The sequence below is a fragment of the Flavobacterium koreense genome (assembly GCF_054776075.1).
In genome coordinates, this window is sequence record NZ_BAAHCF010000006.1 from 1 (window position 1) to 57,671 (window position 57,671).

Consider the following 57,671-nt stretch of genomic DNA (forward strand, 5'->3'; position numbering starts at 1 on the left):
CCCATTCCGAACAGAGAAGTTAAGCCCGATTGCGCAGATGGTACTGCATAACTGTGGGAGAGTATGTCGCCGCCTTCTTTTTTAAAAACCCTATTCATAAAGGATAGGGTTTTTTGTTTTATAAAAAATTTTAGGAAAAATACACTCTATTATTTATCAAAATTGATTGTTTCTATAATATCTGAATATTGTTTTGTTTTCTGATTGAATTTTCTAATGTGTAAAGAATCACAGATGAATTCAAAATTAATTTCTGTAGTATTAAATTGTTCTTGAGCTTTTTTCATTCTTTCAGCATCTAATCCTCTAGCTATAGTCATGTGAGCATGAGTATTTTTAATATCAAAACCTATGGATTTATGCATATCAATAATAATATTGTTAAGATATAGTTGCGATTTTTCATCTGGTGAAATAAAAAAGGTATGGTGACTAAAAGAATCTAAATAATCAAATCTAACTTTTTGAGGAGTGATAGTCTTACAAAAATCTTTTATTTGGTTTATGTAAAGCCCTAATGTCAATTCGTTTTCAAGATTTATTATTGTAATATTCGCATCAGAATTTGCACTACCAAACCAACCAATATTATCTTTTAAGGATTTTTTATATGTTTTTATTAAATTTTGCTGTTCTGTAGTTGGGAAAATTACTAAAGAATATAGTGGAATTGCTTTCATATTTATTTCTTTAAATTGTTTTTAAAGAATATTGACAATTATTTTGAATAGGACATTCTGAACATTTAGGATTAGTCGGACGACAAGTTTCTCTTCCTAAAAATGAAATCGCCATTCCTATTTCTCCCCAAATTTCCTTTGGTAGTAATTGCATTAACTGTTTTTCAACTTTGTTACCATCTTTAGCTTCCTCACAAAGACCAATTCTTGGTGAAACTCTTATAACATGTAAATCTGCAATTATGCCTTCAGCTGTAACTTTCATTTCTCGCATAATCACATTTGCGGATTTTCTTCCAATTCCTTTTAAGGCAGTTAAATCGTTAAGATTAGTTGGGATTTTTTTATCGCTCTTTAATGTTTGAGCAATTTCAATTAACCAATTGATTTGGTATTGAAGTTTCTAACTTTGCTTACATAAGGAAATAAATCTTCAATTGTTGCAGTTGATAATACTTCCAAATTTGGAAATTCCTCAAAAAAAGCAGGAGCAATTTTATTAATATTTGCATCTGAATCTTGAGCAGATAAAATAACGGCTACCATTAATTGATATAAATTTTCATAATCTAAAGGATGCTTTTTGCCTTTGTATTTAACCATTAGTGGTTGTAATTTTTCAGCCCAATTATTTGTGTTTTCAAATAATTCCATAATTATTTTTTTATAAATTCAACAATTCGTTTTATTACTTCTGTGTTTCCCAAAATTTTTCGATGACCTAAGTTTTTGGTAATCATCAATTCTGAAATATTCAAGTTTTCTTTAATGTTATAAGCTGCTTTAACATTTACGTCAACATCATTCTCATCATGAATTATTAAAACAGGAATTAAAACTTCTTTTGCAGCATTTGAAGCTGAATAATAGTTCATTTCAACTCCATACTTTTTTTCAAAATGCTCTCTTAATTTAATTCCAATTTCAGATTTCAATTTTAATTTCTTGATAAAATCATCAATTATGTCTTGAATAACATCTCCGCTTCCAATAATAACTACTTTTCTTACTTTCAGTTTTTCTCTAATGGCATTTAAAATGGACATTCCTCCAAGTGAATGGCCAATCGCAAATTCAAATGGTCCAAATTGTTTTTCCAATTCTAAAATAGCGGCAATGAATTCGACCATTATCGATGAATTTCCTTTGGATTTTCCATGTGCTGGAGCATCAAAACTTATTGTCGAATACCCCAAATTCAATAACTCATCTGCAATCTTAACTAATTGAGTTCCTCTGCCAGACCAACCGTGAACTAATAAAATTTTCTTTTCACTTTTTCCATAATGATAAACCACAATTTCTTTATTTATCGAAGGAACAAAAACTATTTCTTGAACACTTTCTTTATCCATATGAAATTCGCGTTTCGGAATTTTATGTTTTATTGGTGTGGTAAATAATTTTGCAGTAAACTTTGTAGCTAATTTTGGTGAAATTGCCACAAATAATTTAGCGGTTATCAATATTACCTTCGGAATTTTCAAAGTTTGGGCTTGTATTTCTTTATTTTTTGACATTTCAATAAATTTTAATGCAAGTTACTTTATTTTATCTTTTTTTCTTAAATTTAGACATCAATAAATTAATCTGAAAAATGTTAAATCAAAAACGCGTAATAATTGAAAATGTATTGCCTCAATTAGACAATGGGGCATTTTTTATAAAAAGAATTGTTGGACAAAAAGTTACTGTAACTGCCGATATTATTTCAGATGGACATGATGTAATGGAAGCGGTTGTTCAATATAAATATGAAAAGGACAAAAAATGGTCAGAAGTTAGAATGAATGCTTTGCCAAATGATGCTTTTGAAGCTGCTTTTTCAGTTGAAAAACAAGGTTATTATTCTTATCATGTTGAAGCTTGGATTGATTATGCACTAAATTGGCAATACGGAATTGGTAAAAAAATCAATGACAATCAACACGTAAAATCAGAATTATTAGAAGGAGTAGAGTATATCAAACCAATATTGTCAAAAGTTTCAGCTTCAGATAAAAAATATTTAAATGAAGTTGTTGATTTATTCTCAAATGAAGCTAATTATGACAAAGCTATAATTGAAGCAGTTTCTGATAAATTAAAAATAATCTTTAAAGAAAATCCAACTAAATTTTTAGCAAATCAAACTCAAGAATTAAGAGTTTATGTTGATAGACAAAAGGCATTATTCAGTACTTGGTATGAATTTTTTCCACGTTCTGCTTCAAAACAAGAAGGTAAACACGGAACTTTTAAAGATTGTGAGCAGATTTTACCAAAAGTGGCTAAAATGGGATTTGATACTTTGTACTTTCCGCCTGTGCATCCAATTGGTGAAGTGAATCGCAAAGGAAAAAATAATGCTACCGATGCTCAACCCGGTGATGTAGGTTCGCCTTGGGGAATTGGTTCGCAATATGGTGGTCATAAATCAATTCACCCTGAATTAGGAACTATAGATGATTTCAAATCATTAGTTAAAAAAGCAAAATCATTAGATATTGAAATCGCAATGGACTTTGCGCTTCAAGCTGCACCAGATCATCCTTATGTGAAAGAATTTCCGCAATGGTTTAAATGGCGTCCTGATGGAACCGTACAATATGCCGAAAATCCACCAAAAAAATACCAAGATATTCTACCAATTTATTTTGAAAGTGATGATTGGAAAAACCTTTGGAAAGAGTTATTAGATTGTGCTTTATTTTGGGTTGAAGAATGTGGAATTAGAGTTTTCAGAGTTGATAATCCACACACTAAACCATTTTATTTTTGGGGTTGCCTTATTGCAGAAGTTAAGAAGAAATATCCAGACGTATTGTTTTTAGCAGAAGCTTTCACACGTCCTAAAATTATGCACGAGTTAGCTAAACAAGGTTTCACTCAATCTTATTCTTATTACACTTGGCGAAATACTAAAGCAGAATTGCAAGAGTATTTAACCGAACTTACTCAAACCAATCAAAAGGAATTCTTCCGTCCAAATTTTTGGCCAAATACTCCAGATATAAATCCGTTTCCATTGCAAGGTGCAAATGAAAGTACACACTTGCAAAAATATTTTTTAGCGGCCACATTATCTTCATCTGTTGGAATTTACGGACCTGTATTTGAATATATGATTTCAGATGCTATTCCCGGAAAAGAGGAATATATGGATAGTGAAAAATACCAAATTCGTCTTTGGGATTGGCAAAAAGAAAATAAAATCACTATGCTAATTTCTAAAATTAATCAAATTAGAAAAGAGCAGACATCATTACAACAAACTAATAATATTGAATTCTGTGATACTGATAACGAACAAGTTATTGCCTATTACAAATTTGACGATAATAAAGAAAATGAAACCTTAATGATTGTAAGTTTAGATGCTTATTATGCTAAACAAGCTTGGATTAAATTGCCATTAAAATCATTAGGAATTCATGAAGGACAATCTATTACAGTTATAGATTTGATTACAGGAAATAGCTATAATTGGGATAAAGAATGGAATTTTGTTGAGTTGCATCCAGTTTTACCTTTTCACTTATTTAAAATTCAGAAGTAATTATTAATGATAAATTTACTGTCATGAAAAACGACAATCAAGATACTTTTACAACCACATTCAAATTTAAAAACGAATGGAAAGATGCTTTCAAAGACGATGAATTCATTAAAATATTTTCGTCTGATATTTTAGAAAACTATATCATCAACAAAAGGTGGTATGGAGGAAAAGCGAGTACTCTAAAGTACATTGAAGTCGTAGATCATTTCAAAATTACTTCTAAAAAGAATACTTATTACGGTGTTTTGCTTGAAGTGAATTTTAAAGAAGCATTTTTCCAACATTATTTTATGCCAGTAGCTTTTATGACTACTGATGAGCTAGATACTAATACCATTATTGCTCCTGCAAAGTTTGGAAATATTGATGGTTATTTGGTTGATGCCTTGCATCAAGATGATTTCAGAAAGTTGTTGTTTGATAATATTGCACAATCTACCGAAAGTAAAGGATTAAAATTGATTTTTCATAAAGGCTCTAATTTGGTTGATAAGGAATATAAGTCTTCCAAATTCATGGGTGTTGAACAAAGTAATACTTCGATTATTTATAACGATGCATTTGTATTGAAAATCTTCAGAAGAATTTATGTTAGCACCAATCCTGATTATGAAATTAGTCGTTTTTTAACTGAAAGAATGCACTATGAAAATACTCCAGCTTATACAGGAAGTATAAATTTGGCTTTGCCAGAAGGAAATATCACTTTAGGTTTGATGCAAGAATTAGTTCCAAATCAAGGCGATGCTTGGAAATTTATGTTAGAACAAATGGATGGTGTTTTTGATAATCTTTCCAGAAAGAAAATTAAAATTGACAAACTTCCAAATGTAGAATTGTTCAAGCGATTGAAAATCAACGAAATTCCACCAGAAATTATTGATTGGGTTGGTTTGAGTTTATTTTTAAGAGTTCAAACTTTAGCCTTGCGAACTGCTGAAATGCACATTGCACTTGGTAGCGACATTCACGAAACTGCTTTTACTCCAACCACTTACAACGGCGATTATACCGTTTGGTTAAAAAATCGTTTGCTATACCAATTCCAAAACCGATTAAATATCATCGAAAATAGTTTGCATAAACTCGACGGAATGGCACTCGATTTAGCACATCAATTCCTTGAAAATAAAAAGCTAATTCGTAAACATTTCGTAGATTTCGATTGGACTAAAATGAAATCGGAACGCATCAGAATTCACGGAGATTTTCATCTTGGTCAAGTTTTAGTAAATGGTGATGATTTCTATCTACTTGATTTTGAAGGCGAACCAGAAAGCACAATCCGTGATAGAAAAGTAAAACAACCTCCATTAAAAGACGTTGCCGGAATGTTCCGTTCTTTTCATTACGCTATTTACGCAACCATTTTCAACAATGCCGATAAATACCCATTTGAACAAGAAGAATTGTTCAAAGCTGGCGAATTATTATTCAAATACCTAGTCGGAGCTTTCTTAGAAACCTATATCGAAAAAGCCCAATCAGGAAACTTAAACATCGGTTACAGTCACGAAATCAACTTTTTACTAAAATATTGCATCCTAGAAAAAGCAGTTTATGAGTTGGGTTATGAGTTAAATTCTCGACCACGATGGGCAGTAATTCCATTGCGAGGCATTCAAACGATTATGGGATATTAATAGTTTATAAACTTTAAAAATTTTTAAAATTCTTTTAGGATTCAATAAAAAATACAAACAATAAAAATGAACCAAGTACAACCACATTCCTTATTTACTGATTTCGACATCGATTTATTCAAAGCAGGAAAACATTTTCAACTATACGAAAAATTAGGCGCACATCTTATTGAAGTAGATGGAGTAAAAGGTGTTTATTTTGCCGTTTGGGCACCATCAGCTCGCTCGGTTTCTGTTGTGGGTGATTTCAATTTTTGGGTTCAAGGCGAGCATCAACTAAACGTTCGTTGGGACGAATCCGGAATTTGGGAAGGTTTCATTCCAGGAATAGATAAAGGAACAACTTATAAATATAAAATTCAGTCTAACAATGGCGGCTTAATCACTGAAAAAGCCGACCCATTTGCTTTATACTGTGAACATCCACCACATACAGCTTCCGTAATTTGGGATTTAGATTATAAATGGAAAGATTCTAAATGGATGGAAATCCGAAAAGAGAAAAACGGATTGGACAAACCATTTTCGGTTTACGAAGTGCATTTAGGTTCGTGGAAAAGGAATGCTGATGGTAAGTTTTTGACTTATATTGAATTAGCAGACCAATTGGTTTCATATGTAAAAGAAACAGGTTTTACTCACGTCGAGTTTATGCCAATTATGGAATATCCTTACGATCCATCTTGGGGTTATCAATTGGTAGGTTATTTTGCACCAACCTCACGTTTTGGGAAACCACAAGATTTTATGCTTTTGGTAGATAAATTGCACCAAGCAGGAATTGGAGTAATCTTGGATTGGGTGCCATCACATTTTCCAGATGATGCTCATGGATTAGGATTTTTTGATGGTTCCAACTTATACGAACATCCAGACAGAAGAAAAGGCTATCATCCAGATTGGAAAAGTTTAGTTTTCAATTATGGACGTAACGAAGTGCGTTCCTTCTTGATAAGTAATGCTATTTTTTGGCTAAAACAATATCATGTTGATGGTCTTCGAGTAGATGCTGTTGCGTCAATGTTGTATTTAGATTATTCTAGAAAAGAAGGCGAGTGGGAACCCAACATTTTTGGAGGAAGAGAAAACTTAGATACCATCAGTTTTTTAATTGATTTTAATGAAGCTGTTTATGCTAACTTTCCAGATGTTCAAACTATTGCAGAAGAAAGTACTAGTTTTCCAATGGTTTCGCGACCAACCTTCCTTGGTGGTTTAGGTTTTGGAATGAAATGGATGATGGGTTGGATGCACGATACTTTGCAATATTTTGCCAAAGAAAGTGTGTATAGAAAATACCATCAAAACGACATAACTTTTTCTATGACTTATGCGTTCACAGAGAACTTCATGTTGCCACTTTCTCACGATGAAGTCGTTTATGGCAAACATTCCATTCAAGGTAGAATGCCAGGCGATGAATGGCAACGATTTGCAAATCTTCGATTACTTTACGGATATATGTTCACGCATCCAGGAGCAAAATTATTGTTTATGGGAAGTGAATTTGGGCAAACATCAGAATGGAATTTTGAAGGAAGTTTAGACTGGCATTTATTGCAATATGGTTTCCACGATGGCATCAAAAAATGTATTACCGACTTGAATGCATTGTATAAAAGTTATCCTGCATTGTATGAAAAACAATTTTCAGCTGAAGGTTTTGAATGGATCAATTATTCAGATAATGAAAATTCAGTTTTAGCTTATATTCGTAAAGGAAATAAAGAAAAAGAAAACTTAATTGTGGTTTGTAACATGACACCTGTTGTTCATGATAATTATCGCATTGGTCTTCCTAGAAAAGGGAAATTAACTGAGATTTTCAATTCTGACAATGAAGAATATAATGGAAGCGGTATTAGTAACTCAAAACCAATAAAAATAGAAGCAACACCTTGGAATGGTAGAGAATTTTCAGCTGAAATTATTCTCCCTCCATTAGGAATTTCTGTTTTTAAAATTTCCTAATTTAACATAAGGACGCAAAGAAAATTAAAATTCCTTGCGTCTTTTTTGCATCTATTTTAGATTTATCAGTAACCGCAAACGTTATCGTTAAAAACTACTTTAATTACTTTTGAAAATTCGATACTACATTCGTATTTTCGCAACTTGTCTTAAAATTAATCCTATGATTATTAATACCGAGCTTGAGTACAAAGGCGATTTATTTCCGTCACAAATTATATCTTACAAACATGAAGTAGATTCTATAGATTTTCATACTGATAATAATGTGATTCTTCGAGTTACTGTTTTACGCGACAGCATGATTCGTTTTCGTTTTACTGCTAAAGGGTATTTCAGCAATGATTTTTCTTATGCTATTGATAAAACTCAATCGCATGGTTATAATGTTCTTGAAGTAACTGAAGAGAGTGACCATTACAGAATTAAAACTTCTAAAGTTTATGTTGTTGTTCAAAAACACGATTGTAGAGTTGGAATTTATGAATTAGATGGAACTACAATTCTAGAAGATGAAATTGGTTTTCATTGGGAAGAATGTTATGAATATGGTGGAAACATTGTAAAAATGAGTAAAACATCACACGATGGTGAAAGTTTTTATGGATTAGGTGATAAACCAACCAATTTCAATTTAAAAGGAAAGCGTGTCGAAAATTGGGCAACCGATCAATACGCTTTTGCAAAAGATCAAGAACCTTTATACAAAGTAGTTCCTTTTTACATAGGACTTCATCATAACAAAGCTTATGGAATTTTCTTTGATAATACCTTCCGTTCGTTTTTTGATTTTAGCCATGAAAGAAAAGGAGTAACCAGTTTTTGGGCTGATGGTGGCGAAATGAATTACTATTTTATTTATGGTCCAAAAATGAGTGATGTAGTTACAACTTATACTCATTTAACTGGAAAACCAGAATTGCCACCACTTTGGACTTTAGGTTACCAACAATGTAAATGGAGTTATTTTCCAGAAGCTAAAGTAAAGGAAATTACAGGAAGATTTAGAGAACTTCAAATACCATGTGATGCTATTTATTTGGATATCGATTATATGGATGGTTTCCGTTGTTTCACTTGGAATAAAGACTATTTTCCAGATCCAAAACAAATGGTTGCTGATTTAGCAAAAGACGGATTCAAAACTGTTGTAATTATTGACCCAGGAATTAAAATCGATAAAGATTATTCGGTTTATCAAGAAGCTTTGGAAAAAGATTATTTCTGCAAAAGAGCAGATGGTCCTTATATGAAAGGAAAAGTTTGGCCTGGAGAATGTAATTTTCCAGATTATACTAATCCAGAAGTTAGAGAATGGTGGGCAGGATTATTCAAAGAATTAATTGCTGAAATAGGTGTGAAAGGAGTTTGGAATGATATGAACGAACCAGCAGTTATGGAAGTTCCAACAAAAACATTCCCATTAGATGTACGTCATAATTATGATGGAAATAATTGCAGTCACAGAAAAGCGCATAATGTTTACGGAACTCAAATGGCGCGTGCCACTTATGAAGGTGTAAAACGATTTGCATATCCAAAACGTCCTTTTGTAATTACTCGTTCAGCATATTCAGGAGCACAACGTTATACTTCATCTTGGACAGGCGATAACGTAGCAACTTGGGAACATTTATGGATTGCAAACGTTCAAATGCAACGTATGTCAATCTCAGGAATGGGTTTCACAGGTTCAGATATTGGTGGATTTGCCGAACAACCATCAGCTGAGTTATATGCACGTTGGATTCAATTGGGAGTATTTCATCCATTTTGTAGAACGCATTCTTCTGGACATCATGGAGAACAAGAACCATGGAGTTTTGGCGATGAAGTAATTGATATCACCAGAAAATTCGTTGAATTGCGTTACCAATTATTACCATATTTATATACAATGTTCTGGCAATATGTAAACGATGGAGTTCCAATGTTGAAACCATTAGTATACTTTGACCAAGACGATGCTCAAACACATTACCGAACTGACGAATTTATCTTTGGAAATCAAATATTAGTTTGCCCAATTTTAGAACCAAATGCATTAGGAAGAAGAATGTATTTACCAGATGGAAATTGGTACAACTACTGGACAAATGAGTTAGTAAAAGGTAAAAAAGAACTTTGGGTTGCTACTGATTTTGATCAGATTCCGATATTTATTAAAGAAGGTGCTATTATTCCTAAATATCCAGTTCAGCAATATGTTGGTCAAATTGAATCTCCAGAATTGTCTCTTGAAGCTTATTTCAAACTAGGAAAAGAAAAATCTTATGTATATGAAGATGCACAAGATGGATATGACTATAATAAAGGTAGATTTAGTTATAAAACGTTTACTCTTAATGGTAAAGAAAATGAGCTTTTCATTACGCAACATAAAGAAGGAACTTTTGAAACCCAATATCAAACTATTAAGATTAATTTGAAAGGATTACCATTCAAAATTAAAGGAATTGAAATTGATAATGAGAAAATCATATTCGATAAAGAGTCGTTAATTCTTGAAAATGGCTTAATTGTTGATAAAGATTTTACAGAATTACACTTCATTGGTGTTTAAATTTTGTAAATTTGAGTTTAATTAAAAATAATTATGAGTTATAAAAAATACACAATCGGTTTTTTGGCAGTAGCCTTAATAATTTCTTGTGCTAAGAATCCTTTTACAGGTAAAAGTACAATGGCTTTGGTGCCAAATAGTCAAATATTTCCAATGGCTTTTCAGCAATACAATCAGTTTTTGACTGAAAATAAAGTAGTTAAAAATACTGCAGAAGCTAAAAAAATTGAAACAGTTGGCACAAAAATAAAGGTTGCCGCAGAACGATGGTTAGCTGCCAATAATCATTCAGATTATTTAAATGGTTACAATTGGGAGTACAATTTAGTTGAAAGTAAAGATGTAAATGCTTGGTGTATGCCAGGAGGAAAAATTGTTTTTTATACAGGAATATTACCAATCTGTAAAGATGATGCAGGAATTGCAGCAGTTATGGGACATGAAGTTGCTCACGCTCTTGCAAATCATGGACAACAAAGGATGAGTGCAGGTATGCTTCAACAACTTGGACAAGTTGGTGCTGCTGTAGCAGTAGGAAACCAAGATCCTCAAACACAACAACAGGTTATGCAAGCTTATGGAGTTGGTTCACAAGTATTAGGGATGTTACCTTTTAGTAGAAAACACGAAAGCGAAGCTGATATGATCGGATTGACTTTAATGGCAATTGCTGGTTATGACCCACAAAATGCAGTTTCTGTTTGGGAACGTATGTCAGCCCAATCAAATGGTCAAGCACCACCAGAATTCTTAAGTACACATCCAAGTAATCAAACAAGAATTGATCATTTAACATCATTGTTACCACAAGCTAAAGCTGAAGCTGCTAAATTCGGAGTAACATTTAAATAATATTCGAGTAATAAAAAAAGAGTATATTTGAAGCTGTCAATTTTTTTGGCAGCTTTTTTTATTTAAAATTACATTATGGCAAATCTTCCTAAAGGACATCCTAAATTATTAAATGCTTGGGCTTTTTATGATTGGGCAAATTCCGTTTATAGTTTAGTAATTGCATCAGCAGTTTTTCCAATTTTTTACGAAATGATTTTTAGTGATGCTAAAAAAGAAAGTGTAAACTTATTCGGTCAAGATATTAAAGCTACAGCAATGATTAGTTTTGTTACAGCTTTTGCTTTTTTGATTGTAGCAATTTGTTCACCTATACTCTCAGGAATTTCTGATTATCTTGGAAATAAAAAAGCTTTTATGAGATTCTTTTGTTACCTCGGTGGTATATCTTGTATTTGCTTGTATTGGTTTGATTTAGACAACCTTTTTTTAAGTTACACAGCCTATTTCTTTGGGCTTATTGGCTTTTGGTCAAGTTTAGTTTTTTATAATTCCTATTTACCAGATATTGCTTTCCCTGAGCAACAAGATAGAGTTAGTGCCAGAGGATTTTCCATGGGATATATTGGAAGTACGATTCTTTTAATTTTAAATCTAGCAATGGTAATGTTTCCGAAAGCTTTTTGGATTGAAACTCCAAAAGAAGCAATGAAAATTTCTTTTGTAATGGTTGGTGTTTGGTGGATTGGATTTAGTCATATAACCTATTATTATTTGCCAAAAGGAAATAGAAACAATGTTCCGCTAACAAAAGATTTTATCTTTAAAGGTTTCCACGAACTAAATTTAGTTTGGAAACAGTTAAAACAAAACCTAGCACTTAAAAGATATTTATATAGTTATTTTGTTTTTATCATGGCTGTTCAAACGGTTATGTTGGTCGCAACTTATTTTGGAGCAACCGAAGTCAATTGGGGTTCAGATGACAAAACCATGGGTTTGATTATTAGTATACTTTTGATTCAATTAGTAGCAGTAGTTGGAGCTTTTATAACTTCGAGAATTTCTGAAAAATTCGGAAACATAAATACTTTAATGGTTTTAAATGGTATTTGGGCTGTTCTTTGTTCTTTTGCTTATTTTGTTGAAACACCAATTCAATTTTATGCCACAGCAGGTTTTGTTGGCTTAGTTATGGGAGGAATACAATCTATTGCACGATCAACTTACTCTAAACTTTTACCAGAAACAGAAGACACTGCATCATTCTTTAGTTTTTATGATGTAACAGAAAAAGTTGGAATTGTAATAGGAATGACAATTTATGGAACAATAGATTTAATTACTGGTTCTATGAGAAATGCAATCGTATTTTTAGGTGTATTTTTTGTAATAGGATTAATTTTATTGACCAGAGTTCCAAGAAAGTAATTTCAAAATTTAAAAAAAAAATAATTATATTTGAACAAATAATTTATAAAGATGAAAAAGAATAAAATATTTTCAATTTTTACATTTCTGTTCATAGCGTTTTCTTTTTTCTCGTGTGATAATGAACCTATAGACCCAACATTGTTACAGCAAGTTAATAACAACAACGGAAATAATGGAGGAGGAGGAAATGGAGGAAATCCAACAAATGGTGTTTTTAAAGTTGATTTTGGAGGTCAAACATGGGTAGCTAATAGTACTGAAGCATTAATGTATACAAACTCCATTCAAATTGCTGGACTTAAGACATCTAACGGACAAACATTTGGATTTGCTTTAAATGGAACTACCGTTGGGACTTATGATTCAACATCCAACTTGATTGCTTATGATGCAAATAATAACTCCAATGGCGATGTATATTGGGCTGTCAATCCAACAAATCCATCAGTTTCAGCAGGAACGGTTACCATTACGAATATAGATACTGTAAACAAAAAAATATCTGGAACATTCAGTTTTACAGGTTATTGGTCTGATTTATCAGTTTCAAATATTCCACCAATTAGTTTTACTAATGGGGTATTTACAAATATTCCTTACACTATTGGCACCAATACGCCAACAGATTTCTTTTCTGCAAAAGTAGATGGTACTGAATTTATAGAAGATCAAATTGATGTTTCAGAAGTTATAGCTTCTGGTTACCCTGATTCATACAGTATAGTTGGTTCAAAAGCAAATGGTGATAATGTTGGATTAAGATTTTCTAAAACGCTTGGTGTAGGAAATTACAATTTTAATGGTCCTTTTAATCTAGATTTAGCGTCAACATGTAAGTTTAACAATCTTTTGTATACTTCCGACACTGGAGCATTAACAATAACAGAAAAAACTGCCACAAGAATCAAAGGTACGTTTAGTTTAACAGTGAGTAATTTTACAACATCTCAAACAAAAACAATTACACAAGGCTCATTCGATGTCGAATTGCCATAAATAATTCAATTTATATATTTAAAATCCGTCGAAATGGCGGATTTTTTTTGTGGCACAATCATTGTTTTATATAGAAAGTTGCTGTTTAAATGTTCAAATTATATTTTTCAGCACCATTTCAATGCAATACATCGATTTTAATTTAGTATGTGTATTGCATAGTCTATATTTGTTACCAAATTGTAAATAATTAAATGTCATATTGACTCAATATATACTATGTCAAATCATAAAATAATCGCCTTTGACAATTTGTCACTTCAAGAATTCGATTCTGAAGCCGAATTGATTCCTCTTTTAACACCAGAAGATGAAGAAGAAATGACTAATGAAGAATTACCTTCTTCATTACCAATTCTGCCATTAAGAAACACGGTTTTATTTCCAGGAGTTGTAATTCCAATTACAGCTGGAAGAGATAAATCTATTAAACTTATTAATGAAGCCAATGCTGGTAATAAAATAATTGGTGTCGTAGCTCAAAAAAATGAAGAAGATGAAGATCCTTCTAAAGATGATATTCACCATATAGGAACAGTTGCCAGAATTCTTAGAGTTTTAAAAATGCCTGATGGTAATATAACGGTTATCCTTCAAGGAAAAAAACGTTTTGAAATTGATTCTATTGTTTCTGAACTTCCTTTTATTACGGCCAACATCAAAGAAGTACCAGAAAAACGACCAGGAAAACACGATACTGAGTTTACTACAATTATTGATTCGATTAAAGAATCAGCAATAGAAATAATTAAAGAGAGTCCAAATATTCCTACTGAAGCGACATTTGCTATCAAAAATATAGAGAGTCAATCCTTCTTAATCAATTTTGTTTCTTCCAACATGAATCTTTCGGTTGAGGAAAAACAGAATTTATTAATGATGAATGTTTTAAAGGAAAGAGCTCTTGAAACTTTGCGTTACATGAATGTAGAGTTGCAAAAACTTGAACTAAAAAATGATATTCAATCTAAAGTTCGTTTCGATTTAGACCAACAGCAACGTGAATATTTCTTGCACCAACAAATGAAAACCATTCAAGAAGAATTGGGTGGCGTTTCTAATGAGCAAGAATTTGAAGAGATGCGTCAACGTGCTAAAACCAAAAGTTGGGATGAAAAAACAAGTAAGCATTTCGAAAAAGAGTTTTCTAAGTTGCAACGCATGAATCCGCAAGCACCTGATTTTGGTATTCAAAGAAACTATCTAGATTTATTTTTAGATTTACCTTGGAATAAATTTTCAAAAGATAATTTTGATTTAAAACATGCTCAAAAAGTTTTAGATAGAGATCACTTTGGATTAGAAGATGTTAAGAAAAGAATGATTGAACATTTGGCAGTTTTGAAATTGCGAAATGATATGAAATCACCAATTATTTGTTTGACAGGACCTCCAGGTGTTGGAAAAACATCTATTGGAAAATCTGTTGCTGAAGCATTAGGAAGAGAGTATGTTAGAATTTCATTAGGTGGTTTAAGAGACGAAGCTGAAATTCGTGGACACAGAAAGACCTACATAGGCGCAATGCCAGGAAGAATTATACAAAGTATAAAAAAAGCTACTACTTCAAATCCAGTATTTATTTTGGATGAAATTGATAAGTTGTCTGTAAGCAATCAAGGTGACCCATCATCAGCGCTTTTGGAAGTTCTAGATCCTGAACAAAACAACGCTTTTTATGATAATTTCCTTGAAATGGGATACGATTTATCTAAAGTAATGTTCATTGCGACTTCTAATACAATGTCAACTATTCAACCTGCATTAAAAGACAGAATGGAAGTTATAAAAATGGCAGGATATACAACTGAAGAAAAAGTTGAAATTGCACGCCAACATTTATTTCCAAAGCAGTTGAAAGAACACGGATTGACTTCAAAAGATTTGACAATTGGTAAAAAAGAATTGGAAAAAATTGTTGAAGGATATACTCGTGAATCGGGTGTGAGAAGTTTAGAACAAAAAATTGCACAAGTGATAAGAAATGCTGCAAAATCTGTAGCAATGGAAGAAGAATACAACAAAAAAGTTACTTCAGAAGATATCGTAAAAGTTTTGGGTTCACCAAAATTAGAACGTGATAAAGCGGAAGGAAACGATGTTGCTGGAGTAGTAACAGGATTGGCTTGGACTTCTGTTGGAGGTGATATTCTTTTTATTGAATCCTTGATTTCTAAAGGAAAAGGAACTCTTACTTTAACTGGAAATTTAGGTACGGTAATGAAAGAGTCTGCTACAATTGCCTTAGAATACATCAAAGCAAATGCAGAACTTTTCGGATTAGACCAAGATATTTTGACAAAATATAACATTCACTTACACGTTCCAGAAGGTGCAACACCAAAAGACGGACCAAGTGCAGGTATTGCAATGTTAACATCTTTGGTTTCATTGTTAACCCAACGCAAAATCAAAAAAGGTTTAGCTATGACAGGTGAAATTACTTTGAGAGGAAAAGTTTTACCAGTTGGCGGAATCAAAGAAAAAATTCTTGCAGCTAAAAGAGCTAATATAAAAGAAATCATTCTTTGTCATGATAATAAAAGTGATATTGATGAAATTAAAGCAAATTATCTAGAAGGATTAACTTTTCATTATGTGAAAGAAATGAGTGAAGTTATTGATATAGCATTAACCAATCAAAAGGTGAAAAATGCCAAAGTTTTAGATTAATTTCATTTAAAAATAGTTTAAGGCATGAGATGAAAACCTCATGCCTTTTTATTTTTAGTATAACTTTAAAAATAATATCTTCGCATTTCCGTTATAGGTTAAGTAAATTGCTATTTTTTGTATGTTTAAAAAACTATTTATCTCCATTTTTTTACTTTTTTGCACTGTAAGTTACAGTCAAATAGGAGGTAGGTCAGTTTATCAATTTTTAAATTTGGTTACTTCTCCAAGGCAAGCAGCATTAGGAGGTAAAGTCATTACTATTTATGATAATGATGTAAATCAAGTGCATTTTAATCCGGCTACAATCAATGCCGAAATGGACAATCATTTGTCTTTAAATTACGGAAGCTATTTTGGTGAAGTTACCTATGGAACTGCTGCTTATGCATACACTTACGACCGACATTTGCAAACCTTTCACGCTGGAGTAAATTATGTAAACTACGGAAATTTTGATGGTTACGACGAAAATGGTCTAGCTACATCTTCATTTACTGGAAGTGAAATTGCACTTTCTTTTGGTTATGCTTACAATATTCCATTTACAAGTTTTTATTTAGGAGCCAATGCCAAATTGATTTCTTCCACTTTAGAAAGTTATAATTCATTTGGTGGCGCTGCCGATTTCGGATTTTTATTTATCGATGAACCTAATGATGTCAATTGGGGATTAGTTGTTAGAAATGTGGGAACTCAATTCACAACTTATGCAGGAACTCAAGAGAAATTGCCACTTGAAGTTTTGATAGGTGTTTCGCAAGAAGTAGAAAATGTTCCTTTAAGATGGCATCTAACTTTAGAAAATTTACAACAATGGAAAATAGGTTTTTCTAATCCTAATCGTGCTATTGGTAGTATTGATGGAGAAGCTACTCAAGAGAAAGTTGGTTTTTTAAATAATGCTTTGCGACATGTAGTTTTAGGTGCCGAATTGTTTCCAACTAAAGCAATAAACGTTAGACTTGGATATAATTTTAGAAGAGCAGAAGAATTGCGAATTGTAGATCAAAGAAATTTTTCGGGAATTTCACTTGGATTGGGATTGAAAATGGGTAAAATGAAATTTAATTATTCTTATTCAAGATATACACTTGCAGGAAACACAAGTCTTTTCGGACTAATAATTGATTTTTCAGACAACAGTTATTAAACAGATATACATTGAAAAAAATTACTATTGCTATCGACGGTTTTTCTTCAACAGGAAAAAGTACTTTAGCCAAACAACTTGCTAAACATTTAGGATACGTTTACGTTGATACAGGAGCTATGTATCGCGCAGTAGCTTTATTTGCTATGCAAAAAGGATACATTTCCTCTTCAAGTTTTGATAAGCAAGCACTTATTAATGATATTCCTAAGATTAAATTGCATTTCGAATTCAATGCAGATTTAGGCTTTGCTGAAATGTTTTTGAATGATGTAAATGTTGAAAAAGAAATTAGAACTATTGAAGTTTCAAGTTTTGTAAGTAAAGTGGCGGAAGTTTCAGAAGTTCGTGCTAAATTAGTAGAACAACAAAAAGAAATGGGTAAAAACAAAGCCATAGTTATGGACGGACGTGACATTGGAACCGTAGTTTTTCCAGATGCTGAATTAAAGATATTTATGACTGCAAGTGCTGAAACTAGAGCACAACGTCGCTTTGACGAACTTCAAGCCAAAGGTGACACTGTTTCTTATGAAGATGTTTTAAAGAATGTTCAAGAACGCGATTACATTGATACTCATAGAGATGACTCGCCTTTAGTAATAGCTGATGATGCTATAGAAATTGACAATTCTTACCTTTCTAGAGAAGAACAATTTGCTGCAGTATTAGAATTGGTTGAAGAAATTACTAAAACGTTGTAATTTTTTGCAAATCTCAATTTTAATAGTAGATTTACAATCTATTTACATTACAAAAACATATAATTATGAGTATAAAGTTTAGATTAACTCTAATGAGTTTTCTTCAATTCTTCGTTTGGGGTGCATGGTTGATAACTATTGGAACTTATTGTTTAAATTCAAAAGGTTGGGGTTTTCCTGAGTTTGGAGCGATATTTTCTACGTTAGCATTATCGTCTTTATTTATGCCTGCTCTAACAGGAATTATTGCTGATAAATGGATGAATGCCGAAAAATTATACGGAATTTTACATATTTTTTATGGATTAATTCTTTTATATGTTCCTCAAATTGATAATCCAGAAACTTTGTATTATGTGATTTTTGGAGCAATGATATGTTACATGCCTACAATTTCGCTATCAAATTCAATTGGTTATACCATTTTGAAAAATAATAATTATGATGTTGTAAAAGTCTTTCCTTCAATTCGAGTTTGGGGTACAATTGGCTTTATTGCCGCTATGTGGATAACAAATTTTTCGCATAGTAATGTAAATGCAAATCAGTTTTATATAGGAGCAATTGTAGCTATTGGATTAGGAATTTACTCATTTTCTTTGCCAAAATGTCCACCACAAAGAACAATTTCTGAAAACGCTGGTATTGTAGAGCAATTAGGATTAAACGCGTTTTCTCTTTTTAAAAACTCTAAAATGGCAATGTTCTTTATTTTTTCATTGTTTTTAGGAGCAGCTTTACAACTCACTAATATGTATGGCGACGCTTTTTTGTATGATTTTGCAAAAAATCCTGAATATTCCAAATCATTTGTGACAGAAAATTCAACTTTCATAATGTCATTATCTCAAATTTCGGAAACTGTTTTTATTTTAACAATTCCATTTTTCTTAAAAAGATTTGGAATCAAGAATGTTATGTTAATATCAATGTTGGCTTGGGTACTTAGATTTGGATTTTTAGCTTTCGGAAACCCCGAAGGATTTGGGTTAATTTTGATATTAGTTTCAAATATTGTTTATGGAATGGCATTTGATTTCTTCAATATATCAGGTTCATTATTTGTTGAAACCACTACAGATTCAAAAATTCGTTCGTCTGCTCAAGGATTATTTATGATGATGACAAATGGAATAGGAGCATATTTAGGTAGCAAAGTTTCAGGCTTTGTAATAGGAAAATATTTTGTCAATGACGGAGTTTCAGATTGGCACAACATCTGGCTTGCTTTTGCTGGATATGCATTAGTAATAGCAATTCTATTCGCGATTTTCTTCAAGCACAAACACAATCCTGATGAAGTTGCTAGCGTGAGTCATTAAAACTTAAAAATAGTATCAAAAGCCCTTTCTTAACCTAGTTTTGAAAGGGTTTTTAGTTTAATGCAAATTTGTTGTATTTTGAAGAGATAAATATTTTGTAATTAATAAATTATGCTTACTTTTGCAAACCTTTTGGCGAAGAAGAGTTTCCTTTAGGTATCAACTATTTATGTAAAACACTGCTGCTGTTTTCTATTCGATAATAAACTCAAGAAGCACGGCATACAAATTTTTTATCAGCATGTCTGAATTAAACAAAGAACAACAAGCGTTTTTAAACGAATTTAACTGGCACAATTACGCAGAAGGAATTGATGCAGTAGATCAAAAAAACTTACAAGAATTTGAAGATTTAGTTACTAAAACTTTCATCTCTACTGATCAAGAAGAAGTAGTTGAAGGTGTTGTAGTTAGAATCACAGATCGTGACGCTATTGTTGACATTAATGCAAAATCGGAAGGTGTTATTTCATTAAACGAATTCCGTTACAACCCAAACTTAAAAGTGGGTGACAAAGTAGAAGTATTAATCGACGTTCGTGAGGACAAAACAGGTCAATTAGTATTATCTCACAGAAAAGCAAGAACTATCAAATCATGGGATAGAGTTATTTCTGCTAACGAAACTGGTGAAATTGTTACAGGTTTTGTTAAATGTAGAACTAAAGGTGGTATGATTGTAGATGTTTTCGGAATTGAAGCATTCTTACCAGGTTCACAAATTGATGTGAAACCAATCCGTGATTACGATGTATACGTAAACAAAAACATGGAATTCAAAGTTGTGAAAATCAACCACGAATTCAAAAATGTTGTTGTATCACACAAAGCGCTTATCGAAGCAGATATCGAAGTTCAGAAAAAAGAAATTATTGGTCAATTAGAAAAAGGACAAGTATTAGAAGGTGTTGTTAAAAACATTACTTCTTATGGTGTGTTTATTGACTTAGGTGGTGTTGATGGATTAATCCACATTACTGACCTTTCTTGGTCAAGAATCAATCACCCAAGTGAAGTTCTTGAATTAGACCAAAAATTGAACGTAGTTATCCTTGATTTCGATGACGAAAAAACAAGAATCCAATTAGGATTAAAACAATTAAACGCTCACCCATGGGATGCACTTGGTGCTGAACTTAAAGTTGGTGACAAAGTGAAAGGTAAAGTAGTAGTTATTGCTGATTACGGTGCTTTCATTGAAGTTGCTGAAGGTGTTGAAGGTTTAATCCATGTTTCTGAAATGTCTTGGTCTACTCACTTAAGAAGTGCTCAAGATTTCGTAAAAGTTGGTGATGTTGTTGAAGCTGTTGTTTTAACTCTTGACAGAGACGAAAGAAAAATGTCATTAGGTATCAAACAAATGACTCAAGATCCATGGACTGATATCACTTCTAAATACCCAGTAGGTTCTAAACATACAGGTATCGTTAGAAACTTTACAAACTTTGGTATTTTCGTAGAACTTGAAGAAGGAATTGATGGATTAGTTTACATCTCTGACTTATCTTGGACTAAGAAAATCAAACATCCATCAGAATTTGTTAACGTAGGTGACAAACTTGATGTAGTAGTATTAGAATTAGATGTTGAAGGACGTAAATTATCTTTAGGTCACAAACAAACTACCGCTAATCCTTGGGACAAACATGAAGATGCTTTTGCTGTTGGAACTATCCACACAGGAACAATTGCTGAAATCGTTGACAAAGGTGCTACTGTAGATTTCGGAGATGATGTTGTTGCGTTTATTCCAACTCGTCACTTAGAAAAAGAAGATGGTAAAAAATTGAAAAAAGGTGACGAAGCTGAATTCAAAGTAATTGAGTTCAATAAAGAATTCAAAAGAGTTGTTGCTTCTCACACTGCTATCTTTAGAGAAGAAGAAGAGAAAAATGTTAAAGCTGCGTCTGAATCAGTTGCTGCTTCTAACAATAATAATCAAGCTTCAACTTTAGGAGATAACAATGATATCTTAGCTGAATTAAAAGCTAAAATGGAAAAAGGAGGAAAATAATTCTCTAATTTTCTAAAATACTTTAAAAGCTCTCAAGAAATTGGGAGCTTTTTTTATACTTTTGATTTTTAATTTATTACTATGAAAAAAAATTACTTTATTATTATTCTGTTTTTTGTCTTTGCCAAAGTAAATGCTCAAATAATTAATTTTCCTGATGCTAATTTTAAAGCAAAATTATTGCAATCAAGTACTACTAACGAAATAGCACAAAATGCATCCTATCAAAATATTAAAATTGATGCAAATAATGATGGAGAAATTCAAGTTTCAGAAGCACTGTTAGTTGGCACATTGAGTATTGCTAATTCTAATATTAATGATTTAACAGGGATTAGAGAATTTCAAAATTTATCTTTTCTATATTGTAATAATAATTTTTTTTCAATGTTGGATTTAGGAAATATGAGTGTTATCCAAATCGATTGCAATAATAATCCTAATTTATTGTGGATTAATGTGAAAGATAATAGAATTATTTCATTTTCGTGCTGTCCACCGCCTCCAATTGTAACCTATTTATATTTTCAAAATTGTCCAAGTTTGCAATATATTTGTGCAAATGAAGATGAAATTAGTTTTTTGCAAAATGAAATTAATCAGAATGGTTACAGTGCAACCTGTAATATTAATAGTTATTGTAACTTTAATCCTGGAGAGACTTTTTATAATATTATAGGCAATACCAAATTTGATATTAATTCTAATGGTTGTGATGCTTTAGATTTGTCAGTTCCAAGTATGAAAATTTCAATTTCAAATGGAACAAATTCAAATGTATTTATTCCTAATTCAATTGGAAATTATTCAATTCCAGTTGTATCTGGTCAGTATTCAATAACTCCAGTGTTTGAAAATCCAAATTATTTTACTTCTACACCTTCAAGTTCAAATGTTAACTTTCCAACAAATGCTAGCCCTTTTACTCAGAATTTCTGCATTGCTCCAAACGGTAATCATAATGATATAGAAATTGTAATAGCTCCATTAGTTGCAGCTCGACCAGGATTTGATGCTTTGTATAAAATTGTATTTAAAAACAAAGGAACATCCACTCAATCAGGTACAATCAATTTATCTTATAATGATGCGGTTTTAGATTTTGTTTCTGCAACGCAATCGACTTCTAGCCAAACTACAAATAATTTAAATTGGAATTTTTCTAATCTAGCTCCATTTGAAACAAGAACGATTAATGTTACTTTAAATGTTAATGCGCCAACAGAAACTCCTGCTGTTAATGGTGGTGATGTTCTAAATTATTCAGCTACAATTTCTGGATTAATAGATGAAATGCCACAAGATAATACTGCTACGCTTGCACAAATTGTGGTTAATTCATTTGATCCAAATGACAAAACTTGTTTAGAAGGAACTACAGTTTCTCCTTCTGTAATTGGACAATATGTTCACTACATGATTCGTTTTGAAAATACAGGAACTTTTAATGCCGAAAATGTTGTAATCAAAGATATTATTGATACTTCAAAATTTGATATTTCAAGCTTAGTTGCACTAGATGGAAGTCATAATTTTGAAACAAGAATCTCAAATAACAACAAAGTAGAATTTATATTTCAAAATATTAATTTACCTTTTGATGACGCTAATAATGATGGTTATGTAATTTTTAAAATTAAAACAAAATCCAATTTAGTTGTTGGAAATTCATTCTCAAATAACGCAAGCATTTATTTTGATTATAACTTTCCAATTGTTACTAATAATTATACAACTACAATTACAGCATTGAATAATCAAGACATAAGTTTTAATAATTATTTTGAAATAGCACCAAATCCTATTAAAGATAATTTAAATCTTTCGATTAAATCTAATACTCAAGTTTCCTCTTTAAGTATTTATAATTCTATTGGTCAGTTGATAATGACTATCACGGAACCTCAAAATACTATAGATGTTTCCAGTCTTAAAACAGGTAATTATATAATAAAAGTTGTTTCCGATAAAGGAATTAATACTAGTAAGTTTATTAAAGAATAATAAGAAATTTACATAATTAGAGATAAAAAAACTACAGCAAAAATTGAAAGATTCTTTGCTGTAGTTTTTTAAGTAAAGTGCTATAAAATTATTCTTTTATTATTTTGTTAGTGTAAATAACCTTATCTGAATCTAATAATTTCACAAAGTAAATACCTTTATTTAATGAACTAATATCAATAGTAAAACTGTTGTTTTCTATCGCATTAATCTCAGTTTCAAAAACCTTCAATCCTCTTATGTCATAGAGAACTGCTGTTTGCGGCAATACAGATTGTGTTGCGTCTGTTTGTATAGTGAATTGATTTTTTGTTGGATTTGGATAAAGTTTAAAAAAACTATTAGTAACTTCACTATTATTTAAAGTCAAAGTATAATTAATTTTAAATGGATAGTCTTGAGGGATATCAGGAGCACTTGAAGGAAGTCCACTGTCATTTATATTAAACCATCCAATTTCTCCAGGAGCATTTAGATAAAATCTAGAAGAACTATTTGTTGGGTAACCTCGACTTCCAGGATATCGATTTAATGGAACCATAACAGGAGATGTGTAAATATTATACCTGGGTTGAAAAAGAATCCAATAGGTACCAGAATTCAAAGACAAACTAAAATTACCTCTTATTTTCCAAATTTTATTATTTAAATTCGCTGTTCCAGCAATAAAACTACCTAAACTAGAACTTGTATTTTTTATGTGATACATTAAAGCATTACCACTATTTGATGCATCAAAAGAATTTATAGTAATATCACCATGTAATTTTATAGACGAACTTAAAGAAGGATCTGCATTCCAAATTTCAATTCCCAATTCTGTAATAGGTAATGATGATGAAAGATTCTGAAATACATAAAACTCAAAATTATTGATATTCCATATCTGTCCAAAAGGAACTATAAAATCATCTGCATACAAATTTTTATTATTTGGACCATAATCTATAGGTATTCCATCTTGTGTATTTGTAATAGTTGGTTCACCGACATTACTTTGCAACTCAGACCATGTATAACCTGCTGGTGCAGTAACGCCACTATTAGATACGGTCCCAGTTGAAAGATTTCCATTAACATATTGTTGAGAAAATGTGGTGTACGTCAACAAGAAAAAAACTAATTGTAAAATTTGCTTCATGTAATATTGCTTAAATTAAATTTTCTCAAAAATAAAGAAATAATTTACAAGTCTATATTTATTTATAATTAATAATTGGCAATTTTTCTAGTTTTCCTTAAAAGGTCGGTTCCAAATCATGTTATTAAACTAATGTTAATTTTTATAATTATAAAACCAAAAGAAAAGTATCAGCGTAAATGCTTGTATAAACTTTTAAAAAATAAATTATTATGAAAACTAGAAACATTTTTTCAGCTGTAGTATTGTCCTTATCTCTTTTTGCAACAACATTGACTTTTGCTCAAAAAGAAAAAACAGTTAATGTAGGTGGCGCACCAATGTATCCTTCAAAAAATATTGTTGAAAACGCTGTAAACTCAAAAGATCACACCACTTTGGTTGCTGCTGTGAAAGCTGCTGGTTTGATTGAAACATTACAATCAAAAGGACCATTCACCGTTTTTGCCCCAACCAATGCTGCATTTGATAAATTACCAAAAGGAACTGTTGAAACTTTATTGAAACCAGAAAATCTAAAAACACTACAAACTATTTTAACTTATCACGTAGTTGCAGGTAAATTAAATGCTTCAGATTTAATGAATTTGATTAAAAAAGGAAATGGGAAAGCAACATTAAAAACAGTTTCAGGTGGAACTTTAACAGCTTGGATGAAAGGAAAAGATATTTACCTAACTGACGAAAATGGAAACAGTTCTAAAGTTACTATTGCAGATGTAAATCAATCTAATGGAGTTATTCACGTTGTTGATAGCGTTGTAACACCAAAAGTATAAGGTTGTTATTTTGTTTGGTTAAAAGAAGAAACCCATCTCAATTGAGATGGGTTTCTTTATTTTTATCATTTTCTGTTATCTTAATTGTGCTCCTAATTCACTTTCAAAATTAGATTGAAGTTTGCTCATGATTTTATCAATTTGAACATCAGTCAATGTTTTGGTAGTATCTTGAATCGTGAAACTTACAGCATAAGATTTTTTTCCTTCTGGCAAATTCTTGCCTTCATAAACATCAAATAAATTGATGTCTTTTAGAAGTGATTTCTCTGTTTGACGAGCTACTTTGTAAATAGATTCAAAAGCTACGTTGGTATCTACTAGCAAAGCAAAATCTCTTCTAACTTCTGGATATTTAGGAATTGCTGTAAACTTAATTTTATTTGAAAGCAATTTAATTACCAAATCCCAGTTGAATTCTGCATAAAAAACTTCTTGCTTAATGTCAAAATGTTTCAAAATGGATTTTTTAACGGTTCCCATTTCAACTAAAGTATCATTTCCTAATGCAAATGCAATTCCTTCTGAAAAAATATCGTTTTCTACAGGTAAATTTTGAGTTTTATCAAATCCTAATCGCGATAAAATTGAGTTTACATATCCTTTAAATAAAAAGAAGTCTGTAGGTTTTTGAACATTTGTCCAACTTTCTGAAACTCTATTTCCTGATACAAATAAAGTTAAATGTTTCTTTTCGTTGTATCCAGATAATAATTTGCGGTAGCTTTTTCCGAATTCAAATAACTTTAAATCGCTATTTTTTCTGTTGATGTTATAAGAAATCGCCTCCAATCCAGAGTACAACATCGATTGTCTCATAACAGATAATTCGCTACTTAATGGATTTAACATGGTTACATTATATTCTTCTTTCAACAGTTCTGAAAGCTGAACATAATCTGGAGTAGTTAGTGAATTGGCCATCATTTCGTGAAATCCGAAAGAATTCAACTGTGATGCAATGATATTTTGAACCTTATAATCTTCTGTTCTAGCAGATTTTGCTACAGTTGCATTTAATTTTTTAGAGAAAGTAATGTTGTTATATCCATAAACTCTCAAAATTTCTTCAATAACATCCACTTCTCTTTGAACGTCAACTCGATAAGCTGGAATAATTAATCCTAAACCTGCATCAGATGAGTTATTCACTTTGATATCTAATGAAGCAACAATTTTCTTGATTGTTTCTTTTGGAAGTTCTTGACCAATTAATTTGAATGCTTTTTCATAATTTAAGAAAACAGTAAAGTCCTCAATTTTCTTTGGATAAACATCAATAACATCAGAAGTAATTTCTCCGCCAGCAACTTCTTGAATTAATAATGCTGCACGTTTTAAAGCATACTCAGTAATAGTTGGATCAATTCCTCTTTCAAAACGGAAAGAAGCATCCGTACTTAATGTGTGACGTTTTGCAGTTTTACGAATAGTTACAGGATTGAAGTAAGCACTTTCTAAAAATATAGTTGTTGTATTTTCTGAAACTCCTGAATTTTTTCCACCAAAAACTCCTGCCAAACACATTGGACCTTTATCATCACAAATTAATAAATCTTCTTCGTGTAAAGTACGCTCAACATCATCAAGAGTTACAAATTTTGTTCCTGCTTCAACAGTTTTCACAGTTACTTTTCCATTTATTTTTGCTGCATCAAAGGCGTGAAGCGGCTGACCTAATTCGTGCAATACATAATTAGTAACGTCAATAACATTATTTTTTGGAGTTAATCCAATAGCTTTCAATCTATTTTGTAACCAACTTGGAGAAGGTTTTATTGTAACACCAGAAATGGTCACACCACAATATCTTGGAGCTAAAGAGGAATCTTTAACATCAACATCAATTTTTAAAGTACGTTTATCAACTTTAAATTTTGAAACCGAAGGAGTAATTAATTCCAAAGAAGCATTTTTCTGAATCAAAGCGGCACGTAAATCACGAGCAACTCCCATATGAGACATCGCGTCGGCACGATTTGGTGTTAAACCAATTTCAAAAACTTCATCATTTTCAATATTGAATACTTTAGCAGCTGGAGTTCCTGGTTTTAAATTGGAATCAAGAACCATAATTCCGTCGTGACTTGTTCCTAAACCTAATTCGTCTTCGGCACAAATCATTCCGTGACTTTCTTGTCCACGAATTTTTCCTTTTTTGATTTCAAATTCATTTCCGTCTTTGTCAAAAAGTTTTGTACCAATAGTTGCAACAGGTACTTTCTGTCCAGCAGCTACATTAGTTGCACCACAAACAATTTGAACAGGAGTTCCTTCGCCTAAATCGACAGTTGTAATATTAAGTCTGTCAGCATCTGGATGTTTTTCACAAGTTAAAACATGACCAACAACAACGCCTTCCAATCCGCCTTTTACGGATTGATATTTTTCAACTATTTCTACTTCAAGACCTAAATCGGTCAATATATCTGATACTTCAGCAGAAGGTAAATCGATTTTTAAGAATTGTTTTATCCAGTTGTATGAAATCTTCATTATGTATATGTAATTTTTTGAGAGGCAAAGATAAAATTAATTGAGCAATGTGCCAATTAGCCTAGCATTTAATTTGAATGGTTTATTAACAAAATAATAAAGATTACAATAATTCCTCTACGTGTTTTTTAATATTCGAAGCAATTTTTGCAGTTGGCAAATCATTTTCGTCACCTCCAAATGGATCTTCAATTTCTTCGGCTATTAATTCTAAACTTGCTAAAACATAGAAAATAAAAATTACCACAGGAATTACATAATATCCAAGACTAAATACAAATCCGAAGGGCAAGGTCATGACAAAAAAGAAAATAAATTTTTTGATAAAAGCACTGTATGAATAAGGAATCGGAGTGTTTTTTATTCGCTCGCAAGCACCGCAAACATCGGTAAAAGATTGTAATTCAGAATTCAAAATTATAAGTTGGTCACCAGTAATTTTTCCAGAAGTATATAGTTCGTTTACTTTATTAAAAATCATTTTTGCTACTTGATTTGGATAATGCTTGTGATGATCAATTTGTAAATCTAAACCTTCAAACAATTCTTTGGCAGTATCTTCATCACTTAAATGTTTTTGTAAAATAGAAGCATAAGCCGGAATTAATCGTTTAAAATAGTTTCGGTCTTTGTCTTCTTTTAAAATGGCTGAAAGTTTTAAAGCCAAATTTCTAGAATTATTAACCAATGAACCCCAAAGTTTTCGTCCTTCCCACCAACGATCGTATGCAGTATTAGTTCTATAGGCAAGCAATAGGGACAAAACAAATCCTACAGTTGTATGCATCAACGTTAAATTCTTAACATTGCTTTTTTCAGATAAATTCCAATATTCCAATTCTAAATAGGCAATTACACCAGAATAAATTCCAATAAAAAACATCATCGGTAATAATTGACGAAATGTATCCGATTTGTGAAATTTGAAAATGAATGTAATCCAATCTTTTGGGTTGTATTGTACCATAATAATTAAAAAGGAATTGTTATAAATCTTGAAACTGTACGATTATTTTTTATTGTTATCAGTGAAGCATATCCACCAGCGCCATCACCACCAAGAAAATAAATGTAAATTGAATTGTTTTTATTATCAACATAAATTTCAAATATAGAGAAATCAATTTGATATAAATTTTTTAAATGTTTTTTTGGAACTTCTAATTTGAAATTTTTACTATTTAATGTTATAGATTTAAATTGATTTTTAGGCATAGTTCCATCGCAACCAAAATATTCTTCTCCATCAATATTATCAATCACATTTTTATAGGTTCTGCTATAGGTGATTATATGATCTTTTGAAATGAATTTTTCTAATTTAATATCAATACTGGTGGTATCATTTTGATATTCAGCAAATTCATCAGTATTGTTTTTAAGTTTTAAATTTGAAAAATCAGAAATAGGAGTTACTCTATCGATATAAACTTCACCAGTTATTTCTTTATCATTTTTAATATAACTAATTGTTAACCAATTTTTATCATATTCCTTTTCATAGAAAAAATATACGATTTCACCATTTGAAAGTTTGTCAATTATTTTGCTATTAGTACTTTTTTCTTTTCTAACATTCACAAATCCATCATCATCATTTATTACTCCAAAACTAAATTCTTGAGAAAATAATTTAGAGTAAATGAATAAAAAAAGTATCAGAATTAATTTTGTTTTTTTCATGTTGTCTAACTAATATAATTCCAAATATTTTTCTTCGCACTCATTTCTATAAAAATAGTTCTTAGATTTTGATGCTCAGGTTTTTCCATTGATGCATCGTCTTTTAAAAGTTTTATAGCATACTCGCGTGCAACCATTAGAATATCTCGGTCTTTTACTAAATCGGCTATTTGTAAGTTTAAAATTCCACTTTGTTGCGTTCCTAAAATATCTCCTGGACCACGAAGTTTTAAATCGACTTCGGCTATTTCAAATCCGTCGTTGGTTTTGCACATGGTTTCTAATCTAGTTTTACTATCGTTACTCAATTTGAAACCTGTCATCAAAATACAATAACTTTGATCCGCACCACGACCAACACGACCGCGCAATTGATGCAACTGCGATAATCCAAATCGTTCGGCACTTTCAATAACCATTACACTTGCATTTGGAACGTTAACACCAACTTCTATAACTGTTGTTGCAACCATAATATTAGTTTTTCCAGCTACAAATCGTTGCATTTCTGACTCTTTTTCGGCAGGTTTCATTTGTCCATGAACTATTGAAATAGAATAATGTGGCAAAGGAAAATCTCTTGAAATACTTTCATAACCATCCATCAAATCCTTATAGTCTTGTGTAGAACTTTCATTAATTAATGGATAAACGATATAAACTTGTCTTCCTTTTGCGATTTCATCTTTCAAGAACTTCCAAACTTTTAATCGGTTAGAATCAAATCGATGCACCGTTTGAATTGGTTTTCTTCCTGGAGGCAATTCATCAATTACAGAAATATCTAAATCACCATACAAACTCATTGCCAAAGTTCTCGGAATTGGAGTAGCCGTCATCACAAGGACATGTGGTGGAATCTCGTTTTTCTTCCACAATTTACTACGTTGTTCTACACCAAAACGATGCTGTTCATCTATTACAGCCAACCCTAAATTATGAAATTTTACTTTATCTTCAAGCAAAGCATGTGTTCCGATGATAATATCTAAAGTACCATTTTCAAGTTCCTCATGAATGATTTTTCTTTCTGAAGTTTTACTTGAACCAGTTAGTATTTTTATATTAATATTCAAGTCTTTAGCCAATTCTGATAATCCAATAAAATGTTGATTGGCAAGAATTTCAGTTGGAGCCATTAGGCAACTTTGAAAACCATTATCTTTTGCTAAAAGCATACACATCAATGCCACAATCGTCTTTCCTGATCCAACATCGCCTTGAAGCAAACGATTCATTTGGGCATTGCTTCCCATATCATTTCTAATTTCTTTAATTACTCTTTTTTGAGCATTAGTCAATTCAAATGGTAAATGATTGTTATAGAAATCAGTAAAATTTGTTCCAACTTTATCAAAAGGATGTCCTTTTATTTTATGTTTCCGAATTAAATTTTTAGTAATTAATTGCAATTGAATGAAAAACAATTCTTCAAATTTTAATCGAAATTGAGCTTTCGCCAAAAGTTCCTGACTTTTAGGAAAATGTATGTTGAACATCGCCTCATTTTTAGATATCAATTTCAAGTTTTCTAAAATATTGCAAGGTAATGTTTCTATAAATTGGGCTTTGGTTTCAATAAAAAGTTGTTGCATGGCTTTGTTTACAACTCTATTATTAATGCCACGTTGCGTTAGCTTTTCGGTACTTGGATAAACCGGTTGCATGGCACTTCTTAAACTAGCTTTATGTTCAGCTAACAATTCCATTTCTGGATGAGCCATTGAGAATTGTCCTTTAAAATCAGCTATTTTTCCAAAAATCACATAGGTTTCGTTGAGTTTTATGCTTTCGCGAATCCATTTTACACCTTGAAACCATGTTAAATCCATTTGTCCGGTTTCGTCAGTAAATGTAGCTACCAACCGTTTTTGATTTTTACCAAATTCAACCGTTTTCATATGAATTATTTTGCCAATAATTTGAACTTCGGCAGTTGTTCCTTGCAATTGATTGATTTTGTAATAACGAGTTCGGTCAATATATCTATTTGGAAATAAATTCATTAAATCTCCATAGCGATGAATATTGAGTTCTTTTCGAAGCAATTCGCCACGAGAAGGACCAATACCTTTTAGATATTCGATAGGAGTTTGTAATGGATTATTGGACATTTAGATTATTTGACTTCTTAGATTTTAGATTTATGCGAAGATAGATTTTTATTAGATAAATTGAAAATGTATGATTTGAAAACTCTGTATATTTGTAATTCAATAATAATGATATGAAATATTTAATTCTTTTTTTCCTTTCCTTTCTTTCTTACAGTCAACAAACTACAAAAGTTGATTTTAAAAGAGCTTTTGCAGATATTACAATTGATTCAAAGGAAAAACGAGTTTCAGGAAAAATGACTTATGAGTTTGTTGTAAATTCATCAATTGACACCATCAGAATTGATGCTGTAAATATGGGTTTTTGCACTTTATTTATTAATAACAAAGCAGTTGAATATAAAGTGACAAAAAAAGAATTACAATTGTTTGAAGGATTTAAAAAAGGTAAAAATAAATTATATTTTGAATTTTCAGCTAATCCAAAGCAAACTATCTATTTTACAGGAGTTGACAAAGGACAACAAATTTGGACGCAAGGTCAAGGTAAATATACAAGTTATTGGTTACCAAGTTTTGATGATGTAAACGAAAAGGTTATTTTTAATATGAAAGTAACGTATAATGCTGATTTTGAAATAATTTCTAATGGAATTTTGGTAAATAAAGATGCTTCTTCTGATTATAAAACGGTTTCGTTTGAAATGCAAAAACCAATGTCATCCTATTTAGTGATGTTGGCGATTGGTGATTTTTTTCATAAAACAGAAACTTCACAAAGTGGTATTCCATTAGAAAACTATTATAAATCTATTGATGAAGATAAATACCAATATACTTATAAAGATTCTAAAACCATTTTTGATTTCCTTGAAAAAGAAATAGGAGTGAAGTATCCTTGGAAAGTTTATCGTCAAGTTCCAGTAGAGGATTTTCTTTATGCTGGAATGGAAAATACTTCAGCAACGATTTTCTCACAAGATTATGTAGTTGATGAAAGTGGATTTAATGATAGAAATTATTTGAATGTCAATGCACATGAGTTGGCGCATCAATGGTTTGGTGATTTGGTTACAGCAAAATCTGGAAAACATCACTGGCTTCAAGAAGGATTTGCTACTTATTATGCTTCGCTTGCTGAGCGTGAAGTTTTTGGAGATGATTATTTTTATAACCAATTATTTAGTTACGCAAATCGATTAAAAGTTGCAGCTAAAACCGATACAATTCCTATAATGAATGAAAAGGCTAGTTCGTTAAGTTTTTATCAAAAAGGAGCCTGGGCTTTACATTTTATAAGAGAATCTATTGGAGAAAAGAAGTTTAGAAAAGCTGTGAAAAGTTATTTAAAGAAATACCAATATAAAAATGTTGAAACAGACGACTTTCTAGCCGAAATTAGAAAAGTATCTGATTTTGATACCGAAAAGTTCAAAAAAGTTTGGTTAGAGGATTATAAATATCCTGCAAATGATATTAATTTTCTTTTGACTAAAAATGGGTTCATGCGTGATTTACTTAAATTGCAATATGAAAGGAAATCCAAATTAGAAGACAAATATAATTTGTTAAAAGTAATTTTAACATCCGATAGTTATTCTGCATTGAAAGTTGAAGCGGTTTTTCAAATTAGAAACGAGCCTTTTGAAAAAGTTTCTGAATTATATGATTTAGCAATGAAATCTAACGATATTGCTGTAAGAAGATTCGTGGTACAATCAATTGAAAATGTTCCTGAGTCGTTTAAGTTTGAATTTGAAACGCTATTAAACGATAAATCATACGAAACTAAACAAGCAGCATTCATAACATTATGGAAAAACTTCCCAAATGAGCAATCTAAATATTTAGAAATAGCCAAAAATTGGGAAGGTAGAAGCGATAAAGAATTAAGAATATTATACTTAAATGCTTGTATGAATTATGCTGATGTTCACGAACTAGATGATAAAATGGCTTCAATTAACGCTTTAAAAGCTTTGAATGAATTAATTAAATATACTTCACCAAATTATGAAAGTTCGATTCGTCAAAATGCTTTTGAGAGTTTACTATCAAATTACACAGAAAATAAGGAAGTTCTTAAAAATTTAGTTAACGCTACAATACATCATAAATGGCAATTTACTAAATATGCTCGTGACAAAGTTCGAGAACTAATTAACAACGAAAAGTATTTGAATCAATTTAAAAACTTACTTCCAGAATTGTCAGTTGAAGAACAAAATCAGCTAAATAAGCTTTTGGTAATTTAATATTAGGTTATAAAATATTAATGTAGCATAATTTCTACATTTCTAATAAGCCTTTTATCACTTTAATGTTTGTTAAGTTATCCAAAAGTGTAGTTTATCGATTTTCAATGATTCATAACGATTTTTTTTTTAATATAGGATTTAACTCATTTCATTTGCCATGTGAATTATTAACCCTTATTAAAAACTTTAATCAAGAAAATATGAAAACTAACAAACTTTTAGTATTAGGAGTTGCTCTTTTAACATTAGTGTTTACAAATTGTAATAGTAGTGATGAAGCTTCTGAAACTTATTCATTCAATTTTGGAAATAATACAACAAGTGATTTTGCAGGTAAAATTGTTGATGTAAACAATCAACCTATTTCAGGTGTAACAATTGAAATGAGTGGTCAAACTATTACAACTGCTGCTGATGGAACATTTACTTTATCTAATGTTTCTGTAAAAGAAAGATTTGCATATATGACTGCTACTAAATCTGGTTATATTAATGGTTCAAGAATGGTTTTTCCTCATGCAGGAGTAAACAATGTAACAATCATGATGTTAGAAAGAAACGTTGTTGCAACAATTCCTTCAGGTCAAACAACAGTAGTAAGCTTACCAAGTTCAACAAGAGTTACTTTTGACGGAGCTTTCATGTTAGAAAATGGTCAACCATATACTGGAAATGTTAAAGTTTCTATGCACTTTTTAGATTCAAGAGATGCTAATGTATTTGACAAAATGCCAGGTAACTTAATTGGAACAAGAGAAGATGGTTCTATTTCTGGTATGGAAACTTACGGAATGGTGAATGTTGAATTATATGGTGATAATGACGAAAAATTACAAATAGCTACTGGTCACACTGCTAACGTTTCTATGCCAATTGCTACTAACCAATTAGATACTGCTCCAGCTACAATTCCATTATGGCATTTTGATGAAGCTACAGGTCTTTGGAAAGAAGAAGGTTTCTCTAGAAAAATTGGTAACAGATACATCGGAAATGTTTCTCACTTTACATGGTGGAATAACGATTACGCTTATGTAGTTGCTACTTTGAATGTTGTTGTTACAAACTTTGATGGTACTCCAGTAAATGGTGTTAGAGTTACTATTTCAAGACAAGATGGAAGTACAGGTGATGTATTAATGAATTTAGGAACAACTGGTCCTAATGGTACATTGAGTGCTGGTGTTCCAAGAAATGAAATACTTACTTTTAGAGCTTACACTGCAGACGGACAATTAATTAATACACAAGTTTTACCAGCTTCAAATGAAATGGTTAGAACTGTTTATGTTGTAATTCCGGTTGCTAACAAACCATAATTATATTAAACCCTAATTATATAATGAAAAAGCCGTTTCAATTTTGAAACGGCTTTTTTGTTTTTAGACGCAACCTTTTACCTTTTTCTGTATCTATAAGAAACTAAACAAATTCAATATGTCAATAGCCAAACAAATTTTTCTTTTATTAGTTCTACAATTAACATTTTTAAGTTGCGAATCTACTGATATAAATTCTACAGACAGCAACTTTTCTGAAAATTTTGGAGCTGCTGTTTCAAGAGACTTTATCGGTCAAGTTGTAGATAATGATAATCATCCGATTCAAAGTGCAACTATAAAAATTGGAACTACCTCTGTACAAACTGATGTTAATGGCGTTTTTATTATTAATGGAGCATCTGTTTATGAAAAATTTGCTTACATCACCGCTAAGAAAACAGGTTATATAGATGGTTCTCGTGCTATGGTTCCAACTTCTGGAAAGAATAATGTTCGAATTATGCTTTTGCAAGATGCACCATTGCAGACTATACAGTCGGGAGTGACTAGTGAAGTTTCGATTTATTCAGGAACAAAAGTTGTTTTTGATGGTGCTTTTATGGATGAAAACGGAGCTGCTTATTCTGGTGCAGTAGCAGTTTCTATGTTTCATTTAACACCATCAGATGAAAACATAAGTAAGTTAATGCCAGGAATGTTATATGCACAAAATGAAAACGGTCAAGAAAGTGTTTTAGAAACCTTCGGAATGATGCATGTTGAATTAAGAGGAACTAATGGTCAGAAATTGCAAATTGCAACTGGACATAAAGCTCAAATTACTTTAAGAATTGATGATAGCCAATTGGCAACTTGTCCATCAACAATTCCGCTATGGCATTTTGATGAACAAAATGGCTATTGGAAACAAGAAGGAAGTGCTACCAAAAATGGAAATTATTATGTGGGAAATGTAAGCCATTTTAGTTGGTGGAATTGTGATACGTTTTTATCAACAGCAAATTTAACAGTGACTGTAGTGAATAGTAATGGAAATCCAATTTCTAATGTTGGTGTAAGTTTAGCTGTTAATAGTACTAATTTTAATTCTTATATTCAATATACAGATAATAATGGTCGGGTTTCGGGATTGATTCCTAAAAATCAAGTATTGACATTGAAAATCTATAATACATGTAATGATATTATTTATACTGAACAAATAGGTCCTTTTTCAACGGATACTTTGTTGCAAAATATTACGATGTCAAATAGCCTAATAACTCAATCAAAAATAGTTGGTACATTGTTAAGATGTGACAATACTAATGTGACTAATGGCTATGTAATATTAAATTATGGTAATGAATCATTATTATGCACTGTAAGTAACGGTGCGTTTAGTTTTAATACAACTTATTGTACTTCAACTACAAATTTTAATCTTAAAGGAATCGATTATGATAATCAACAAATTACAGATTCTATATCTTATAACTTTACAGCAACTGAGACAAATGTTGGTAATTTGAAAGCTTGTAATTCAGTAAATGAGTTTATTTCATACACTTTTGGTAATAATTATTCGGTTTTTACTACCGATAATATTGATACTCAATCTTCTAATACTATCGGTTCTCAAATCAACATGGGAAATGGAGGCGACCCCATACAATTATCTATTTCCTATAATTTTGGTCTACAAAATACAGATAGAATTTCAATTTTAACAACTTCTAATATTTTAGGTGATTATACTTTCCCGAATTCAAGGATTGATTTAGGTGAAAATTCTAATCCGAATTACTATCATTTTCATCAATTTATAACTCCACTTTCTTATATGACATCAGGTTTTTCTGTTAAAGTAAACAAATTTGGAGCAGTAGGTGATTATATTGATGTTAGTTTTAAAGGAACTTTAACTTATAATGAGGGGCCTAGTGGTCAACAAGTTACTAAAACATTATCAGGTATTGCTCACGTAATAAGGGATAACTAAAAAAACCTTCTCAATTTTGAGAAGGTTTTTTTTATAAAAATTCTTTTACTTCAGTTTTTAAATAACTTAATGCAACATTAGTTGCAGACTCTCCACTTTCAAAAAGATTACTTAATATTGTTTCTCTTAGTTTATCAGCATTAGCCACTTCAGGATTCATTGTAGTCTTTCTTATGTTTTGAATTACTGTGTTTTTTGCAGTTGCAATCATTGTCCAACATTCATCTGTAACATATATTTGTTGCGTCAAATTGTGTTCGAATTCTTGCTCAATGTGATGAATCAATAAATTTTGATAATCACTTTTGTTATCATTTAATGGAGCAACTCTAATCAATAATTTTGAAGGATTAATGCGCTCTAATAACAATGCTAATCGTTCATAAGCTTGCAGTTTTAATGGCAAAGATTGTTTCTGATTTTCTTTAAGTAAATGAAATCTCCTTCTTTTCTCTTCACTATTTGTAAAGGTTTGAAAAGAATAGTAGGCAACTCCACCAGTAATTAAAGCTGGTAATGTATAAAAGGCTAATTCGATAATTTTATCTGTATTCATAATTGTTTAAAATTGTATTTGAGGTGCTTTTTTCTTGAACCATTCTTTATCTCGATCCAAATTGTTTTCTACAGTATATTTTTTTTCTTGAGTATTTATGGTTAATTGTCCATAATACGTTGTTTTTCCTTTTTCAACAGTAAATTTATGATTCAATGGAATTACAAATTCAGATTGTCTTTCACGAGTATTATCATAAATTTTGATTTTTGCAAACTTGTATTTTCCTTCAGGTTTTACAATTGAAAAAAGAAAATAGGTTTTCCCTTTTTCTCTAAAATCACCACTAGAATTTTTATAGGTAATTTCATTACTTTGGTTGGCATAATCTGCAACAGCTGGTAAATCATCTGTGTAAACAAACGTATATCCGCTATATGTTTTATTTTCAATGCAAATTGTTCCTACAATCATTCCTTCATTGTTAATTTCACTATAGGACGTTTTAAGATTTTTAGAAGGAGAAGAACACCCAAAAAATAGAACTAAAGCAGTACTGAATAACAAAATTTTTGATTTCATGTGTTTGAAAATTAGTTTGTATACAAAGAAAAACAATTTTTAAGTTGGATGCAAAAAATAGTTAATAAATCAAGCTTTAAAATATTGTTATTAATAGTTAGTAAACCTATTTTTGTAATTCTCAAAATTATACAGAACGAATTCTTATGATGCAGAAATATATCAGCCAACTAAACGAAGCACAGCAACAACCAGTTTTACAGAAAGATGGTCCAATGATTATTATTGCTGGTGCTGGTTCTGGTAAAACACGTGTGCTTACCATGCGTATTGCCTATCTTATGAGTTTAGGAGTTGATGCTTTCAATATCTTAGCTTTGACTTTTACCAATAAAGCTGCACGTGAAATGAAAAAGCGTATCGCTGATATTGTAGGAACCAACGAAGCTAAAAACCTTTGGATGGGAACATTTCATTCCGTTTTTGCAAGAATTCTTAGAAGTGAAGCCGATAAATTGGGTTTTCCTTCCAATTTTACAATTTATGATACTCAAGATTCTGTTCGATTGATTTCTTCCATTATTAAAGAAATGCAATTGGATAAAGATGTTTACAAACCAAAACAAGTTTTAAGCAGAATATCATCTTATAAAAATTCACTAATTACTGTAAAAGCTTATCTAAATAATCTGGAGCTTCAAGAACAAGATGCGATGTCTAAAAAACCTCGATTGGGTGAAGTTTATGCCAATTATGTTGATAGATGTTTCAAAGCAGGAGCCATGGATTTTGATGATTTATTATTAAAAACCAACGAATTATTAAATCGTTTTCCAGATGTTTTAGCTAAATATCAAGATAGATTTAGATATATAATGGTAGATGAGTATCAAGATACAAATCACTCGCAGTATTTGATTGTGAGAGCTTTATCTGATAGATTTCAAAATATTTGTGTTGTAGGTGATGATGCACAAAGTATTTATGCTTTTCGTGGTGCTAACATTAACAATATTTTGAATTTTCAAAAAGATTATGATAATGTTCAGACTTATAGATTGGAACAAAATTATCGTTCAACCAAGAATATTGTAGAAGCTGCAAATTCTATTATTGATAAGAATAAAACCAAATTAGATAAGATTGTTTGGACAGCAAATGATTTTGGACCAAAAATAAAAGTTCATAGAAGCGTTACTGATGGAGAAGAAGGTCGTTTTGTAGCCGGTGAAATATTTGAACAAAAAATGCGAAACCAAATGCTAAACGGTCAATTTGCAATTTTGTACAGAACCAATGCGCAATCGCGTTCTATGGAGGATGCTTTAAGAAAAAGAGATATTCCTTACAGAATTTATGGTGGATTATCGTTCTATCAAAGAAAAGAAATTAAAGATGTTTTGTGTTATTTGAGGTTGGTTATTAATCCAAAAGATGAAGAAGCTTTAATTAGAGTTATCAATTATCCTGCAAGAGGAATCGGAGATACAACTGTTGAAAAACTGACGGTTGCTGCCAATCATTACAAGCGTTCCATATTTGAAGTCATGGAACATATTGATAAAATTGATTTGAAATTAAATTCCGGAACAAAAGCAAAGCTTCAAGATTTTGTTACCATGATAAAAAGTTTTCAAGTTATTAATGAAAATCAGGATGCTTTTTATTTAACCGATCACGTTACCAAAAAAACTGGATTAGTTCAAGAATTAAAAAAAGATGGTACTCCAGAAGGAATTGCACGTATTGAAAATATAGAGGTTTTAATGGGTGGTATCAAAGATTTTATTGAAGGTCAAAAAGAAATCGATGGTGCTCGTGGAGCTTTATCGGAGTTTATGGAAGATGTTGCATTAGCAACCGATTTAGATAACGACACTGGCGATGATGACAGGGTAGCACTTATGACTATTCACTTAGCCAAAGGTTTAGAATTTCCTTATGTTTTTGTGGTTGGAATGGAAGAAGATTTGTTCCCAAGTGCGATGAGTTTAAATACTAGAAGCGATCTCGAGGAAGAACGACGTTTGTTTTATGTCGCCTTAACTCGTGCAGAACATCAAGCGTATCTTACTTATGCGCAATCGCGTTATCGTTGGGGAAAACTTACAGACAGTGAGCCATCTCGTTTTATAGAAGAAATTAAAGAGGAATATTTAGAATACATAAACCCATCTGATAATGGAGGATATCGATATAAACCTATGATGGATATTGATATTTTTGGTGATATTGATAAATCTAAATTGCGTTTATCAAAACCAGCAGCAGGAACTCCGCCAAAAAAATATGGCGACGAACCAGTTTCCTCTGCAAATATTCGCAAATTGAAACCTGTCTCAAATAATGCTCCCAGTAATTCCAATTCCAATTTGTTTGACAATAAGCTTACTATAGGAAATGTTGTTATGCATGAACGTTTTGGCAAAGGTGAAGTAATCAATCTAGAAGGTGTAGGAGCTGATAAAAAAGCTGAAATCCGATTTGATGTTGGCGGAATAAAAAAGTTGTTGTTGCGCTTTGCAAAGTTGGATGTAATTGGGTAACACAAAAATGAAAACTACAAAAAGTAAACCCTCTAAAATTAATAAAACTAGAGAAAAAAAACGAGAAGAGATTCAATATAAATTTCTAATAGCTATTCTTGTAATTGGTGTAATACATAATTATTTCTTTGAATCTGAGTATATAGGTAGTGATAATCGATATGATTTATTTGTTTTTTGGATACCAGTAGTTATCGGTTTATTTTTAATAGTAAAATTTAATATACTTTCAATTGATTGGAAAGATATTTTGCCTACAATAAGAAAGGAAAAAAATATTTTTCATAAAATAATTTATTTGCCATTTTTATTTCTGATGCATTTTATGTTAGCAGTAATGCTTTTTTGGATTCCTTCTAATATAATTTTTGATGGTATTAATAAAATAGAATCAAATAATAGTTTAATCGAAACTTACACTTTAAAAGTTTATGATTTTCACCATTCAACAGGAAGAAGTGGTTCTAATTTAATTAGATTTATTTTCAAAGGTAAAAAAGAGAGAATAAGAGTTAGTTATGAAGTTATCAAACCATACTTAGATAAAAATCCAGATGATTTTCAAGTTAGTATTGAAGTTAAAAAAGGAATTTGGAATTATTACATATTAGAAACTTGGGATATTAAAGAACTGACAAATTCTAAATCACCTTAACGTTTCTCTTCCTTTGCATATTCCTATAATATTTTACAATATAAAAAAATCCTTTTTACTCAGATGTAAATATAAATTGCAAATCACATTAATAAAAAAATAAGTTTTTTTAAATACTAACGCAACCTTTCTAATAAATATGTATCTTAAAATTGAATGAAACCTTTGATCTATACGAAACGAAAAAAATCGAGTATAAAAAAAATACTAAATTTTTACTTAAAATAAAAATAAATGAAAAAAGAACAACTTACAAAAAAAGTATTAATTAAATCTCATCTATACAAAACATTTTTTTTTGTTTATTTTAATGTCGTATTGTTTATGAACTATTCAAGTTTTGCACAAAATAAATCAAATCCTGAAATTTATTATACACCAAACGGAATATTTGACAAAGTTTTTGATAAAGAAGGTAATGTTTTTAAATTATCTGAAATTGAAGTAGCAAAACCTGATATTTTAAAAAATGGAAAAACAACATTAAATAATTTGCAGTTCACATCAGGTATATTTGAGCTCTATTTTGAAAGTGGAAGTGGTATGGAAATAGTAGGTAATCCAGATCATGACCAAAGAAGGTCTATAATACTCCAAGCGTTTCAAGATATTTCTAATTTTATAAATACTCCTTTAAAAAATACAGGAAACATTAATAAAGTAAAGTTTTGGATACGAAGCCCTATAACATTAGGTTTGCCCGTAAATGCAGGCGGTGCTGCAAGTTCCTTTTATAGTTTTCCTACGATTTCATCACCAATTAGTTATGTTCAAGGTGATATCGGTGGAATTTTAGATAATGAAATATGGAAGACAATACTGACCGGAGTTGATTCCTATTCAAATACAGTTTTCCCTGTTTTTAATTCAAATGCTACAGGTGAGTTTTATCATGGATGGGCTTGTTTCAATTTTGGAGGAACAGTAAATTGGAATTTAGATTACAACAAATATAACGTTGCTACAGGATATCCTTTAAATTGTTTAGATTTCTATTCAATAATCATTCATGAAGTTACCCATGCTCTAGGATTCAACAGTTTAATGAATTATAGTGGTAACAGCTCATTTTTATTTTATTCAGGTAAATATTTCTCAAGATATGATAAAAATTTAAAAACTAGTTCAAATCTATCATTAATCACTAATTCTCCTGTAACCGATGGTCAAATGTATGATTTCAATTTTAATCCATTTGTTCTTACTAATGTTTTATACCCTAATTGTGGCTTAACGCCTCCGGTATTCAATGGAAATAGTGGCGCATTTGATTGTTCGACATCCATAAAATATGTTGGCAGTGTTACAGTCCCTGTTTATAATTCTCCTTGTTTTGAAAATGGAAGTAGTCTAAGCCATTTTGAAGATGCTTGTTACAATGGCAATATTAACGACGGATATTTTATGATGAGCGAAAGAGCTTCAGGTCTTTTTGCAAAAAGAACTTTAACAAGCGAAGAAAGACAAGTATTATGTGATATTGGATACAGCGTTGAAGGAACTTTTGGGAATACAAGTAATTTCACTTATAAAAATTATGGTGTAACTACATGTCCAGGAAATACTATTGGAGGAGTAAATGATGGATTTTTAAATGGAACATATGCTTATCAGGGCAATTCAGGCTCGAATATTATTATTGGAGGAATTTTAAATAATGATTATTCTGGTGGTTTGGTTTCAAATCTTAGATTTGAGCTTGTAAAAGATATATATGATCCAGATGCAATAATTTCAGGAATTGATTTAACTTCTTTTTCTTTTAAATCCTTTGTTCCAGGTATTCACTTATTACGATATGTGCCATTTGACAATGTTACTGGGCAACGTGGAAACATTACCTATATTTATGTAAATGTTTTTAATAATTGTACGATTGATACTCCATGTAGTTTGGTAAAGAATGGTGCTTTTGAAGAACACAATTATGCACCCAGTAATTTGAGTCAAATATATAAATCGTGTGGTTGGCAAAATGCAAGTTATTCAGCATCTATTGATTATTTTAATTCAAATACTACAAATACTTTTTTAGATATTCCATCAAATTTTTTTGGCAATCAATCTGATAGGATTAATGGAAATCATGCCTATTCTGGAATGTATATATCTCCAAATAGATACGAATTTTTAGAAAATGTTTACAGTGAATCTATAAAAACAGAGTTAAAGAATTCATTGGTACCAAACACACAATACCAATTAACTTTCGATGTTTCATTGGCTGATAATTTTTTATCAAATGCTATAAAATTTCAAGCTTTTATTACAGATACAGATTTAGAATTAACAACAGGAGGAATTATTCCAATTTCAAATATAACTTCTGATAAAGTTTTTTTAACAAATCCAAATTATTCAGGTTTATCATCAGCGGTTACTTGGGAAACAATTACTTTTACTTTCACAACTGGTAGTAACCCTAATTTAAAGTATCTCTATATAGGTGGATTAAATAATGTACAATTTCAAGATATTTTTGGTTCTGAAGCATATTATTATTTAGACAATGTTTCTCTAACTCCTGTTTTGCCAAACGGTTTTTTAGATGCTGTTGATGATGATTTTACTGGTTTTCCCATAAATTCAAGCACTGGTGGTGTTACTACAAGTGTTTATGTAAATGATTTATATAATGCCTCTCCTTCAAATTCTGTAAATATTTCTAATGTTAATTTTTCATTAGTTAGTCCTATATCAATTCCTGATGCTACAATCAATGATTTAGGTTTAATTTCAATTCCAGCAAATACTCCAAACGGTAATTATGTTTTAACATATAACATACAATCCAAAGAATCATGCATTACATCTGATAATGCAACGGTAAGCATCTCTGTTTTGCAAGGACTTGGATTGTCAGAATTAAATTACGATGATAAAAATCTTATGATTTATCCAAATCCTACTAATTCAATAGTCAATATTACAAATTCAAACTCAAATATAATATCTATAGAAATTTATGATTTACAAGGAAGAGTTTTGAAAACTGAAAAAGTAAATAAATCAGTTATTCAATTTGAAGTGTCAAATTATGAAATAGGTACTTATTTATTTAAAATAACAACCAACAACGGAACCATATTTAGAAACTTTATTAAAAACTAATAAAGTTCAATGTTTTTTAAATTTTAAAAAAATAATTGTATTTCAAAAAAAAGTAGATTTAAGTCAAATAAAATAAACATTGTCGAAATATAGCTTTATATAACAGCAGTAACTATTACACAATCCCAATAAAAGCTATTATTTAAAAAAAATCCCAAAAACTATTCTTGTAATTCGTGTAATACATTATTATTTCTTTGAATCTGAACTTACACTTTAAAAGTTTATGATTTTCACCATTCAACCGGAAGAAGTGGTTCTAATTTAATTAGATTTATTTTCAAAGGTAAAAAAGAGAGAATAAGAGTTAGTTATGAAGATATCAAACCTTACTTAGATAAAAATCCAGATGATTTTCAAGTTAGTATTGAAGTTAAAAAAGGAATTTGGAATTATTACATATTAGAAACTTGGGATGTTAAAGAACTATCAAATTCTAATTCACCTTAACGTTTTTTGTGGTATCTTTACCTTTATATATTCCTTAATTATATGTCACAATTTATAAAAATATACGACGATAAGCCCAACGAATCAGCTATCAAAAAAGTAGTTGATGTTTTAAAAAATGGTGGTTTAATAATTTATCCAACCGATACTGTTTACGGATTAGGTTGCGATATTACCAATTTAAAAGCTTTAGAAAAAGTTGCAAAGATTAAAGGAATCAAACTTGAAAAAGCCAATCTGTCTTTCATTTGTTACGATTTAAGTCATATTTCTGACTATGTTAAACAAATTGACACTTCAACTTTTAAATTACTTAAACGCGCTCTTCCAGGACCTTATACTTTTATTTTGCCAGGAAATAATGATTTACCAAAAGTATTCAAGAATAAAAAAACGGTTGGAATTCGTGTTCCAGATAATAATATCATCAGAGCTATTGTAAAAGAATTAGGAAATCCTATTATTTCAACTTCTATATACGACGAAGATGAAGTATTAGAATATTCTACAGATCCTGAATTGATTTTTGAAAAATGGCAAAATATTGTTGATATTGTAATTGATGGAGGTTATGGTTATAATATTCCATCAACTATAATCGATTTATCAGGATATGAGCCAGAAGTAATTCGTGAAGGAAAAGGAAGTTTAGATATTTTGTAAGTATGAAATTGGTCAAATTTTTTTTTCTAGTTGTTCTATTTTCGTCTATTTCTTTTGCCCAAGTTGTAAAAGGTAAAATTGTTGATGAAAAAAATCAACCTTTGCCGGGTGCAAATATTTATTTTGATGGTACTTCAATTGCAATATGGAGGTAAAATCAATAGTATTTTAGCCGTTAGTTTTATCGGATATCAAACACAATATATCAAAGATTATGATAATGGTAAAGAACTTAATATAGTTCTAAAAGAAGCCGTTAACATTCTGAATGAAGTTGTTTTAAAAAAAGATCGCTTTTCAAGAAAGCAAAAACTACAATTATTCCGCGAACAATTTTTAGGGCAAACAGCAGTTGGTAGAAAAGCCAAAATTGAAAATGAAGACGATTTATATTTTGATTATGATGAAACTACTAACACTTTCAAAGCTTATTCAGACAAACCTTTAATAATCAATAATGCACTTTTAGGCTACAAAATAAACTACGAATTGGTTGATTTTGAAGTTAAGTTTTTGTCTACAAGTATCAGTTCTTCAGAAGTATATAGAAGTTTTTATTTAGGATTATCTCGATACGAAGAAGTCGAATCAAATCCTAAAATACTAAAGCAACGCCAAAAATGTTATGAAGGATCCCAAATGCATTTTTTTAGAAATTTAGTAAACAATATTTGGGACAAAGACAATTTTCTTCTGTTTGTAGGTAAGTTTCAAGACAATCCAAATGATTATTTTAAGATAACTGGGGATTCTGACTCTAAACAAGTTATTGTTAGTAAGCAAGATAAATCATTAGTAGGGAAGAAGTTTGTTGCTGAATTCAATTTGTTATACAAGAAGAAACAACAATCAAGAATAATCTTTGAAACCGATACTTTTTTTGTAGATCAATTTGGTAATAATTCCAATGTAGAGAGCATCATTTTTTCCGGATATATAGCACAGTTGAAAGTTGCAGATATGGTTCCGTTGAATTATGGTATAAAATAAAAACGCCTCGATTTCTCAAGGCGTTTTATTATATTCAAATTTCGTACTTCGTATTTTTAACCTCGTACTTCAATTTATTGTTTCTTCATTTCCTTTTCAATCATTTCGTAGAATTCGTCAATTTTTGGTAAAACAACGATTCTAGTTCTTCTGTTGGTAGCTCTGTTTTCAGCAGTTTTGTTATCCACTAATGGTACGTATTCTCCACGTCCAGCAGCTATTAATTGAGAAGGTTTTACACCTAAATCTTTAGTTAAAACTCTAACAATTGCAGTTGAACGTTTTACACTTAAATCCCAGTTGTCTAACAAAACAGCATTACCTGTAAATGGAACACTATCTGTATGACCTTCTACCATGCATTCAAATGTAGGTTTATCGTTAACTACTTTTGCAACTTTTGCTAAAACTTCTTTAGCTCTGTCACTTACTACATAACTTCCGCTTTTGAAAAGTAATTTATCAGCAATAGAAATAAAAACTACTCCTTTTTCTACATTAACTTCAATATCTGGATCTGAAATTCCAACCGAACTTTTTAAACTAGTTACCAATGCTAGCGTAACACTATCTTTTTTAGTTAAAGCATCTTGCATTCTAGAAATTTTCAAATCTTTTTCTTTAATAGACTCTAATGCTTTTTCAATATTAGCAGCTCCTTGTTGAGTTAATGTTGTCATATTCCCAACATTATTAATCAACTCGGAATTGTTTTTCTTTAAATATTCGTTTTGCTTTTCAAGTGCTTCTCTTTCTGTTAAGCACATATTTAATTTTACTGTTGTAGAATTTAATAAATCCTGACACTCTTTATTTTTTTGCTCTAATTCAGCTAGTTTCTTTTTGGTTCCACACGATGTTAATGTCAATGCAGCCAATGAAAACATAAAAATTACTTTTCTCATAATGAATTTGATTTTTGATATTGCAAAATTACAATTTCTTGATTGTTTAAACGAACATTTACTATAAAGTATTGTTAATTATCTCTCAAAAACCTTGCCTCCTTTAACAAAATAAGAGTAAACTATGCTTTTTGTATGAAAGTAATTTTCCTTTTGAATAGTATTTCTTTTCTTTAAGTTTTTGGAAATCAAATGATAAAAATGAAAGTGTGCCTTTATAATTGCAAAACAATGTTTAAATTTTCCTTGAAAAATAAATTTTATTCCAGCGATTCCATCTAAGACTAATCGAAGGAAGATTATTGAAAACAATTTGTTTTTCGGTAAATTTTTCAAAAGCATTAACAAAGAATTTCTAAAGTTTAAAAATGTTTTCTTCGGATTTCCTTCATTCAAAGTTGCACCTCCAACATGATAAACAATAGATTTTGAAGTATATTTTGCTTTATATCCAAGATTGAATGCTCTCCAACATAAATCAATTTCCTCTTGATGTGCAAAAAAATCGCCATCAAAACCGTTTAATTTTCTATAAATATCTTTTCGAATAAAAAAACAAGCGCCACTTGCCCAAAAGATATCTTTTTCATCATCATATTGATGGTTGTCTTTTTCAATAGTTTCAAAAACTCTTCCTCGACAAAAAGGATATCCATATTTGTCAATAAATCCGCCTGCTGCACCAGCATACTCAAAATATTCTTTATTTTTAAAATCAAGAATTTTTGGCTGAATTATAGCTACATCACTTTCAGATTCAAATAAAGATAAGATAGGAGTAAGCCAGTTTTCTGTAACTTCAACATCTGAATTTAAAAGACAATAATATTCTTCTTCAACTTGTTGTAAAGCAATGTTATATCCATTTGCAAACCCATAATTTCCATCGTTTTGAATGATTTTTATGGTTGGATAATTGTCTTTTATAAATTGAATTGAATTATCAGAAGAAGCATTATCAGCAACATATATAGTAGCTTCATTAGAAAATGAAAAGACAGATGGCAAAAATTGTTCTAACAATTTCACACCATTCCAATTCAATACAACGACAGCTATTTTTTTCAAAATTTATTTATTTGTAGTTTCAAATTCAGGAAGTTCTTTTAGAAAAACGTATTTTTCATTTTCAAAATCCATTTGGCAAAAATAATGATTTAAGCCATTAGTTACCATAAGATATTTGGCTTTTAAAACTAAATTATATCTTGCAATTTGATCAAAGGTTTGTTGTGATATTTTTACCTCAGGAGCCTTGCATTCTATTAATAAAAATAATTCTCCATTTGGTTGATATACAACTACATCATATCTTTTATTTAAATCATTAATTTTGATTAGTTTTTCAACGTTAATATATGATTTAGGATAGTTTTTCTCTTGTAATAAAAACTGAACTACATGCTGACGAACCCATTCTTCTGGATTGAGAATGATAAATTTTTTCCTAATTTCATCGAAGATAGCTACTTTATTTTCACTATTTTTGAACCGAAACGTAAATGTTGGAAAATTGAGTTTTTGCATGAAGCAAAAATAGTTAATTTATACAAACTGCCAACTGCTACTGAACACTGAATACTTATAATAATGGATGAAGTTGTAAAAATTATCAATGATATTAAAGCAGGAAATATAAAACCTATTTATTTTTTAATGGGTGATGAGCCTTATTATATTGATAAATTAACAGAGTATATTGAACAAAATGTTTTGCAAGAACACGAACGCGATTTCAATCAAACCATTTTATATGGTAGAGATGTTACCATTGAAGATGTTGTTGGAAATGCAAAACGTTTTCCAATGATGGCAGATAGACAAGTAGTTGTAGTTCGTGAAGCTCAAGAATTATCAAGAACCATTGATAAAATTGAAAGTTATGTTGAAAATCCACAACCTACAACAGTTTTAGTTTTTGCTTACAAATACAAAACACTTGATAAACGAAAAAAAGTTACCAAACTTTTAGACAAACATGGAGTAGTTTTTGAAAGTAAAAAAATGTATGACAATCAAGTTGGTACATGGATTTCAAGGGTTTTGCAAGGTAAAGGTTACTCAATAGAACCCAAAGCAAACGCAATGTTGGTTGAGTTTCTAGGAAATGATTTAAGTCGAATTAGTAATGAATTGAATAAATTGCAAATCATTTTACCAAAAGGACATACAATTAATCCAAAAGATATTGAAGAAAATATTGGTTTCAGTAAAGATTTCAATGTCTTTGAATTGCAAAATGCTCTTGGCTCACGAAATCAACTAAAAGCCTATCAAATTGCTCAATATTTTGCTGATAATCCAAAGGATAATCCGATGGTTGTTACAACTAGTTTGGTTTTTAGTTTCTTTATCAAGCTGTTGAAGTATCATGGATTGAAAGATAAGAATCCTAAAAATGTTGCCGCTGTTCTTGGTGTTAGTCCATTTTTCTTGAAAGATTATGACGTTGCTTTAAAAAACTATCCAATGAAAAAGGTGAGTTCAATTGTAGCAACACTGCGAGATATTGATGTAAAAAGTAAAGGTGTTGGTGCTAATTCGTTACCAAATCACGATTTATTAAAGGAAATGCTGGTTAAGATTTTTAATTAGCATTAAGTTTTATGAACCCATTAAATATTCAAAGATTACTTTTTCTATTTTTATTTTTTGTTACAATAGTCTCAAACATTAGCTTTTTGTTGATTTACGAAGTATTATTTTATCTATCATTTGAATACTTAAATTCAAATTCAAATTATTTAAAAATTGAATCACATAAGTTTTACAATTGGTTGTTTTTATCCTTTTTAGGTTTTATTATTTTTGTAAGAATAGATATTTTCAATTTTTCTAAAACCATTGATTATCATTTAAATAGTTTAGAACACTTGTTTTTTGCTTTTGTGATTTGCCTAACATTATATGTTTATATGCAGATTTTCAATTTGATTTCAAGTAAATTTTATCTGAATTTATTAGTAGTGTTTGTTGCATTTAATGGAATAGGATTTTTGAATGAGTATTTTCAGAATTTTTATCAACAAAAACCTATTTTTTATTTAGAAGAAACTAACATAAAAGATATAATTATTAATGTTATTGGTTCGTCATTAGTTGTAATTCTATCATTGTTTTATAAATTTAAAAATTAGTTTAAAATTTCATCAATATTCACGATATTTGTCCTCCTCAAAAAAAATTAAATTGCAAATTATGGGAATGAATAAAAATACTGTTTTTGGTTGGGCTACTTTAATAATGATTGTAATGGGATTAATTCTAATTGGATTAGGAGCATTCCGATATGATGAAACAGCTGGTTGGGGTTTTGGAGCAACTGGCGTAGGTTTTTTAGCAAATGCATGGGTTTTTAATGCATTAAAAGGAAGAGTTTAGTTTTAAATTAATATAACAAAATAAAAATGTCAGACGATAAGAAAGTGATTTTCTCAATGCAAAAATTGAGCAAGTCGTATCAAGGAAGTGATAAACAAGTATTGAAAAACATCTATTTAAGTTTCTTTTATGGAGCTAAAATTGGTATTCTTGGACTTAATGGTTCTGGAAAATCATCTTTATTAAAAATCATTGCTGGAGTTGATAAAAACTATCAAGGTGATGTTGTTTTTCAGCCTGGTTACACTGTAGGTTATTTAGAGCAAGAACCACAATTAGATGATACTAAAACAGTTATTGAAATAGTAAAAGAAGGTGTTGCTGAAACTGTTGCTGTTCTTGAAGAGTTCAACAAAATTAATGATATGTTTGGTTTGCCAGAAGTTTATGAAGATGCAGATAAAATGCAAAAACTGATGGACAGACAAGCCGATTTACAAGATAAAATTGATGCTTCTGGTGCTTGGGAATTAGATACCAAACTAGAAATTGCAATGGATGCTTTACGTACTCCAGAAGGTGATACACCAATCAAACATTTATCTGGTGGAGAGCGTCGTCGTGTTGCTTTGTGTCGTTTATTATTGCAACAACCTGACGTTTTATTACTAGATGAGCCAACGAATCACTTGGATGCAGAATCGGTACTTTGGTTGGAACAACATTTAGCTCAATATGCTGGAACTGTAATTGCAGTAACGCACGATAGATATTTCTTAGACAACGTTGCTGGTTGGATTTTAGAACTTGATAGAGGTGAAGGTATTCCATGGAAAGGAAACTATTCTTCTTGGTTAGATCAAAAATCTAAACGAATGGAGCAAGAAGAAAAAACAGCTTCAAAACGTAGGAAAACTTTAGAACGTGAGTTGGATTGGGTTCGTCAAGGAGCTAAAGGAAGACAAACCAAACAAAAAGCACGTCTTCAGAACTATGATAAATTATTAAACGAAGACCAAAAAGAATTAGATGAAAAATTAGAAATCTACATTCCAAATGGACCACGTTTAGGAACAAATGTTATTGAAGCTAAAGGCGTTTCAAAGGCATTTGGAGATAAATTATTGTATGATGATTTGAATTTTACATTGCCACAAGCAGGAATTGTTGGAATCATTGGACCAAATGGTGCAGGAAAATCAACTATTTTCAGAATGATTATGGGTGAAGAAACTCCAGATGGCGGTACATTTGAAACTGGAGAAACTGTTAAAATAGCTTACGTTGATCAAGCTCATTCTAATATTGATCCGAATAAATCTATTTGGGAAAATTTCTGTGATGGTCAAGAACTTATTATGATGGGTGGACGACAAGTTAATTCAAGAGCTTATTTATCTCGTTTTAATTTCGGTGGAAGCGAACAAAACAAAAAAGTATCAGCGCTTTCTGGTGGTGAAAGAAACCGTTTGCATCTTGCTATGACTTTAAAAGAAGAAGGAAATGTACTTTTACTAGATGAGCCAACCAACGATTTAGATATTAATACGCTACGAGCTTTAGAAGAAGGTTTAGAAAATTTTGCTGGTTGTGCTGTAGTTATCTCTCACGATAGATGGTTTTTAGATAGAATTTGTACTCATATTCTTGCTTTTGAAGGAGATTCTCAAGTGTATTACTTTGAAGGAGGTTTCTCGGAATACGAAGAAAATAAGAAAAAACGTTTAGGAGGAGACTTAACACCTAAGCGATTGAAATATAAAAAGTTAATTAGAAATTAAATGTTTTTATAAAAAAATCCCAAATTTGTTTGGGATTTTTTTGTAATTTTAGCTTATAAAGATTCTTTTTCGAAAAATGCCATATCTATAATAATTGAAAATTAATAAAAAAATATTCCTGTTAATTGCTTTAACTTTCTTACAGTTGGCGATTTCTCAAGTGCAATCAAAAAAACAGATTGAGAAAACGCTTATTGATGCAGGAGATGCTTTTTTTAATTTAGATGTAGATAAATCACTTAAATTATCTAAATCAGCTTTAGATAATGCCTACAAAATTAAAGATGATGCTTTAATGGCAAAAGCCTATAATGTAATTGGACTAAATTTTGAAGAATTTTATAATCCAGACAAAGGATTTGATTATTACCAAAAAGCACTTAGGCACGCCGAATTAGCCCAAAATGATTCGATTAGAGATTGGGTAAATAACAATATTGGAAGTTATTACTCTTACAGGAAAAATGATTTCAAAAAAAGTATTGAATACTATAAGAAAGCTCTGTTTTTTTCCGAAAAAATAAAAGATTCTATAGAAATCATGTATACTAAACTCAATATTGCGTCTGCTTATTTTGCAATTAATGATTTCAAAAATGGGATTGTCTATCTAGAAAGTACAAAGGATTATGTCTTAAAAAGTAAAGAGTTAGAAGCAAAAATTTCTTTGTACTCAATGTTTGGTTCATATTATAGTTTTTATAATGACAATGTAAAAGCCGAACAGAATTTTAATGAAGCTGTAAATTTGAGTAAAAAAAATACTTCAAAACTTGTTGATTCCAATGTTTGTGATGTTTACAATGACTTTTCTAAACATTACAATAAGAACAAGAATTATGAAAAAGCTTTTTATTATTTAAATCTTCATCAAGAACTTAAAGAAAAAGTTTATAATGATGAACGAATAAAAAAAGTAAAATTAGCCGGAAGTGAAATTGAATTAGCGGAATATCAAAGACAGATTGATAAAATTGAAATCGAAAAATCAGAGCAATCTAAAGATTTGAAAGAATCGAAATTAATTGTTTTACTTTTTGTAATTATACTTTTCATTTTGTTGTTATTGCTTTATTCATTGTATAAAAATAACGTCTTTAGGGAACAGTCTAATCGTGAGTTAAAAATTGCAAATGAGGAATTAAAAATTGCTAAAGAAAAAGCAGAGGTTGCATCTCAATTAAAAACTCAATTCGTATCTACAATTAGTCATGAATTAAGAACGCCACTTTATGGAGTTGTCGGAATTACTAACATTATTCTTGATGAACACAAAGAGCTTGCAAATAGTCCGCATTTAAATTCTTTAAAATTTTCAGCAAGATATCTTCTGTCATTGGTGAACGATTTACTTCAAATCAATAAAATAGAAGAAAATAAAATCACGTTGGAAAATATGATTTTTAATGTTTCTGACGAAATTAAAACTATTGTTGATTCCTTAGAATTCATTGCAGTAAAAAACAACAATAAATTAATTGCCGATATTGATGCCAATATTCCTGAATTCTTAATTGGTGATAAACTGCGCTTGTCACAAGTATTCATGAATTTAGTAAGTAATGCTTTGAAATTTACCAAAGATGGTAAAGTTATAGTAACAGCAAAACAAGAAAGAATAGAAGGAACTAAACATTTTATATATTTCAGTGTTGAAGATAACGGTGTAGGTATTGCCAAAGAAGATCAAGAGAAAATTTTCGAAAAATTTGTACAAATTGAACGTAAAGAAGGAGATTATCAAGGAACTGGTTTAGGTTTATCTATTGTACAAAAATTAACCGAATTGTTTGGAAGTAAAATTCATCTTGAAAGTGAAGAAGGAGTTGGAACAACTTTCTTGTTTACCATTGGATTTGAAGCTGATGAAACTAAAAAGAACGAAATTATAAATAACATTGTTGTCGATTTGTCATCCAATCATTTTTATAAAATTCTTGTGGTGGAAGACAATAAAATCAATCAAATAGTTACTAAGAAAATTTTAGAAAGTAATAATTTCAAATGTACCATTCTAGAAGATGGTTATGCAGCAATTGAGTTACTAGATAAGGAAAATTTTGATGTAATTTTAATGGACATCAATATGCCAATCATTAATGGATTTGATACTACAAAGCTCATTAGAAAAAAAGGAATTACGACTCCAGTAATAGCTTTAACGGCATTTGATAAACAAGAAATTACAGAGCAAGCATTGTCATGTGGAATGAATGATATTATCATAAAGCCATTTGAACAAGGTAAGTTATTTCAAGTTATTAATAATCTTGTGACAAAAAAAAACGTTGATTAATACCAACGTTTTTTATTCTTTTTAGAAGCATCTGATTTTCTTGAATTCCCAGATTCTGGTTTCTTTTTATTTCTCAAATCTGGTTTTGCATCCGGATTAGGAACTTCGTCAGTGTAAGGATAAGGATGCTCTTTTTCTACTTTTACATTAATCTTAATTAGCTTTTCAATATCTTTCCAATAAGGTTGCTCGTCTTTTGCACAAAAGGAAATTGCCAAACCAGTATTTCCAGCTCTTCCGGTTCTACCAATTCGGTGAACATAAGTTTCTGAAATATTTGGAATGTCAAAATTGATTACATAAGGCAAACTTTCAATATCAATTCCACGAGCTGCAATATCGGTGGCAACTAATACAGATATTTCTTTGTTTTTGAAAGCATCTAAAACACGTTGTCTTGCGTTTTGCGATTTATCTCCGTGAATTGCTTCAGCAGTTACATTGTTTTTCTTTAGAGCTTTTACCACATTATCTGCACCATGTTTAGTTCTTGTAAAAACCAATACATTTTCGATTTTATCGTTTCTGATGATGTGATATAATAATTTTCTTTTGTCTTCTTTTCCAACAAAATATACTTTTTGATTAACTTTCTCGGCTGTTGACGAAACTGGATCTACCGAAACATATTTTGGTTTGGTCAAAAAAGTATCTGCCAATTCACGAATAGCCATTGGCATCGTTGCAGAAAACAAAAGTGTTTGTCTGTTGTCTGGAGTAAGTTTTACAATTTTCTTTACATCGTTAATAAAACCCATATCCAACATTTGATCGGCTTCATCTAAAACTAGAAAATGCAAGTGATCTAAATCAATAAATCCTTGTTTGTGTAAATCTAAAAGTCTTCCAGGCGTTGCAATTAGAATATCAATTCCTTTTTTTAGTTGATCAACTTGTGGCACTTGGCTAACACCACCAAAAATAACCATTGAACGAATATTGGTATATTTTCCGTAAGTATTGAAACTTTCGTCAATTTGAATAGCTAATTCACGAGTAGGAGTAACCACCAAAGTTCTTATTACTTTTCTCTTGGCAGAAGAACCTACCAAACGATGTAACATGTTTATAATAGGAATAGCAAACGCTGCTGTTTTTCCGGTACCTGTTTGTGCACAACCCACTAAATCGGTTCCTTCAAGAATTACAGGAATAGCTTGTTGTTGAATAGGAGTAGGCGATTCATAACCTTCTTCGGTTAATGCCTGTTGTATGTTTTTTAATAAATTTAATTCGCTGAATGTCATAAGTGTATTCGTCTTGAACTGTTTCAAGTGGTTGCAAAGATAGGTTATATTTATTAAACCCTATTTTTAGTCAATAAATTGGGAAGTTGAGATTTGATTTATTTTGAAGTATTGTCTAAATCTAATTTATAAGGCATTTTAAATATTATAATTACAATTACAATATTCAATAATAAAAAAGGTGTAAAATATGTAAATCCAATTAAGATATTATCACTAGAATGAATCAATGTTCCTATTGACCAAATTGTTAATGCTAGAATACTTGCGAATTTTGCAGATTTTATTTTAGATAGAAAAATAATTGATATTACATTTAGTACACAACATACTTTTAAGAAGAAACGAATAATTGAGGCAGTAATTCCTTGATAGCATGAGCCTCCTTCAGTTTCAAATTTATTTGGAATATTGAAATATGAATATAAGAATACAACAGAAAGAGCTACTAATAAAGAAATTATTACTTTTTTATTCATTTTTTTATTGTATAATATTTTAACTCCTCAATATCTTTTCCATGGTTCTACCTTTAGCCAATTCGTCTATTAGTTTATCTAAATAACGAATTTTTTGCATCAATTTGTTTTCGATTTCTTCTATTCTGTAACCACAAATTACTCCAATTATTTTAGTCATATTCTCATTTAATTGTGGAGCTTCTTCAAAGAAGGTTTCGAATGTAGTCTTGTTATCTAAAATCTGTTGTAATTGCTCTTGATTATATCCAGTAAGCCAACTAATAATGGTATCAACTTCTTCTTTGGTACGACCTTTTTTTTCCGCTTTGTTTACATAATGCGGATAGACGCTTACAAATGAAGTAGTGAATATTCTATGATTTTCCAAGGTTATTAATCTTTAGTTGCATTCCAAGTTCCATCCATTCCAGCACCATTAAATATCCAAGTACCACTACCAGTTGTACTTTGAAAACTTCCTACAAAGTCGGTGGTAATATTGAAGGTTGTATTTTTCATGGTTCCTACTAAATCACCATTTTGATTAACCTGACCAGCCAAATTAAAATCATGATCGGGACTTGATTGATTCGTTATTACTTTTCCGCTAAAATTTCCATTGGGTAAAATTTTTCCTGTCCAAGTGCCAACAAAACCACCATCAATAGTTCCACTCCAATTCCCAACGTTAGGATTAGGATTGTCATCGTCTTTAGAACATGATGTTGAAAAAACTGTAGTTGAAATAATCATTAGAAGTATAAGTGTTTTTTTCATTTTCTTAGATTTTAGTGAATTTTAATACAAATAAGAAATTTATAATTAACCTAACTCTACCAAAGTTTTCGCTTTAATAAAATCGGTTACAAGATATCCAATCAATTTTCCAACTAAGTGGTTGTTTTTATCGTGGTCTAAACTTGGTGCGCCTTCGCAAATGTGTAGGTAAGCCGCATTTTGGTGTTTGCCAAAGAAGTAAATAAATTGACGCACTTCTTCTACAGAAAAACCACTTAATGTCATAGCACTACAAGGTATGTTTGGAATTGAATCTAAGTC

45 protein-coding genes, 1 rRNA gene and 1 pseudogene (1 of these 47 running past the window's edge) are annotated in these 57,671 nt (G+C 30.5%); 27 read left to right on the top strand and 20 right to left on the bottom strand.

The features are described from left to right. Window positions 1-78, top strand: a 5S ribosomal RNA gene (gene rrf / locus ACYU7A_RS03110); the annotation flags it as partial. A gap of 71 nt (window positions 79-149) precedes the next feature. Here the strand turns inward: rrf and ACYU7A_RS03115 are convergent. From ACYU7A_RS03115 to ACYU7A_RS03135, 5 genes and pseudogenes are all read right to left on the bottom strand, one after another. Then, the gene (locus tag ACYU7A_RS03115; protein WP_460574151.1) at window positions 150-680 is read right to left on the bottom strand and encodes a 2'-5' RNA ligase family protein; all 531 of its coding nucleotides are present in this window, start codon (window positions 678-680) and stop codon (window positions 150-152) included. A 10-nt stretch (window positions 681-690) separates the two neighbouring features. Beyond that, window positions 691-954 carry an endonuclease III domain-containing protein gene (locus ACYU7A_RS03120; RefSeq protein ID WP_460574152.1) on the bottom strand — a complete coding sequence of 88 codons (264 nt, stop codon included), beginning with the start codon at window positions 952-954 and terminating at the stop codon, window positions 691-693. Window positions 955-987: 33 nt separating this feature from the next. Further along, a pseudogene (locus tag ACYU7A_RS03125) lies at window positions 988-1,068 on the bottom strand (endonuclease III domain-containing protein); the annotation flags it as partial. Then, the gene (locus ACYU7A_RS03130) at window positions 1,056-1,334 is read right to left on the bottom strand and encodes an endonuclease III domain-containing protein (RefSeq protein ID WP_460574153.1); all 279 of its coding nucleotides are present in this window, start codon (window positions 1,332-1,334) and stop codon (window positions 1,056-1,058) included. The gene ACYU7A_RS03130 and the pseudogene ACYU7A_RS03125, both read right to left, overlap by 13 nt. 2 nt (window positions 1,335-1,336) lie before the next feature. Continuing rightward, window positions 1,337-2,200 (bottom strand): alpha/beta fold hydrolase, encoded by an 864-nt coding sequence (locus ACYU7A_RS03135; protein ID WP_460574154.1) that lies wholly within the window; start codon window positions 2,198-2,200, stop codon window positions 1,337-1,339. A gap of 77 nt (window positions 2,201-2,277) precedes the next feature. Between ACYU7A_RS03135 and ACYU7A_RS03140 the strand changes: the two genes are divergently transcribed. The 13 genes from ACYU7A_RS03140 to ACYU7A_RS03200 all read left to right on the top strand — a co-directional run bounded on the left by ACYU7A_RS03140 (window position 2,278) and on the right by ACYU7A_RS03200 (window position 23,490). Beyond that, complete coding sequence (locus ACYU7A_RS03140) at window positions 2,278-4,218, top strand: alpha-1,4-glucan--maltose-1-phosphate maltosyltransferase (RefSeq protein WP_460574155.1); 1,941 nt, start codon at window positions 2,278-2,280, stop codon at window positions 4,216-4,218. A gap of 23 nt (window positions 4,219-4,241) precedes the next feature. Continuing rightward, on the top strand, window positions 4,242-5,864 hold the full coding sequence (locus tag ACYU7A_RS03145; protein WP_344816491.1) for a maltokinase N-terminal cap-like domain-containing protein: 1,623 nt from the start codon (window positions 4,242-4,244) through the stop codon (window positions 5,862-5,864). 66 nt (window positions 5,865-5,930) lie between these two features. Then, on the top strand, window positions 5,931-7,835 hold the full coding sequence (gene glgB, locus ACYU7A_RS03150; RefSeq protein ID WP_460574156.1) for a 1,4-alpha-glucan branching protein GlgB: 1,905 nt from the start codon (window positions 5,931-5,933) through the stop codon (window positions 7,833-7,835). Between the two features lie 163 nt (window positions 7,836-7,998). Next, window positions 7,999-10,398 carry a glycoside hydrolase family 31 protein gene (locus ACYU7A_RS03155; RefSeq protein WP_344816488.1) on the top strand — a complete coding sequence of 800 codons (2,400 nt, stop codon included), beginning with the start codon at window positions 7,999-8,001 and terminating at the stop codon, window positions 10,396-10,398. A 33-nt stretch (window positions 10,399-10,431) separates the two neighbouring features. After that, on the top strand, window positions 10,432-11,250 hold the full coding sequence (locus ACYU7A_RS03160) for a M48 family metallopeptidase (RefSeq protein ID WP_460574157.1): 819 nt from the start codon (window positions 10,432-10,434) through the stop codon (window positions 11,248-11,250). Between the two features lie 75 nt (window positions 11,251-11,325). Further along, window positions 11,326-12,621: an MFS transporter gene (locus ACYU7A_RS03165; protein ID WP_460574158.1), complete on the top strand. Its 1,296-nt coding sequence runs from the start codon at window positions 11,326-11,328 to the stop codon at window positions 12,619-12,621. Window positions 12,622-12,672: 51 nt separating this feature from the next. Then, window positions 12,673-13,620 (top strand): DUF6252 domain-containing protein, encoded by a 948-nt coding sequence (locus ACYU7A_RS03170; protein ID WP_460574159.1) that lies wholly within the window; start codon window positions 12,673-12,675, stop codon window positions 13,618-13,620. A 219-nt stretch (window positions 13,621-13,839) separates the two neighbouring features. Further along, window positions 13,840-16,293, top strand: a complete 2,454-nt coding sequence (gene lon / locus ACYU7A_RS03175) for an endopeptidase La (RefSeq protein ID WP_460574160.1) — start codon at window positions 13,840-13,842, stop codon at window positions 16,291-16,293. Between the two features lie 121 nt (window positions 16,294-16,414). Next, complete coding sequence (porQ, locus tag ACYU7A_RS03180; protein ID WP_460574161.1) at window positions 16,415-17,446, top strand: type IX secretion system protein PorQ; 1,032 nt, start codon at window positions 16,415-16,417, stop codon at window positions 17,444-17,446. Between the two features lie 11 nt (window positions 17,447-17,457). Then, a complete protein-coding gene (cmk, locus tag ACYU7A_RS03185) occupies window positions 17,458-18,150 on the top strand; it encodes a (d)CMP kinase (protein WP_460574162.1) in 693 nt (230 codons plus the stop codon). 65 nt (window positions 18,151-18,215) lie between these two features. After that, window positions 18,216-19,472, top strand: a complete 1,257-nt coding sequence (locus tag ACYU7A_RS03190; RefSeq protein ID WP_460574163.1) for a nucleoside permease — start codon at window positions 18,216-18,218, stop codon at window positions 19,470-19,472. 241 nt (window positions 19,473-19,713) lie between these two features. Further along, the gene (gene rpsA / locus ACYU7A_RS03195; protein WP_396143448.1) at window positions 19,714-21,486 is read left to right on the top strand and encodes a 30S ribosomal protein S1; all 1,773 of its coding nucleotides are present in this window, start codon (window positions 19,714-19,716) and stop codon (window positions 21,484-21,486) included. Window positions 21,487-21,567: 81 nt separating this feature from the next. Beyond that, complete coding sequence (locus ACYU7A_RS03200; protein WP_460574164.1) at window positions 21,568-23,490, top strand: T9SS type A sorting domain-containing protein; 1,923 nt, start codon at window positions 21,568-21,570, stop codon at window positions 23,488-23,490. Window positions 23,491-23,578: 88 nt separating this feature from the next. Here the strand turns inward: ACYU7A_RS03200 and ACYU7A_RS03205 are convergent, their stop codons facing one another. After that, complete coding sequence (locus tag ACYU7A_RS03205) at window positions 23,579-24,631, bottom strand: T9SS type A sorting domain-containing protein (protein WP_460574165.1); 1,053 nt, start codon at window positions 24,629-24,631, stop codon at window positions 23,579-23,581. A gap of 212 nt (window positions 24,632-24,843) precedes the next feature. Here ACYU7A_RS03205 and ACYU7A_RS03210 point away from each other — a divergent pair, with 212 nt between their 5' ends. Beyond that, complete coding sequence (locus ACYU7A_RS03210; RefSeq protein ID WP_460574166.1) at window positions 24,844-25,410, top strand: fasciclin domain-containing protein; 567 nt, start codon at window positions 24,844-24,846, stop codon at window positions 25,408-25,410. Between the two features lie 75 nt (window positions 25,411-25,485). Here the strand turns inward: ACYU7A_RS03210 and pheT are convergent, their stop codons facing one another. From pheT to recG, 4 genes are all read right to left on the bottom strand, one after another. Next, entirely contained in the window at window positions 25,486-27,906 is a 2,421-nt protein-coding gene (gene pheT / locus ACYU7A_RS03215) for a phenylalanine--tRNA ligase subunit beta (protein ID WP_396143440.1), read from the bottom strand. A 103-nt stretch (window positions 27,907-28,009) separates the two neighbouring features. After that, the gene (locus tag ACYU7A_RS03220) at window positions 28,010-28,873 is read right to left on the bottom strand and encodes a bestrophin family protein (protein ID WP_460574167.1); all 864 of its coding nucleotides are present in this window, start codon (window positions 28,871-28,873) and stop codon (window positions 28,010-28,012) included. A 5-nt stretch (window positions 28,874-28,878) separates the two neighbouring features. Beyond that, window positions 28,879-29,589: an SH3 domain-containing protein gene (locus ACYU7A_RS03225; RefSeq protein ID WP_460574168.1), complete on the bottom strand. Its 711-nt coding sequence runs from the start codon at window positions 29,587-29,589 to the stop codon at window positions 28,879-28,881. 5 nt (window positions 29,590-29,594) lie between these two features. Then, window positions 29,595-31,703, bottom strand: coding sequence for an ATP-dependent DNA helicase RecG (recG, locus tag ACYU7A_RS03230; protein ID WP_460574169.1), 2,109 nt, complete (start codon window positions 31,701-31,703; stop codon window positions 29,595-29,597). Between the two features lie 113 nt (window positions 31,704-31,816). Between recG and ACYU7A_RS03235 the strand changes: the two genes are divergently transcribed. From ACYU7A_RS03235 to ACYU7A_RS03245, 3 genes are all read left to right on the top strand, one after another. Then, entirely contained in the window at window positions 31,817-33,901 is a 2,085-nt protein-coding gene (locus ACYU7A_RS03235; protein ID WP_460574170.1) for a M1 family metallopeptidase, read from the top strand. Between the two features lie 203 nt (window positions 33,902-34,104). Then, window positions 34,105-35,223 (top strand): hypothetical protein, encoded by a 1,119-nt coding sequence (locus ACYU7A_RS03240; protein ID WP_460574171.1) that lies wholly within the window; start codon window positions 34,105-34,107, stop codon window positions 35,221-35,223. A 118-nt stretch (window positions 35,224-35,341) separates the two neighbouring features. After that, window positions 35,342-37,168, top strand: coding sequence for an Ig-like domain-containing protein (locus tag ACYU7A_RS03245; RefSeq protein WP_460574172.1), 1,827 nt, complete (start codon window positions 35,342-35,344; stop codon window positions 37,166-37,168). A gap of 31 nt (window positions 37,169-37,199) precedes the next feature. Here the strand turns inward: ACYU7A_RS03245 and ACYU7A_RS03250 are convergent, their stop codons facing one another. Then, window positions 37,200-37,724, bottom strand: a complete 525-nt coding sequence (locus tag ACYU7A_RS03250; RefSeq protein WP_460574173.1) for a DUF7935 family protein — start codon at window positions 37,722-37,724, stop codon at window positions 37,200-37,202. A gap of 6 nt (window positions 37,725-37,730) precedes the next feature. Then, window positions 37,731-38,246: a hypothetical protein gene (locus ACYU7A_RS03255; protein WP_460574174.1), complete on the bottom strand. Its 516-nt coding sequence runs from the start codon at window positions 38,244-38,246 to the stop codon at window positions 37,731-37,733. 149 nt (window positions 38,247-38,395) lie between these two features. Between ACYU7A_RS03255 and ACYU7A_RS03260 the strand changes: the two genes are divergently transcribed. From ACYU7A_RS03260 to ACYU7A_RS03280, 5 genes are all read left to right on the top strand, one after another. Then, entirely contained in the window at window positions 38,396-40,732 is a 2,337-nt protein-coding gene (locus tag ACYU7A_RS03260; RefSeq protein ID WP_460574205.1) for an ATP-dependent helicase, read from the top strand. Between the two features lie 7 nt (window positions 40,733-40,739). Further along, entirely contained in the window at window positions 40,740-41,387 is a 648-nt protein-coding gene (locus ACYU7A_RS03265) for a hypothetical protein (protein WP_460574175.1), read from the top strand. 234 nt (window positions 41,388-41,621) lie between these two features. Continuing rightward, window positions 41,622-44,498: a T9SS type A sorting domain-containing protein gene (locus ACYU7A_RS03270; protein WP_460574176.1), complete on the top strand. Its 2,877-nt coding sequence runs from the start codon at window positions 41,622-41,624 to the stop codon at window positions 44,496-44,498. Window positions 44,499-44,990: 492 nt separating this feature from the next. After that, on the top strand, window positions 44,991-45,611 hold the full coding sequence (locus ACYU7A_RS03275; protein ID WP_460574177.1) for an L-threonylcarbamoyladenylate synthase: 621 nt from the start codon (window positions 44,991-44,993) through the stop codon (window positions 45,609-45,611). 84 nt (window positions 45,612-45,695) lie between these two features. Then, window positions 45,696-46,601, top strand: coding sequence for a hypothetical protein (locus tag ACYU7A_RS03280; protein ID WP_460574178.1), 906 nt, complete (start codon window positions 45,696-45,698; stop codon window positions 46,599-46,601). Window positions 46,602-46,675: 74 nt separating this feature from the next. Here the strand turns inward: ACYU7A_RS03280 and ACYU7A_RS03285 are convergent, their stop codons facing one another. The 3 genes from ACYU7A_RS03285 to ACYU7A_RS03295 all read right to left on the bottom strand — a co-directional run bounded on the left by ACYU7A_RS03285 (window position 46,676) and on the right by ACYU7A_RS03295 (window position 49,033). Then, window positions 46,676-47,506, bottom strand: a complete 831-nt coding sequence (locus ACYU7A_RS03285) for a flagellar motor protein MotB (RefSeq protein ID WP_396143404.1) — start codon at window positions 47,504-47,506, stop codon at window positions 46,676-46,678. Window positions 47,507-47,584: 78 nt separating this feature from the next. Next, window positions 47,585-48,574: a glycosyltransferase family 2 protein gene (locus tag ACYU7A_RS03290; protein ID WP_460574179.1), complete on the bottom strand. Its 990-nt coding sequence runs from the start codon at window positions 48,572-48,574 to the stop codon at window positions 47,585-47,587. A gap of 3 nt (window positions 48,575-48,577) precedes the next feature. After that, window positions 48,578-49,033, bottom strand: coding sequence for a type I restriction enzyme HsdR N-terminal domain-containing protein (locus tag ACYU7A_RS03295; RefSeq protein WP_460574180.1), 456 nt, complete (start codon window positions 49,031-49,033; stop codon window positions 48,578-48,580). Between the two features lie 63 nt (window positions 49,034-49,096). Between ACYU7A_RS03295 and holA the strand changes: the two genes are divergently transcribed. From holA to ACYU7A_RS03315, 4 genes are all read left to right on the top strand, one after another. Then, window positions 49,097-50,101 (top strand): DNA polymerase III subunit delta, encoded by a 1,005-nt coding sequence (gene holA, locus ACYU7A_RS03300; RefSeq protein WP_460574181.1) that lies wholly within the window; start codon window positions 49,097-49,099, stop codon window positions 50,099-50,101. A 603-nt stretch (window positions 50,102-50,704) separates the two neighbouring features. Beyond that, window positions 50,705-50,887, top strand: a complete 183-nt coding sequence (locus ACYU7A_RS03305; protein WP_345094344.1) for a CAL67264 family membrane protein — start codon at window positions 50,705-50,707, stop codon at window positions 50,885-50,887. Between the two features lie 26 nt (window positions 50,888-50,913). Further along, window positions 50,914-52,608, top strand: coding sequence for an energy-dependent translational throttle protein EttA (ettA, locus tag ACYU7A_RS03310; protein WP_460574182.1), 1,695 nt, complete (start codon window positions 50,914-50,916; stop codon window positions 52,606-52,608). A 94-nt stretch (window positions 52,609-52,702) separates the two neighbouring features. Next, the gene (locus ACYU7A_RS03315) at window positions 52,703-54,904 is read left to right on the top strand and encodes an ATP-binding response regulator (protein WP_460574183.1); all 2,202 of its coding nucleotides are present in this window, start codon (window positions 52,703-52,705) and stop codon (window positions 54,902-54,904) included. On the opposite strand, the gene ACYU7A_RS03320 is transcribed toward ACYU7A_RS03315, so the two are convergent. The 5 genes from ACYU7A_RS03320 to ACYU7A_RS03340 all read right to left on the bottom strand — a co-directional run. Next, the gene (locus ACYU7A_RS03320; RefSeq protein ID WP_460574184.1) at window positions 54,901-56,151 is read right to left on the bottom strand and encodes a DEAD/DEAH box helicase; all 1,251 of its coding nucleotides are present in this window, start codon (window positions 56,149-56,151) and stop codon (window positions 54,901-54,903) included. The genes ACYU7A_RS03315 and ACYU7A_RS03320 overlap by 4 nt on opposite strands. A 98-nt stretch (window positions 56,152-56,249) precedes the next feature. Next, window positions 56,250-56,630, bottom strand: a complete 381-nt coding sequence (locus tag ACYU7A_RS03325; protein WP_460574185.1) for a hypothetical protein — start codon at window positions 56,628-56,630, stop codon at window positions 56,250-56,252. A gap of 19 nt (window positions 56,631-56,649) precedes the next feature. Next, the gene (locus tag ACYU7A_RS03330; RefSeq protein ID WP_460574186.1) at window positions 56,650-57,000 is read right to left on the bottom strand and encodes a DUF2200 domain-containing protein; all 351 of its coding nucleotides are present in this window, start codon (window positions 56,998-57,000) and stop codon (window positions 56,650-56,652) included. 5 nt (window positions 57,001-57,005) lie between these two features. After that, a complete protein-coding gene (locus ACYU7A_RS03335) occupies window positions 57,006-57,389 on the bottom strand; it encodes a hypothetical protein (protein ID WP_460574187.1) in 384 nt (127 codons plus the stop codon). Between the two features lie 45 nt (window positions 57,390-57,434). Beyond that, window positions 57,435-57,671, bottom strand: the final stretch of a protein-coding gene (locus ACYU7A_RS03340) for a formimidoylglutamase (protein WP_460574188.1). Its footprint extends 807 nt past the window's final position; the window shows 237 of its 1,044 coding nt (coding positions 808-1,044); its start codon lies beyond the right edge, outside the window; the stop codon is at window positions 57,435-57,437.

Bases quoted from the DNA above. Each gene is read 5' to 3' on its own strand.
- ACYU7A_RS03255 (WP_460574174.1), bottom strand. From the start codon at position 38,246: ATGAAATCAAAAATTTTGTTATTCAGTACTGCTTTAGTTCTATTTTTT.
- pheT (WP_396143440.1), bottom strand. From the start codon at position 27,906: ATGAAGATTTCATACAACTGGATAAAACAATTCTTAAAAATCGATTTA.
- ACYU7A_RS03135 (WP_460574154.1), bottom strand. From the start codon at position 2,200: ATGTCAAAAAATAAAGAAATACAAGCCCAAACTTTGAAAATTCCGAAG.
- ACYU7A_RS03115 (WP_460574151.1), bottom strand. From the start codon at position 680: ATGAAAGCAATTCCACTATATTCTTTAGTAATTTTCCCAACTACAGAA.
- ettA (WP_460574182.1), top strand. From the start codon at position 50,914: ATGTCAGACGATAAGAAAGTGATTTTCTCAATGCAAAAATTGAGCAAG.
- ACYU7A_RS03145 (WP_344816491.1), top strand. From the start codon at position 4,242: ATGAAAAACGACAATCAAGATACTTTTACAACCACATTCAAATTTAAA.
- ACYU7A_RS03335 (WP_460574187.1), bottom strand. From the start codon at position 57,389: ATGAAAAAAACACTTATACTTCTAATGATTATTTCAACTACAGTTTTT.
- ACYU7A_RS03285 (WP_396143404.1), bottom strand. From the start codon at position 47,506: ATGAGAAAAGTAATTTTTATGTTTTCATTGGCTGCATTGACATTAACA.
- ACYU7A_RS03235 (WP_460574170.1), top strand. From the start codon at position 31,817: ATGAAATATTTAATTCTTTTTTTCCTTTCCTTTCTTTCTTACAGTCAA.
- ACYU7A_RS03225 (WP_460574168.1), bottom strand. From the start codon at position 29,589: ATGAAAAAAACAAAATTAATTCTGATACTTTTTTTATTCATTTACTCT.
- ACYU7A_RS03275 (WP_460574177.1), top strand. From the start codon at position 44,991: ATGTCACAATTTATAAAAATATACGACGATAAGCCCAACGAATCAGCT.
- ACYU7A_RS03210 (WP_460574166.1), top strand. From the start codon at position 24,844: ATGAAAACTAGAAACATTTTTTCAGCTGTAGTATTGTCCTTATCTCTT.
- ACYU7A_RS03265 (WP_460574175.1), top strand. From the start codon at position 40,740: ATGAAAACTACAAAAAGTAAACCCTCTAAAATTAATAAAACTAGAGAA.
- ACYU7A_RS03260 (WP_460574205.1), top strand. From the start codon at position 38,396: ATGCAGAAATATATCAGCCAACTAAACGAAGCACAGCAACAACCAGTT.
- ACYU7A_RS03140 (WP_460574155.1), top strand. From the start codon at position 2,278: ATGTTAAATCAAAAACGCGTAATAATTGAAAATGTATTGCCTCAATTA.
- rpsA (WP_396143448.1), top strand. From the start codon at position 19,714: ATGTCTGAATTAAACAAAGAACAACAAGCGTTTTTAAACGAATTTAAC.
- ACYU7A_RS03240 (WP_460574171.1), top strand. From the start codon at position 34,105: ATGAAAACTAACAAACTTTTAGTATTAGGAGTTGCTCTTTTAACATTA.
- ACYU7A_RS03200 (WP_460574164.1), top strand. From the start codon at position 21,568: ATGAAAAAAAATTACTTTATTATTATTCTGTTTTTTGTCTTTGCCAAA.
- holA (WP_460574181.1), top strand. From the start codon at position 49,097: ATGGATGAAGTTGTAAAAATTATCAATGATATTAAAGCAGGAAATATA.
- ACYU7A_RS03155 (WP_344816488.1), top strand. From the start codon at position 7,999: ATGATTATTAATACCGAGCTTGAGTACAAAGGCGATTTATTTCCGTCA.
- lon (WP_460574160.1), top strand. From the start codon at position 13,840: ATGTCAAATCATAAAATAATCGCCTTTGACAATTTGTCACTTCAAGAA.
- recG (WP_460574169.1), bottom strand. From the start codon at position 31,703: ATGTCCAATAATCCATTACAAACTCCTATCGAATATCTAAAAGGTATT.
- ACYU7A_RS03270 (WP_460574176.1), top strand. From the start codon at position 41,622: ATGAAAAAAGAACAACTTACAAAAAAAGTATTAATTAAATCTCATCTA.
- ACYU7A_RS03190 (WP_460574163.1), top strand. From the start codon at position 18,216: ATGAGTATAAAGTTTAGATTAACTCTAATGAGTTTTCTTCAATTCTTC.
- ACYU7A_RS03250 (WP_460574173.1), bottom strand. From the start codon at position 37,724: ATGAATACAGATAAAATTATCGAATTAGCCTTTTATACATTACCAGCT.
- porQ (WP_460574161.1), top strand. From the start codon at position 16,415: ATGTTTAAAAAACTATTTATCTCCATTTTTTTACTTTTTTGCACTGTA.
- ACYU7A_RS03170 (WP_460574159.1), top strand. From the start codon at position 12,673: ATGAAAAAGAATAAAATATTTTCAATTTTTACATTTCTGTTCATAGCG.
- ACYU7A_RS03165 (WP_460574158.1), top strand. From the start codon at position 11,326: ATGGCAAATCTTCCTAAAGGACATCCTAAATTATTAAATGCTTGGGCT.
- ACYU7A_RS03160 (WP_460574157.1), top strand. From the start codon at position 10,432: ATGAGTTATAAAAAATACACAATCGGTTTTTTGGCAGTAGCCTTAATA.
- ACYU7A_RS03205 (WP_460574165.1), bottom strand. From the start codon at position 24,631: ATGAAGCAAATTTTACAATTAGTTTTTTTCTTGTTGACGTACACCACA.
- ACYU7A_RS03120 (WP_460574152.1), bottom strand. From the start codon at position 954: ATGCGAGAAATGAAAGTTACAGCTGAAGGCATAATTGCAGATTTACAT.
- ACYU7A_RS03295 (WP_460574180.1), bottom strand. From the start codon at position 49,033: ATGCAAAAACTCAATTTTCCAACATTTACGTTTCGGTTCAAAAATAGT.
- ACYU7A_RS03245 (WP_460574172.1), top strand. From the start codon at position 35,342: ATGTCAATAGCCAAACAAATTTTTCTTTTATTAGTTCTACAATTAACA.
- ACYU7A_RS03320 (WP_460574184.1), bottom strand. From the start codon at position 56,151: ATGACATTCAGCGAATTAAATTTATTAAAAAACATACAACAGGCATTA.
- ACYU7A_RS03280 (WP_460574178.1), top strand. From the start codon at position 45,696: ATGAAAAAAATCAACCTTTGCCGGGTGCAAATATTTATTTTGATGGTA.
- ACYU7A_RS03305 (WP_345094344.1), top strand. From the start codon at position 50,705: ATGGGAATGAATAAAAATACTGTTTTTGGTTGGGCTACTTTAATAATG.
- glgB (WP_460574156.1), top strand. From the start codon at position 5,931: ATGAACCAAGTACAACCACATTCCTTATTTACTGATTTCGACATCGAT.
- ACYU7A_RS03325 (WP_460574185.1), bottom strand. From the start codon at position 56,630: ATGAATAAAAAAGTAATAATTTCTTTATTAGTAGCTCTTTCTGTTGTA.
- ACYU7A_RS03220 (WP_460574167.1), bottom strand. From the start codon at position 28,873: ATGGTACAATACAACCCAAAAGATTGGATTACATTCATTTTCAAATTT.
- ACYU7A_RS03130 (WP_460574153.1), bottom strand. From the start codon at position 1,334: ATGGAATTATTTGAAAACACAAATAATTGGGCTGAAAAATTACAACCA.